At 58.2% G+C, this 44,403-nt stretch carries 36 protein-coding genes (1 of these 36 running past the window's edge); 15 read left to right on the plus strand and 21 right to left on the minus strand.

What is annotated here, in order from left to right; genetic code table 11:
- From mazG to rlmD, 3 genes are all read right to left on the minus strand, one after another.
- Positions 1 to 667 carry the 5' portion of a nucleoside triphosphate pyrophosphohydrolase gene (gene mazG / locus KOSB73_RS05435; protein ID WP_049085091.1) on the minus strand. 125 nt of this gene lie to the left of the window's left edge, so the window shows 667 of its 792 coding nt (coding positions 1-667); the start codon lies at positions 665 to 667; its stop codon lies off the left edge, out of view.
- Between the two features lie 59 nt (positions 668 to 726).
- On the minus strand, positions 727 to 2,964 hold the full coding sequence (gene relA, locus KOSB73_RS05440; protein ID WP_004137289.1) for a GTP diphosphokinase: 2,238 nt from the start codon (positions 2,962 to 2,964) through the stop codon (positions 727 to 729).
- A 97-nt stretch (positions 2,965 to 3,061) separates the two neighbouring features.
- Positions 3,062 to 4,405, minus strand: a complete 1,344-nt coding sequence (rlmD, locus tag KOSB73_RS05445; protein ID WP_004137287.1) for a 23S rRNA (uracil(1939)-C(5))-methyltransferase RlmD — start codon at positions 4,403 to 4,405, stop codon at positions 3,062 to 3,064.
- 124 nt (positions 4,406 to 4,529) lie between these two features.
- Here rlmD and barA point away from each other — a divergent pair, with 124 nt between their 5' ends.
- Positions 4,530 to 7,283, plus strand: coding sequence for a two-component sensor histidine kinase BarA (barA, locus tag KOSB73_RS05450; protein WP_049085089.1), 2,754 nt, complete (start codon positions 4,530 to 4,532; stop codon positions 7,281 to 7,283).
- Between the two features lie 40 nt (positions 7,284 to 7,323).
- Here barA and KOSB73_RS05455 read toward each other — a convergent pair whose 3' ends face one another.
- The 8 genes from KOSB73_RS05455 to syd form a co-directional block, all read right to left on the minus strand.
- A complete protein-coding gene (locus KOSB73_RS05455) occupies positions 7,324 to 8,463 on the minus strand; it encodes a glycerate kinase (RefSeq protein ID WP_004137285.1) in 1,140 nt (379 codons plus the stop codon).
- Between the two features lie 71 nt (positions 8,464 to 8,534).
- Positions 8,535 to 9,875 (minus strand): glucarate dehydratase, encoded by a 1,341-nt coding sequence (gudD, locus tag KOSB73_RS05460; RefSeq protein WP_004137284.1) that lies wholly within the window; start codon positions 9,873 to 9,875, stop codon positions 8,535 to 8,537.
- A 19-nt stretch (positions 9,876 to 9,894) separates the two neighbouring features.
- Positions 9,895 to 11,235, minus strand: a complete 1,341-nt coding sequence (locus KOSB73_RS05465) for an enolase C-terminal domain-like protein (RefSeq protein ID WP_098140297.1) — start codon at positions 11,233 to 11,235, stop codon at positions 9,895 to 9,897.
- Positions 11,232 to 12,590: a galactarate/glucarate/glycerate transporter GudP gene (gudP, locus tag KOSB73_RS05470; RefSeq protein WP_004124361.1), complete on the minus strand. Its 1,359-nt coding sequence runs from the start codon at positions 12,588 to 12,590 to the stop codon at positions 11,232 to 11,234. Before gudP ends, KOSB73_RS05465 begins: the two co-directional genes overlap by 4 nt.
- A gap of 484 nt (positions 12,591 to 13,074) precedes the next feature.
- Complete coding sequence (locus tag KOSB73_RS05480) at positions 13,075 to 13,518, minus strand: flavodoxin (protein ID WP_049088648.1); 444 nt, start codon at positions 13,516 to 13,518, stop codon at positions 13,075 to 13,077.
- A 2-nt stretch (positions 13,519 to 13,520) separates the two neighbouring features.
- Positions 13,521 to 14,315, minus strand: coding sequence for a tRNA pseudouridine(65) synthase TruC (gene truC / locus KOSB73_RS05485; protein WP_024358510.1), 795 nt, complete (start codon positions 14,313 to 14,315; stop codon positions 13,521 to 13,523).
- The gene (locus KOSB73_RS05490; RefSeq protein WP_049088645.1) at positions 14,315 to 14,644 is read right to left on the minus strand and encodes a YqcC family protein; all 330 of its coding nucleotides are present in this window, start codon (positions 14,642 to 14,644) and stop codon (positions 14,315 to 14,317) included. Before KOSB73_RS05490 ends, truC begins: the two co-directional genes overlap by 1 nt.
- A 633-nt stretch (positions 14,645 to 15,277) precedes the next feature.
- On the minus strand, positions 15,278 to 15,823 hold the full coding sequence (syd, locus tag KOSB73_RS05495; protein WP_004137273.1) for a SecY-interacting protein: 546 nt from the start codon (positions 15,821 to 15,823) through the stop codon (positions 15,278 to 15,280).
- Positions 15,824 to 15,892: 69 nt separating this feature from the next.
- Between syd and queF the strand changes: the two genes are divergently transcribed.
- The 5 genes from queF (at position 15,893) to KOSB73_RS05520 (ending at position 22,554) form a co-directional block, all read left to right on the plus strand.
- On the plus strand, positions 15,893 to 16,738 hold the full coding sequence (queF, locus tag KOSB73_RS05500) for an NADPH-dependent 7-cyano-7-deazaguanine reductase QueF (RefSeq protein ID WP_049085088.1): 846 nt from the start codon (positions 15,893 to 15,895) through the stop codon (positions 16,736 to 16,738).
- Between the two features lie 111 nt (positions 16,739 to 16,849).
- Positions 16,850 to 18,217, plus strand: coding sequence for a nucleotide 5'-monophosphate nucleosidase PpnN (gene ppnN, locus KOSB73_RS05505; protein ID WP_004124374.1), 1,368 nt, complete (start codon positions 16,850 to 16,852; stop codon positions 18,215 to 18,217).
- A gap of 536 nt (positions 18,218 to 18,753) precedes the next feature.
- Positions 18,754 to 20,043, plus strand: a complete 1,290-nt coding sequence (locus KOSB73_RS05510) for an HAAAP family serine/threonine permease (RefSeq protein ID WP_004137269.1) — start codon at positions 18,754 to 18,756, stop codon at positions 20,041 to 20,043.
- Between the two features lie 53 nt (positions 20,044 to 20,096).
- Entirely contained in the window at positions 20,097 to 21,464 is a 1,368-nt protein-coding gene (locus KOSB73_RS05515) for an L-serine ammonia-lyase (protein WP_049088644.1), read from the plus strand.
- A gap of 148 nt (positions 21,465 to 21,612) precedes the next feature.
- Positions 21,613 to 22,554, plus strand: a complete 942-nt coding sequence (locus tag KOSB73_RS05520) for an aliphatic sulfonate ABC transporter substrate-binding protein (protein WP_049088642.1) — start codon at positions 21,613 to 21,615, stop codon at positions 22,552 to 22,554.
- 155 nt (positions 22,555 to 22,709) lie between these two features.
- Here the strand turns inward: KOSB73_RS05520 and KOSB73_RS05525 are convergent, their stop codons facing one another.
- The 3 genes from KOSB73_RS05525 to ssuD form a co-directional block, all read right to left on the minus strand.
- The gene (locus KOSB73_RS05525) at positions 22,710 to 24,116 is read right to left on the minus strand and encodes an LLM class flavin-dependent oxidoreductase (protein ID WP_024358514.1); all 1,407 of its coding nucleotides are present in this window, start codon (positions 24,114 to 24,116) and stop codon (positions 22,710 to 22,712) included.
- Between the two features lie 73 nt (positions 24,117 to 24,189).
- Entirely contained in the window at positions 24,190 to 25,587 is a 1,398-nt protein-coding gene (locus tag KOSB73_RS05530; protein WP_098140298.1) for an FAD/NAD(P)-binding protein, read from the minus strand.
- Positions 25,588 to 25,628: 41 nt separating this feature from the next.
- Positions 25,629 to 26,801: an FMNH2-dependent alkanesulfonate monooxygenase gene (gene ssuD, locus KOSB73_RS05535; protein WP_004870076.1), complete on the minus strand. Its 1,173-nt coding sequence runs from the start codon at positions 26,799 to 26,801 to the stop codon at positions 25,629 to 25,631.
- A gap of 271 nt (positions 26,802 to 27,072) precedes the next feature.
- On the opposite strand from ssuD, the gene KOSB73_RS05540 reads away from it, so the two are divergent.
- The gene (locus tag KOSB73_RS05540) at positions 27,073 to 29,016 is read left to right on the plus strand and encodes a sigma-54-dependent Fis family transcriptional regulator (RefSeq protein WP_098140299.1); all 1,944 of its coding nucleotides are present in this window, start codon (positions 27,073 to 27,075) and stop codon (positions 29,014 to 29,016) included.
- A gap of 97 nt (positions 29,017 to 29,113) precedes the next feature.
- Positions 29,114 to 29,869, plus strand: coding sequence for a flap endonuclease Xni (xni, locus tag KOSB73_RS05545; protein ID WP_004124395.1), 756 nt, complete (start codon positions 29,114 to 29,116; stop codon positions 29,867 to 29,869).
- Positions 29,870 to 30,086: 217 nt separating this feature from the next.
- On the opposite strand, the gene fucA is transcribed toward xni, so the two are convergent.
- Complete coding sequence (fucA, locus tag KOSB73_RS05550) at positions 30,087 to 30,734, minus strand: L-fuculose-phosphate aldolase (RefSeq protein ID WP_004124398.1); 648 nt, start codon at positions 30,732 to 30,734, stop codon at positions 30,087 to 30,089.
- A gap of 559 nt (positions 30,735 to 31,293) precedes the next feature.
- On the opposite strand from fucA, the gene fucP reads away from it, so the two are divergent.
- The 5 genes from fucP (at position 31,294) to fucR (ending at position 37,115) form a co-directional block, all read left to right on the plus strand.
- Positions 31,294 to 32,604 carry an L-fucose:H+ symporter permease gene (gene fucP, locus KOSB73_RS05555; RefSeq protein WP_004870069.1) on the plus strand — a complete coding sequence of 437 codons (1,311 nt, stop codon included), beginning with the start codon at positions 31,294 to 31,296 and terminating at the stop codon, positions 32,602 to 32,604.
- Positions 32,605 to 32,635: 31 nt separating this feature from the next.
- The gene (gene fucI / locus KOSB73_RS05560; RefSeq protein WP_004870066.1) at positions 32,636 to 34,411 is read left to right on the plus strand and encodes an L-fucose isomerase; all 1,776 of its coding nucleotides are present in this window, start codon (positions 32,636 to 32,638) and stop codon (positions 34,409 to 34,411) included.
- A gap of 93 nt (positions 34,412 to 34,504) precedes the next feature.
- The gene (fucK, locus tag KOSB73_RS05565) at positions 34,505 to 35,923 is read left to right on the plus strand and encodes an L-fuculokinase (RefSeq protein WP_064343156.1); all 1,419 of its coding nucleotides are present in this window, start codon (positions 34,505 to 34,507) and stop codon (positions 35,921 to 35,923) included.
- Position 35,924: 1 nt separating this feature from the next.
- Positions 35,925 to 36,347: an L-fucose mutarotase gene (gene fucU / locus KOSB73_RS05570; protein ID WP_024358518.1), complete on the plus strand. Its 423-nt coding sequence runs from the start codon at positions 35,925 to 35,927 to the stop codon at positions 36,345 to 36,347.
- Positions 36,348 to 36,404: 57 nt separating this feature from the next.
- On the plus strand, positions 36,405 to 37,115 hold the full coding sequence (gene fucR, locus KOSB73_RS05575; RefSeq protein WP_004870054.1) for an L-fucose operon activator: 711 nt from the start codon (positions 36,405 to 36,407) through the stop codon (positions 37,113 to 37,115).
- A 61-nt stretch (positions 37,116 to 37,176) separates the two neighbouring features.
- Here fucR and rlmM read toward each other — a convergent pair whose 3' ends face one another.
- The 4 genes from rlmM to KOSB73_RS05595 form a co-directional block, all read right to left on the minus strand.
- Complete coding sequence (gene rlmM, locus KOSB73_RS05580) at positions 37,177 to 38,277, minus strand: 23S rRNA (cytidine(2498)-2'-O)-methyltransferase RlmM (protein ID WP_004124420.1); 1,101 nt, start codon at positions 38,275 to 38,277, stop codon at positions 37,177 to 37,179.
- Positions 38,270 to 38,665, minus strand: a complete 396-nt coding sequence (locus tag KOSB73_RS05585; protein ID WP_004105073.1) for a DUF423 domain-containing protein — start codon at positions 38,663 to 38,665, stop codon at positions 38,270 to 38,272. Before KOSB73_RS05585 ends, rlmM begins: the two co-directional genes overlap by 8 nt.
- A gap of 19 nt (positions 38,666 to 38,684) precedes the next feature.
- Entirely contained in the window at positions 38,685 to 39,602 is a 918-nt protein-coding gene (gcvA, locus tag KOSB73_RS05590) for a glycine cleavage system transcriptional regulator GcvA (RefSeq protein WP_004114967.1), read from the minus strand.
- A 353-nt stretch (positions 39,603 to 39,955) separates the two neighbouring features.
- Complete coding sequence (locus KOSB73_RS05595; protein WP_004132801.1) at positions 39,956 to 40,180, minus strand: YgdI/YgdR family lipoprotein; 225 nt, start codon at positions 40,178 to 40,180, stop codon at positions 39,956 to 39,958.
- Between the two features lie 198 nt (positions 40,181 to 40,378).
- Between KOSB73_RS05595 and csdA the strand changes: the two genes are divergently transcribed.
- Positions 40,379 to 41,584 carry a cysteine desulfurase CsdA gene (gene csdA / locus KOSB73_RS05600; protein ID WP_098140300.1) on the plus strand — a complete coding sequence of 402 codons (1,206 nt, stop codon included), beginning with the start codon at positions 40,379 to 40,381 and terminating at the stop codon, positions 41,582 to 41,584.
- Positions 41,584 to 42,024 (plus strand): cysteine desulfurase sulfur acceptor subunit CsdE, encoded by a 441-nt coding sequence (gene csdE / locus KOSB73_RS05605; RefSeq protein WP_004132798.1) that lies wholly within the window; start codon positions 41,584 to 41,586, stop codon positions 42,022 to 42,024. The genes csdA and csdE overlap by 1 nt, the downstream gene beginning before the upstream one ends.
- A 139-nt stretch (positions 42,025 to 42,163) precedes the next feature.
- On the opposite strand, the gene tcdA is transcribed toward csdE, so the two are convergent.
- Together tcdA and mltA are read right to left on the minus strand one after the other, a co-directional pair.
- The gene (gene tcdA / locus KOSB73_RS05610; RefSeq protein ID WP_004133704.1) at positions 42,164 to 42,973 is read right to left on the minus strand and encodes a tRNA cyclic N6-threonylcarbamoyladenosine(37) synthase TcdA; all 810 of its coding nucleotides are present in this window, start codon (positions 42,971 to 42,973) and stop codon (positions 42,164 to 42,166) included.
- A 105-nt stretch (positions 42,974 to 43,078) separates the two neighbouring features.
- A complete protein-coding gene (gene mltA / locus KOSB73_RS05615; protein ID WP_004124438.1) occupies positions 43,079 to 44,176 on the minus strand; it encodes a murein transglycosylase A in 1,098 nt (365 codons plus the stop codon).
- Positions 44,177 to 44,403 lie beyond the last annotated feature (227 nt).

Here is a 44,403-nt window from a genome sequence, read left to right on the forward strand (position 1 = left end):
ACTTCAGGTTGGCTTTTTGCAGGGCAACTTCAGCTTTTACCCCTAAATGGCGGGATAAATTGACCGTCGCAAACAGCAGATCGCCCACTTCCTCCTCCAGTTTAGCTTCATCCACCACCGCCTGCTGCGCTTCGTGCATGACTTCGTCTATTTCTTCGTGCACTTTGTCCAGCACCGGCCCCAGAGAAGTCCAGTCAAAGCCGACCGCCGAGCAGCGTTTCTGGATTTTATGCGCGCGCATCAGCGCCGGCAGACTATGCGGAATATCGTCCAGCGCTGAGTGCTGGGACTTTTCCGCTCGCTCTGCGCTTTTGATCTGCTCCCAGCGGGCCAGCACTTCGCTGCTGTTCCCGGCGGAGGCATCGCCGAAAATATGCGGATGGCGGCGCTCCAGCTTGTCGCCGATCGCGGCGCAGATATCGTTAAAATCAAAGCGCCCCTCTTCCTGCGCCATCTGAGCGTAGAAGACGACCTGGAACAGCAGGTCGCCTAATTCACCGCGCAGATCGTCAAAATCTTCGCGGGCAATCGCGTCGAGCACTTCATAGGTTTCTTCGAGGGTATACGGGGCGATGGTGGCAAAAGTCTGCTCTTTGTCCCACGGACAGCCGTTTTCCGGATCGCGCAGACGCTGCATAATGCCGAGCAGGCGGTCGATTTGGCTCATTGTCGTTTCCATTAAAGAATCAGGCCGGGGCGACCCCGGCCGACATAAAGAAAGTGAAGTTAACCGCCGTGCAGGCGACGGGCGTCGATGACATCCGGTACCTGATTCAGTTTACCCAGCACGCGGCCCAGCACCTGCAGGTTGTAGATCTCGATGGTCATATCGATCGTCGCCAACTGCTGTTTGGTATCGCTGCGGCTGGCCACGCCCAGCACGTTAACTTTCTCATTGGCGAGAATGGTGGTGATATCGCGCAGCAGGCCGCTGCGATCGTTGGCCTGCACGCGTACCACCAGCGAGTAGCCCGCCGAGTAGCTCTCTCCCCACACCGCGTCAACGATGCGCTCCGGGGCGTGAGACTGCAGTTCCGCGAGCTGATCGCAATCCGCGCGGTGCACCGAGATCCCGCGGCCCTGGGTGATAAAGCCCACAATTTCATCGCCGGGAATCGGCTGGCAGCAGCGCGCAATGTGATGCATCAGGTTGCCGACCCCTTCGACCACCACGCGACCATTGTCTTTGCTGCGATTCTGCGGAGCATGGGTTTTCTGCTGCAGCTGCTTTAACGCCGCCGCATCCTGCTCCGCCGCGCTGGGCTTATTAAACTGCGCCTGCAGGAAGTTGACCATCTGGTTGAGGCGAATATCGCCGCCGCCAATCGCCGCCAGCAGTTCGTCCTGCTCGTTGAAGTTGTAGCGCGGCAGCAGATGCTTTTCCGCGTCCTTCAGGCTAATGCCAAGGTGTTCAAGCTCGTCGTCAAGGATCTGCCGCCCGGCAAGAATATTCTTGTCGCGGTCCTGCTTGCGGAACCAGGCGTGTATTTTGGAACGCCCGCGGCTGGTGGTAACGTAGCCGAGGTTCGGGTTCAGCCAGTCGCGGCTTGGGTTGGGCTGCTTCTGGGTGATGATTTCAATCTGGTCGCCCATCTGCAGCTGATAGGTAAACGGCACAATACGCCCGCTGATTTTCGCCCCAATGCAGCGGTGGCCGACATCGCTGTGAATATGATAGGCAAAATCGAGCGGCGTCGAACCGGAAGGTAAGTCCACCACGTCGCCCTTCGGCGTAAAAACGTAAACCCGATCGTCAAAGACCTGGCTACGCACCTCATCCAGCATCTCGCCGGAATCAGCCATCTCTTCCTGCCAGGCAATCAGTTTACGCAGCCACGCAATGCGATCTTCATAGCCGCGCCCGCCGCTGGCCGCTGCGCTGGCGCCCTCTTTGTACTTCCAGTGCGCGGCCACGCCCAGTTCGGCATCTTCATGCATCTGGCGAGTACGGATCTGAATTTCAATCGTTTTGCCACCGGGGCCCAGCACGACGGTATGGATTGACTGATAGCCATTAGGCTTGGGATTGGCGACGTAATCATCAAACTCGTCCGGCAGGTGGCGGTAGTGAGTATGCACTATCCCCAGCGCGGCGTAGCAATCCTGCAGGCGCTCGGCGACGATACGCACCGCCCGCACGTCAAACAGCTCGTCGAAGGCAAGATGTTTTTTCTGCATTTTGCGCCAGATGCTGTAGATATGCTTGGGACGCCCGTAGACCTCGGCTTTGACGCCCTCGGTTTTCATCTCCGTGCGTAAATGCCCGACGAATTCGTCAATGTAATGCTCACGATCGATGCGCCGCTCGTGCAGTAATTTAGCAATCCGCTTATATTCCGCCGGGTGCAGATAGCGGAAGCAGTAATCCTCAAGCTCCCACTTGAGCTGGCCGATCCCCAGGCGGTTGGCCAGCGGCGCGTAGATATTGGTACACTCTTTCGCCGCCAGCACGCGCTCATCTTCCGGCGCATCTTTCACCTCGCGCAGATGGGCAATACGCTCGGCGATCTTAATCACCACGCAGCGGAAATCATCAACCATCGCCAGCAGCATGCGGCGGATGTTATCCACCTGTTCAGAGGAGACCGAATCGGTATGGGTGGCTTTAAGCTGGCGTATCGCGGCCATGTCCCGCACGCCGTGGATCAGGGTAACGACGGATTTGCCGACGCTCTCCTGCATAATTTCTTCGCTGACGACGTTGCCGTCCGCCAGAGGGAACAGCATCGCCGCCCGCAGCGTGTCGATATCCATGCTGAGCATGGAGAGAATTTCCACCATCTCCACGCCGCGCCACAGCAGGAGGTCGGCCTGCGGGTGCCCCTGCGTTTTCTCTCGACAATAATCCCAGGTTTCGGCTAAGCGTTCACACGACTGCTGGCTGGAAATTCCCAGACTCGCGATCCATTTCTTCGGGTCAAATTCACCAGCTTTATTTAAATGTGCACTTCTTACCGCAACCATTGTCCTCTCCTTAAGGGACCGCCTGCCGAAGTCGGCAAGCCTCAACTTTTACACTTCATCCTTCAAACCGCGTCAACGTTGGCTTTCGTCTTTTATCTCAGTCACCTGCTCCTGAGGATGCCGCTTCAATGCGATTTGAATAATTGTTGTGCTCAAACAACACCATTGATTCCAGATGTCCGGTATGCGGGAACATATCCAGCATCGCCAGGCGTTGAATGGTATATCCCGCCTGCAATAAAACGTCGCTATCGCGCGCCAGCGTCGCCGGGTTACAAGAAACATACACCACCCGACGCGGCGCTAATTTTATAATATGTAACATCACGCCCGCCGCGCCGGCGCGCGCCGGATCGAGCAGGACTTTATCAAAACCGTGCTTCGCCCACGCCTGGCGGGTAACGTCCTCTTCCAGGTTTTCATGAAAGAAAGTCACATTGTGTAACGCGTTTAATGCCGCGTTCTCTCTCGCCTTCACGACCAGCGCGGGAACCCCTTCCACGCCAACCACCTGCGCCGCGCGTTTTGCCAGCGGCAGGGTAAAATTGCCCATGCCGCAAAAGAGATCCAGCACGCGATCCTGAGGCTGGATATCCAGCCATTCCAGCGCCGTACGCACCATGAGCTGGTTTACGCCGTCGTTGACCTGAATAAAGTCGCGCGGACTGAACACTAAGCGTAGACCGTCGGACGTATACCAGGGCGCTTCCCCGCGAATATGTTCCAGTATCTCGCTTTGCGGGGCGAGATACAGGGAAAGACCGTGAGATTGCGAAAAACGTTCCAGCTTTTCTTTATCTGCTGCCGGAAGGGCCGCGGTATGGCGTAAAACCATCAGCGGGCCGTTGTCCGCCTGCACCAGCTCCACGTGGCCAAGCTGACGCAGCGATTGCAATCCGCTGAGACATTCTCGTACCGCGGGCAGTAGCGCACCAAAAGCGGGCACCAAAACGGGGCACTGCACCACATCAACAATTTCGCTGGAGTTGGCCTTCCGGAAGCCTATCTGTAATTGTTGGGTCTTTGGCTGATAATTCAAGCTCAGACGCGCCCGGCGACGATAGCCCCACGGCGAAGCGGCTATAATGTCATCAACATCGCGCTTCATTAACCGCGCGAGGGCGGCGCGTTTGCTCTGCTGCTGCAGCTCAACGCTGGCGTGCTGCTGCTGACATCCGCCGCAGATACCAAAATGCGGACAGCGCGGCGCCTGCCGCTGCGGGCTGTCGCTAAGACGACGTTTAACCTGCGCGCGGGCATACTGTTTTTTATCCTCGACCAGGACCACTTCGGCCTGCTCTTGCGGTAATAAACCGCTAACAAACAGCGCCTTACCCTGGTGATGCGCAACGCCCTGTCCAAAGGGATCAAGGTCATTTACTGTAACGGTTATGATCTGGCGCGTCGTCACACGCCGTTTTGCAGAGTAGAATTGCGCCATCGTAGAGATTTGTCTCAATTAAATATACTGACTCTATACACGAGTTCTTTCAGGGTGAGCCAGCGTAACCAATGCCTCAGCAGCCTGTAAGGATGATGTATATATTCTCCCATAATGGAACCGCATGACCAACTACAGCCTTCGTGCCCGCATGATGATTCTTATTCTGGCGCCCACCGTCCTGATCGGTCTGCTGCTCAGTATTTTCTTCGTCGCACACCGCTATAACGACCTACAGCGCCAGCTGGAGGATGCCGGAGCCAGTATTATCGAACCGCTGGCGGTCTCCAGTGAATATGGCATGAATTTGCAAAACCGCGAGTCAATCGGGCAGCTTATCAGCGTACTTCATCGCCGCCACTCCGATATTGTGCGCGCCATTTCCATCTACGACTCGCACAACAGGCTGTTTGTCACCTCTAATTTTCAGCTCGATCCCGGCGAATTGCAGCTGCCAAAAGGGGTCCCCTTTCCCCGCCGTTTAAGCGTGATTCGTCACGGCGATTTGATGATTTTGCGTACCCCCATCATCTCGGAAAGCTATTCACCGGATGAATCACCGGGAAGCGATGCCAAGATGCCGGGCAATATGCTCGGCTACGTGGCGCTGGAGCTGGATCTCAAATCGGTGCGGCTGCAGCAGTACAAAGAAATCTTTATCTCCAGCGTGATGATGCTGTTCTGTATCGGTATTGCGCTGATCTTCGGCTGGCGACTCATGCGCGACGTGACCGGGCCGATCCGCAACATGGTGAATACCGTTGACCGCATCCGCCGCGGCCAGCTTGATAGCCGCGTTGAAGGCTTTATGCTCGGCGAGTTGGATATGCTGAAAAACGGCATCAACTCCATGGCGATGTCGCTGGCGGCCTACCACGAAGAGATGCAACACAATGTCGATCAGGCCACTTCCGACCTGCGGGAAACGCTTGAGCAGATGGAAATCCAGAACGTCGAACTGGACCTGGCGAAAAAACGCGCGCAGGAAGCGGCGCGTATCAAATCCGAATTCCTCGCCAATATGTCACACGAGCTGCGCACGCCGCTCAACGGCGTCATTGGCTTTACGCGCCTGACGCTGAAAACCGATTTAAATACCACCCAGCGCGATCATCTGACCACCATCGAGCGTTCCGCTAACAATCTGCTGGCCATTATTAACGATGTTCTGGACTTCTCTAAGCTTGAAGCCGGTAAGCTCATTCTGGAGAGCATCCCGTTCCTGCTGCGCACCTCGCTGGACGAGGTGGTTACGCTGCTGGCGCACTCGGCGCACGACAAAGGGCTGGAGCTGACGCTGAATATCAAAAATGATGTGCCGGATAACGTCATTGGCGACCCGCTGCGCCTGCAGCAAATTATTACCAACCTGATGGGCAACGCCATCAAGTTCACCGAACACGGCAATATTGACGTGCTGGTGGAACAGCGCGCCATCAGCAACTCACGCGTCCAAATCGAAGTCCAGATCCACGATACCGGTATCGGCATTCCGGAACGCGATCAGTCGCGTTTGTTCCAGGCGTTCCGCCAGGCCGACGCCAGCATCTCCCGTCGCCACGGCGGAACCGGCCTCGGGCTGGTCATCACCCAGCGCCTGGTGAAGGAGATGGGCGGCGATATCTCCTTCCATAGCCAGCCTAACCGCGGCTCGACGTTCTGGTTCCATATCAGCCTCGACCTCAACCCCAACGCGGTTCCCGATAGCGTGCCAACGCAGTGCCTGGCGGGCAAAAAGCTGGCCTATATTGAAGCCAACGCGGCGGCGGCGCAGAGCACGATGGAGCTACTGGCGACAACGCCGCTGGAGGTGGTCTATAGTCCGACGATGACGGCCCTACCGGATGCCCACTACGATATCCTGCTGGCAGGGATTCCGGTATCCATACGCGACCTGAGCCAGCATCGCGATAAGCTGGCAAGGGCCAGCAAGCTTGCCGATCACCTGGTGCTGGCCCTACCGTGCCACGCTCAGGTCAGCGCCGAAACGTTGCGCCAGGACGGCATCGCCGCCTGTTTGCTTAAGCCATTAACCTCAACGCGCTTACTGCCGGCGCTGACGGCCTCCTGCCATGCGCAGCCGACGATTCTGCCGCCGCATGCCGATAGTAAGAAGCTACCGATGACGGTCATGGCCGTTGATGACAATCCGGCGAATCTCAAGCTCATCGGCGCGCTGCTGGAGGACTTAGTCCAGCATGTCATCCTCTGCGACAGCGGTCAGCAAGCCGTCGAACGAGCCAGAGAAACGCAGCAGGATCTGATTCTGATGGATATTCAAATGCCGGAAATGGACGGTATCCGCGCCTGCGAACTGATTCACCAGCTCCCCCATCAGCAGCAAACGCCGGTGATCGCCGTGACGGCCCACGCCCTCGAGGGGCAGCGTGAGAAATTACTCAAAGCGGGAATGAACGACTATCTGGCGAAACCCATTGAGGAAGATAAGCTCCACAGTCTGCTGCTGCGCTATCAGCCGGGAAAGGCGGCGCTCCCGCAGGCCGCCGCGGAGCCTGCGGAGCCGCCCATCAATCATAATGTCACCCTCGACTGGCAGCTGGCGCTGCGTCAGGCGGCGATGAAACCGGACCTGGCGCGGGAAATGCTGCAAATGCTGCTCGCCTTTATGCCTGAAGTACGTAACAAGGTGGAAGAACAGCTGGTGGGAGAGCAGCCGGAAGGGGTGCTGGATTTAGTGCATAAGCTGCACGGCAGCTGTAGCTATAGCGGCGTGCCGCGTCTGAAGAAACTGTGTCACACCATTGAGAGTCAGCTGCGCGCGGGCACCGCCGCCGAGGAGCTGGAACCGGAGTTTCTGGAGCTGCTGGATGAAATGGACAACGTCGCGCGGGAAGCCTGTAAGCTACTGGGAATTTAAAACGCATGCCCCGGTCCGCGCTTCGCGACCGGGGGATAACCTATAATAGCCGCCCTATTTTCAGCACGGCGGCAACGTTTCTCGCCGTCATACGCACGTTTTCGGCGGCATTTTCCAGCGCCTCATCCAGCGTACAGATTGAATAAATCACGCTAAATACCGCATCCAGGCCGTGCTGATGCACGACGCCGACGTCAGACGTCAGGCTTCCGGCAATGCCGATGACCGGCAGATTATAGCGTTTTGCCACCCTCGCCACGCCAACCGGCACCTTGCCGTGCACCGTCTGGCTATCGATACGCCCTTCGCCGGTAATCACCAGATCCGCATCCGCCACGATATCGGCAAGGTGCAGAGCGTCGGTCACGATCTCAATGCCCGGCCGCAGCTTTGCGCCGCAGAAGGCGTACAGGCCCGCGCCCATTCCTCCCGCCGCGCCGCCGCCTTCAAGATGCAGCACATCCAGTTCTAAATCGCGATGGATAATCTCGGCAAAATGGGCCAGCGCGCTATCCAGACAGGGGATCATCTCCGCCGTCGCCCCTTTCTGCGGCCCAAATACCGCCGTCGCGCCCTCGGGCCCCGTCAGCGGATTGGTGACATCGCAAGCGACGTCGATACGACAGCCGGCCAGGCGCTTATCCAGTTCGCTAACGTCGATGCGCGCGAGGTTCTCCAGCGCGCGTCCGCCAGCGGCAATCTGCTGGTTATCTTTAGTCAGCAGCTTCGCCCCTAGCGCCTGTACCATTCCGGCCCCGCCGTCGTTCGTCGCGCTGCCGCCGATGCCGATAATAATTTGCGTCACGCCCGCATCCAGCGCGTGGCGAATCAGCTCGCCGGTCCCCCACGAAGTGGTCAGCAAAGGATTGCGCCGCGCCGGCGGCACGCTCTCCAGGCCGCTTGCCGCCGCCATTTCGATAAACGCGCACTGTTTATCGCCCGACAGGCCGTAAAAAGCGTCCACCGGCTCGCCGAGCGGACCGGTGACGGTGACCGCTATCCGGCATCCCTGCGTTGCGGCGACCATGGCTTCGACGGTCCCTTCGCCGCCGTCGGCGACCGGCAGTTTGACATATTCCGCATCGGCGTAAATTTCTCGAAAACCTTGCTCTATCGCGGTAGCAACATCCAGCGCACTCAGGCTCTCCTTGTATGAATCCGGTGCGATCACTATCTTCATAAGCTGTCCTTAAAATGAACGATGACCCGATGCCGTGCGGTCAATCGGCCCCCGAAGGGACCGATATTTCCTTAGCGCACCATGCAGGGACGCTTGTTATCAAACGTCCAGTTCGGGATTAAATACTGCATGCCCATAGCATCATCGCGCGCGCCCAGGCCATGTTTCTGATACAGTTCATGGGCTTTCATCACCTGATCCATATCAAGCTCTACGCCCAGACCCGGTTTTGCCGGTACCTGTACCATCCCGCCTTTAATTTCAAACGGCTCTTTGGTCAGACGCTGATTGCCTTCCTGCCAGATCCAGTGAGTATCGATGGCGGTAATTTTCCCCGGCGCCGCCGCTGCAACATGGGTGAACATCGCCAGCGAGATATCAAAGTGGTTGTTAGAGTGCGAGCCCCAGGTCAGGCCAAACTCATGGCACATCTGCGCCACGCGGACGGAACCCTGCATGGTCCAGAAGTGCGGATCCGCCAGCGGAATATCCACCGACTGCAGCGACAGCGTATGGCCCATCTGACGCCAGTCGGTCGCGATCATATTGGTCGCCGTCGGCAGACCGGTGGCGCGGCGGAACTCCGCCATCACTTCACGACCGGAGAAGCCCTGCTCAGCCCCGCACGGATCTTCCGCATAGGCCAGCGATCCCTTCAGATATTTACCAATCTTGATCGCTTCATTCAGCGACCACGCGCCGTTCGGATCCAGAGTTACGCGCGCCTGCGGGAAGCGCTTCGCCAGCGCGACGATAGATTCCGCCTCCTCTTCCCCGGCCAGCACACCGCCTTTCAGTTTAAAGTCGTTAAAGCCATATTTCTCATACGCCGCTTCCGCCAGGCGCACCACCGCATCCGGGGTCATCGCTTCATCATGACGCAGGCGATACCAGTCGCATTTGTCATCCGGCTGGCTCTGATACGGCAGCGGCGTGGCTTTACGGTTGCCGACGAAGAACAGATAGCCGAGCATTTCCACTTCGCTGCGCTGCTGACCATCGCCCAGAAGAGACGCCACGTTCACGCCCAGATGCTGGCCCAGCAGATCCAGCATCGCCGCTTCGATCCCGGTCACTACGTGAATTGTGGTACGCAGATCGAAGGTCTGCAAACCGCGCCCACCGGCGTCGCGGTCGGCGAAAGTATTGCGCACGGCGGTCAGCACGTTTTTGTACTCACCCAGCGTCTTACCGACTACCAGCGGGATCGCATCTTCGAGAGTCTTGCGGATTTTCTCTCCGCCGGGGATTTCGCCGACGCCGGTATGGCCGGAATTATCTTTAATCACCACGATATTACGCGTGAAGAACGGGGCGTGCGCGCCGCTCAGGTTCATCAGCATGCTGTCGTGGCCCGCGACCGGAATGACCTGCATAGAAGAAACAACGGGGGTCGAAAATTGTGCGCTCATAGTTAAGTCCTTATTCAAATCAGTGACGGCCGAAAACGGGGCGTTTACGGTCAAAAGTCCATCCAGGGATCAGGTACTGCATCGGGCCTGCGTCATTACGCGCGCCGCCGGGCAGCCTTTTATAGGCCTCATGCGCCTTCTGTACCTGCTCCCAGTCCAGCTCAACGCCAAGTCCTGGCGCGTCCGGAACCGCGATTTTTCCGTGCTTAATCTCCAGCGGATTTTTGGTCAGGCGGCAATCTCCCTCCTGCCAAATCCAGTGGGTATCGATGGCCGTGGGGTTACCCGGCGCCGCCGCGCCGACGTGGGTAAACATGGCCAGTGAAATATCAAAGTGGTTATTGGAGTGGCAGCCCCAGGTCAGGCCCCAGTCATCGCACAGCTGCGCCACGCGCACCGCGCCGGAAAGGGTCCAGAAGTGCGGATCGGCCAGCGGAATATCCACGGCGTTCAGCATCACCGCATGGCCCATTTCACGCCAGTTGGTGGCGATCATGTTAGTTGCCACCGGCAAACCGGTGGCGCGGCGAAACTCCGCCATCACTTCGCGGCCGGAAAAGCCCTGCTCGGCGCCGCAGGGGTCTTCGGCGTAAGTCAGCACATCGTTCAGCCCTTTACACAGGGCGATGGCTTCGTCCAATAGCCAGGCGCCATTAGGGTCGACCGTAATACGCGCATCCGGGAAACGCTTCTTCAGCGCGCGGGCGGTTTCGATCTCCTGCTCGCCGGGCAGCACGCCGCCTTTCAGTTTAAAATCTTTAAAGCCGTAGCGATCCTGCGCGGCTTCCGCCAGGCGCACCACCGCCTCGCTGTTCAGCGCTTGCTGATGACGCAGGCGATACCACGCGTGGCTGCCCGGCGTGCTTTCCAGATAGGGCAGATCGGTCTTCGTACGATCGCCTACGTAGAACAGATAGCCCAACACGGTCACCGCATCGCGCTGCTTGTCCGGCCCGAGCAGTTCGCAAACCGGCACGTTGAGCGCTTTGCCCAGCAGATCCAGCAGCGCTGCTTCCAGCGCCGCCACCGCGTTCACCCGCAGTTCGAACGTCCAGGCGCCTTTGCCAAAGGTGTCAAAATCCGCAGCCTGATTGCCTTTATGCACCTGCTGAACCACTTTGTTCAGGCGGGCGATTTCCTGGCCCAAAACCATCGGGATAGCATCCACCAGCGTCTGATAAATCACCTCGCCGCCGGGCGCTTCGCCGACGCCGGTATTGCCGGCGCTGTCGGTCAGCACCACGATATTACGGGTGAAATACGCGTTATGGGCGCCGCCGATATTGAGCAGCATACTGTCCTGCCCGGCCACCGGGATAACCTTCATGTCCGTGATTACGGGGCTCGATTGCGTCGTCATGATGATTGTCCTGCCACAGGTTTCAGTTCGATACGCTTAATATCGCCCACCAGCACCAGATAGCTCAGCACCGCCACCAGCGCATGGACCCCCACATAAATCAGCGCGCCGTTAAACGAACCGGTGGTGCCGACGATGTAGCCGATGGCAATTGGCGTCACGATGCCGGAGATATTGCCGAACATATTGAACAGTCCGCCGCTCAGGCCGCTGATCTCTTTCGGCGCCGTATCCGCCATCACCGCCCAGCCCAGCGCGCCAATGCCTTTACCGAAGAAGGCCAGCGCCATAAAGCCGATGATCATCCACTCCACGTTAACGTAGTTACAGAACACCATCACCATCGACAGCAGCATCCCCATCACGATCGGCGTCTTACGCGCGATGTTCAGCGAGCCGGTACGCCGCATCAGCCAGTCGGAAATAATCCCGCCGAGCACCCCGCCCGCGAAGCCGCAGATCGCCGGCACCGACGCGACAAAACCGGCTTTCAGAATCGACATCCCGCGCGCCTGCACCAGATAAACCGGGAACCAGGTGATAAAGAAATAGGTTAAAGCGTTGATGCAGTATTGGCCGATATAGACGCCAATCATCATGCGGGAACCCAACAGCTGCTTGATTTGCCCCCATTTTACGCTAAACGGCACTTTGGCTTTGGCCGCCGCCTGATCCATGTTGATCAGCGCGCCGCCTGCGGCGATGTAATCCAGCTCTTTTTGGTTCACGCCCGGATGCTGGTTCGGTTCATGAATCACCTTCAGCCAGACAAAACTGATGATAATCCCGAGGCCGCCCATAAAGAAGAACACGTGCGACCAGCCCACCTCATGGGTCAGCCAACCCATGATCGGCGCAAAAATAACCGTGGCAAAGTATTGCGCGGAGTTAAAGATAGCCACCGCCGTGCCCCTCTCCTGGGCCGGGAACCAGGCCGCGACGATACGGCTATTTCCGGGGAAAGATGGCGCTTCGGCCAGGCCGACAAGGAAACGCAGGGTAAACAGCGCGACGATAATGCCGAAGCCGCTAAAGATATCGACGAAGCCCTGCAGGAGGGTAAACATGGACCAGATAAAAATGGACCAGAAGTAGACGCGTTTTGAACCGAAGCGGTCAAGCAGCCAGCCGCCTGGGATCTGGCCGATAACGTAGGCCCATGAGAACGCGGAGAAAACATAACCCATGCCGACGGCGTCAAGACCAATATCTTTGGCCATCTCCGATCCGGCAATGGATAAGGTGGCGCGGTCGCCGTAGTTGAAGGATGTGACGATAAACAGCATCACCACTATCCAGTAGCGAGCATTGGTGCGCTTTTCAGCGCCGCTCGCCGCCTGACTTAATGAACTCATTGTTGCACTCCTGAATCATAGCGTTAGCTACGTTCATTCTGAACAGCACAACCTGTAGGGTACTCAGAATGACGTGTTAGTGTTTTTCATTGTTTTCGTTATATCTGGCACTGCATTGGGAACTGGCAGGGAAAGTATAAAAAGAGGGGCTGACGGGCTCACCGTGCAAATACACAGCTTTCACCGGCTGAGTAAATCTGATTTATGGCGTATGCCTAACGAGATGGGGGATGGTTCACGGAAATGAAAAACCGCGCCCGTTGAGAGGTGGAGAGGGCGGTACAAAAGACAGGAGTGTGAATCAACTCTCTTGACCCCGTGAAATAGCCCGGTAAAGACCCTGGCATGACACAGGTTTTAAGGCAAATGCCCGAAGCCAGGCGCACGGAGAATTGGTACGATCTTTTTGACCGTTAATCTGGCACTGGCATTGAACATCAGTAAAAAAGGGGCGCCCTCTATTGTAGGGAGAGGGCGAAACTTTTTAATCAAGCAGCGTCGCCCACTGCGTTACCCATGGGTTAGAGACGCTTTCAGGTTCCGGATCTTCGCTGGCGTCAATCATCAGCATATCGCCCACGCGCGTGCCGCCCTGCTCCTGCAATAACGCATCAAACTTCAAACCGCCGCCGCAGAAGTTGGCGTAGGTGCTATCACCCAGGGCGATAATGCCATAGCGTAAATGCGGCTGATACATATCTTTGATGCCTTCGTACAAGGGCACAATGCTGTCCGGTAAATCGCCCTGCCCGGTGGTCGAAGTCACCACCAGCGCATATTTCCCGGTATAGGACTCCCAGTCTTTGACTTCAGGATCTTCAAAGACTTTCGCCCGATGACCCAGCCCGCTCAAAATAGCCTGCGCCTCTTCGGCGACCAGGAGCGAATTTCCATACATCGTACCGACAAAAATTCCGACTTCCGCCATGACTAGCTCCCTGAATTGACCTGTATCTCTTCATCCTGACCGCAGTCGTCGGCAAACTCAACCCTTTCATTTAGCGGGAGAAGGCCGCGCCAGCCAAACTGCGACAGCGCGCGCATCCAGACGTCGTCAAGACCGGCGCGAATGACCAGCGGTTCGCCGGTAAACGGATGCGTTAACGAGAGCTGGCTGGCGTGCAGCATCAGCCGATCGCAGCCAAAATGCTCTGCCGCGCTGCGATTCTGCCGCAAATCGCCATGTTTGCTATCACCGATAATCGGATGGCGAAGATGGGCAAGATGGCGTCGCAGCTGATGTTTACGTCCGGTTTTCGGTTCCAGTTCCACCAGGCTATAGCGGGTCGTGGGGTAACGTCCGGTCGCCACCGCCATCTCTACCGTCGCCAGGCCGCGGTAATGGGTGACCGCCGGCTGCGGGTCTTTATTTTCGCGAGCGAACTTATCGGCGATTTTATCCAGCTCCTCAACCAGCGGGTAATCAAGCACCGCTTCGTCGTTCAACCAACCGCGAGCGATCGCATGGTAGCGTTTCTGCATTTGATGCTGCTCGAACTGCTGCGACAGCAATCTTCCCGCTTCGCTCGATAGCCCCATCAGCAGCACGCCGGACGTCGGCCTGTCGAGGCGGTGAGCGGTGAACACGTGCTGGCCTATCTGATCGCGCACGGTCTGCATCACCACGACCTTTTCATCACGATCCAGCCAGCTACGGTGCACCAGCCAGCCCGAAGGTTTGTTTACCGCGACCAGCCACTGGTCCTGATATAAAATCTCCAGCATCAGGCTTCGCCGCCGGCAAACAGCGCATCCAGCAGGAGCAGTTCGGCCAGCACCCTTTCGCGTACGGGATGAGCGTTATCGAGGGCCATCTCATAATAGGGGGCAACGGCGAAGTTCTGCGGCAGCGGCATTCCGCTTTCCAGCAGCTGGCGCATACGCGGAATCAATACCCACTGCAGCCATTCAAGCGGCTCCATGGTGTCGAGGCAAAACGGCTGTTCGCTGGCAAACGCGCGACTATCGGGGGCGCTATCCTGCCAGTGTTCCGTTTCGCGCAGCAGCGCTTCAATGGCGAGCAGGCGCTCGCGCACGCGATGATCAAGAGTCATGGGAAACCTCGGTGAGTTGAAAACCGGCGCAGAATAGCAAATTCAGACGAGAAATAAAAAAAGGGAGCACTGTATAAAACAGTGCTCCCGGTTCGTTTTGCAGCAATCCAGCTACATTGGTGCTCCCTGCTCGTCCTTGAAAACTTTTCCTGAGGTCTCCTGACCATGTTCATCCATAAACAGTTGCATCCTGCTTTCACACCACCCCGATGCGAAATAACTCATCCTTAAGTCTATCCTGATCTTCCTGATCCACCGAACATCCTGCTCGGCTCTCGTTCTCCTTCCTGGAGGTGTCCTTTTACGCAATCCTGCGTTATCCTGTGCTTCATCCTGAAGCCTGTCCTTGCAACGCCATCCTGGCGGGTCCTGTAGAAGCGTCACCATCCTGATGTTCACTTCGTTTATCAACTCCCTGTCGATGTACATAGAATCCCTGATTCCGCCCCGTCTTACAACCCTTGTTAAGACAATATCTTAAGATTAATCGTCAGTATGATTAATGAGAAAATAATTAACCAATTGAAAAATAATATATTTCTTAAAATACGGTCCCTGAAGGATCGGCTTAAATGATGACGATCTCTTACAGGTCTTGTAAGAGATCTCTCACAAAAGTTTGGGTAGTCTGGATTACAGAACAGGCTTAAGGGAATTGAGGAAACTCGCAAGCGAGGGGGAAAGGGTCGTGCGTTTGCGGGTGCCAAGGGTCTCTTTGATCACTTCACCACTCATATTACACACCGAAATGACATCCAGTTCGCTGTCCAGCGTGGCGATAAACAGGGTCGGCGACAGCTTCAAACGCTTTTGCACCAGCAGATGACCGATCAGATTTTCCTGCACCCGCTGGAAATCGTCCGGGCTCCAGGTTTGCAGCAGCGTCATGGTTTCATCGGCGAAACGCGCCTGCATATCACCGGCAAACTGAGTGGTATAATAAGCATGAAGCGGTTGTTGTACCACAATCTCCAGCGCCCGTTCAACCGCGTGAATATTTTGTTCTAATGAAAACGGCTGCGGCTGCCAGAAAACGCCGTCATCATCCGTGCCGTTGACGCACGGCGACGGGATGCCGTAAAGCTCTTCGCTGCGCGGCAGGCTGGAACGCTGCTGCTGCCACGCCTCACAGTAACGTTGGGTAAATGCTTGTAGCGCTTCTGCGGTTTGCTGATCCACCGGTTTCTCTCTTCACGTTAGACAGGATACACTTGGCATATAGTGTAACCGCTTTAACTATGGTGAAACATGTCTTCTTACGATAATCATCAGGCGCTGGCCGGCCTGACGCTCGGAAAATCAACCGATTACCGCGATACCTACGATGCCAGCCTGCTTCAGGGCGTCCCGCGCAGCCTGAACCGCGACCCGCTGGATCTGCACGCCGATAACCTGCCGTTTCACGGCGCCGATATCTGGACGCTGTACGAGCTCTCCTGGCTGAACGCCAAAGGTCTGCCGCAGGTGGCCGTGGGCCACGTCGAGCTCAGCGACACCACCGTTAACCTGGTGGAATCAAAAAGCTTTAAGCTCTATCTCAACAGCTTTAACCAGACGCGCTTTGCTGACTGGCAGGCGGTCGAGGCGACGCTGGCGCGCGATCTCAGCGCCTGTGCGCAAGGAGAAGTGAAGGTGTCGCTGTATCGCCTCGATGAGCTCGAAGGCCAGCCGGTGGCCCATCTGCACGGCACCTGCATCGACGACCAGGATATTGAAATCGATAACTACCAGTTCAGCGCCGATTACCTGCAGGACGCCGCTTGCGGCAAAGTGGTCGAAGAGACCCTGGTCAGCCATCTGCTGAAGTCCAACTGCCTGATTACCCACCAGCCAGACTGGGGCTCGGTGCAGATTCAGTATCGCGGGGCGAAAATCGATCGCGAAAAGCTGCTGCGCTATCTGGTGTCATTCCGCCATCACAACGAATTCCACGAGCAGTGCGTAGAGCGCATCTTCAACGATATTCAGCGTTTCTGCCAGCCGGAAGCCCTTTCGGTTTACGCGCGCTACACGCGACGCGGCGGTCTCGACATCAACCCGTGGCGCAGCAACACCGATTTTGTGCCGGCCACCGGTCGCCTCGCCCGTCAATAATCAACATTTTCACAATTTGCGTGCGTTAACCCGCGCGCAAGGTTGTGAAAACGCCATCAGCAGGGCTATTGTAATCACAGGAAGACGATAATCGTCCTGTAAGGAGTTCACTTGATTACACACGTTAGCCCGCTTGGTTCAATGGATATGCTGTCGCAGCTGGAAGTGGATATGCTTAAACGCACCGCCAGCAGTGACCTGTATCAACTCTTTCGCAACTGCTCGCTTGCTGTGCTCAACTCGGGGAGCCTGACCGATAACAGCAAGGAGCTTCTGTCTCGTTTTGAAAACTTCGATATTAACGTGCTGCGTCGCGAACGCGGCGTGAAGCTGGAACTGATCAACCCGCCGGAAGACGCTTTCGTTGACGGGCGTATTATCCGTTCCCTGCAGGCCAACCTGTTTGCCGTACTGCGCGATATCCTGTTCGTCTACGGCCAGATCCACAACACCGTCCGCTTCCCGAATCTCGATCTTGAAAGCTCGGTGCATATCACCAACCTGGTCTTCTCCATTTTGCGTAACGCCCGCGCCCTGCACGTTGGCGAAGCGCCAAATATGATTGTCTGCTGGGGCGGCCACTCGATTAACGAAAACGAATATCTGTACGCCCGCCGCGTCGGCACCCAGCTGGGTCTGCGCGAGCTTAACATCTGCACCGGCTGTGGACCGGGCGCGATGGAAGCGCCGATGAAAGGCGCCGCCGTCGGCCACGCGCAGCAGCGTTACAGAGACAGCCGCTTTATCGGGATGACCGAGCCGTCGATTATCGCCGCCGAGCCGCCGAATCCGCTGGTGAATGAACTGATCATCATGCCGGATATCGAAAAACGTCTGGAGGCGTTTGTGCGTATCGCCCACGGCATCATCATCTTCCCGGGCGGCGTGGGCACGGCGGAAGAGCTGCTCTATCTGCTGGGCATTTTGATGCACCCGTCGAACAAGTCGCAAGTTCTGCCGCTGATCCTCACCGGGCCAAAAGAGAGCGCCGATTATTTCCGCGTGCTGGATGAGTTTATCGTCCATACGCTGGGCGAATCCGCCCGTCGTCACTATCGCATTATCATCGACGACGCCGCGGAAGTTGCCCGTCAGATGAAAAAAGCGATGCCGATGGTCAAAGAGAACCGCCGCGAAACCGGAGACGCCTACAGCTTCAACTGGTCGATGCGTATTGCGCCGGACCTGCAGATGCCGTTCGATCCCACCCACGACAATATGGCCAACCTTAAACTCTATCCGGACCAGCCGGTGGAAGTGCTGGCAGCGGATCTCCGCCGCGCCTTCTCCGGTATCGTCGCCGGTAACGTTAAAGAGGTGGGTATCCAGGCTATCGAGAAATTCGGCCCGTATAAGATTCACGGCGATCCGGCGATGATGCGCCGCATGGATGACCTGCTGCAGGGCTTCGTGGCGCAGCATCGTATGAAGCTGCCGGGCGGCACCGCCTACATCCCCTGCTACGAAATCTGTTCCTGAGTTATCTTCTGTTCTTCTCCCGGGCGGCGGCTTACGCCCCCGGGCTATTTTTCCCGCCCTGCCGCATTCCCCCTTTTCTCTTATCTATTCGCCCGTACGCTTTCCAGATAAATCATTCCTTTTATGAATTTTTAGCACCACTCCCACAAAAGCCAATCGTTTGCGTTTCCAAAAACAGCAATAAATATCACCATGAAAGACGACTTTTAACGTAAAAACGTCGAGAACATCGCATTTTTACAGTAAAAACCTCGTTATTACGTCCCGCCACTATTCTCTCATATGCTGAAAATGATAGCCTCCGCGCCACAAATCTCTGGCTGATCCCCAGAAACAGGCTGTTGGACTAAAATTGCTTACATTTAAAGTGGATTATTGCATTTGAGATCGCGATCACTGATGCATTCACCATATAAATGTATCTTCCCGCACCAATTGTTACGGAGAAAATGCCTAAAAAACCGTAAACAAACGAATTTCATATTATTTAGTCTTTTTTATTCAATAGATTTTGTTGCTTCCTCCAGGAGATACAGATGGAAACCACTCAAACCAGCACCATCGTTTCGGATGCTACCCGTAGCGGTTGGCGCAAGACGGACACCATGTGGATGCTGGGCCTGTACGGCACGGCTATCGGCGCGGGCGTCCTGTTCCTGCCGATCAACGCTGGCGTCGGCGGTATGATCCCGCTGATCATCATGGCGATTCTGGCCTTCCCGATGACCTTCTTCGCCCACCGCGGGATGACCCGTTTCGTGCTGTCCGGTAAGAATCCGGGCGAAGACATCACCGAAGTGGTCGAAGAGCATTTCGGCGTCGGCGCAGGTAAGCTGATTACCCTGCTCTACTTCTTCGCCATCTACCCGATTCTGTTGGTTTACAGCGTGGCGATCACCAATACCGTCGAAAGCTTTATGCTGCACCAGCTGCACATCACGCCGCCGCCGCGCGCCATTCTTTCCCTGATTCTGATTGTCGGCATGATGACCATCGTGCGCTTCGGCGAGCAGATGATTGTGAAAGCGATGAGCGTACTGGTGTTCCCGTTCGTGGTCGCGCTGATGATCCTGGCCTTTTATCTGATCCCGCAGTGGAACGGCGCGGCGCTGGAGACCCTCTCCCTGAGCAGCGCGACCGCGACCGGCAACGGCCTGTGGATGACTCTGTGGCTGGCGATTCCGGTGATGGTGTTCTCCTTTAACCACTCGCCGATCATCTCCTCCTTCGCCGTGGCGAAACGCGAAGAGTACGGCCAGGGCGCGGAGAAAAAATGTTCCAGCATTCTGGCCCGCGCGCACATCATGATGGTGCTGACCGTGATGTTCTTCGTCTTCAGCTGCGTACTGAGCCTCTCTCCGGCGGATCTGGCGGCGGCGAAAGATCAGAACATCTCGATTCTGTCTTATCTGGCGAACCACTTTAACGCGCCGGTCATCGCCTGGATGGCGCCGATCATTGCGATGATCGCCATCACCAAATCCTTCCTCGGCCACTACCTTGGCGCTCGCGAAGGCTTTAACGGCATGGTGATTAAATCCCTGCGCGGTAAAGGCAAGTCCATCGAAATCAACAAACTGAACAAAATCACCGCCCTGTTCATGCTGGTCACCACCTGGATTGTGGCGACGCTGAACCCAAGCATCCTTGGGATGATCGAAACCCTGGGCGGCCCGATTATCGCCATGATTCTGTTCCTGATGCCGATGTACGCGATTCAGAAAGTCCCGGCGATGCGCAAATACAGCGGCCACGTCAGCAACGTATTCGTGGTGATTATGGGCCTGATTGCTATCTCCGCGATTTTCTACTCTCTGTTTAGCTAATATCCCCCGCGCCGCTTAACGGCGGCGCGCCTCCCGACAGCACTGGATGCATCATGATCAGCGTATTCGATATTTTTAAAATCGGCATTGGCCCTTCCAGCTCCCACACCGTTGGACCGATGAAAGCGGGCAAACAATTCACGGACGATCTTATTGAGCGCGGGCTGCTTCCCGAGGTAACCAAAGTCGTCGTCGATGTCTACGGATCCCTTTCCCTGACTGGTAAAGGCCACCATACCGACATCGCGATTATTATGGGCCTGGCGGGCAACCTGCCGGATACCGTCGATATCGACGCGATTCCCGGCTTTATCCAGGACGTCAACACCCATGGCCGCCTGATGCTGGCGAACGGCCAGCAGGAAGTGGCGTTCCCGGTCGATCGGTGCATGAATTTCCACGCCGACAACCTGTCGCGGCATGAGAACGGCATGCGTATTACCGCTCTCGGCGGCGAGAAGGTTCTCTACAGCCAGACGTACTACTCCATCGGCGGCGGGTTTATCGTCGACGAAGACCATTTCGGCGTGACCGCCGAAGCGCCAGTCGCCGTCCCTTATCCGTATAAAAATGCCGCCGACCTGCAGCGCCACTGCCGCGAAAGCGGGCTATCGCTCTCCGGCCTGATGATGCAAAACGAGCTGGCGCTGCACAGTAAAGAAGCGCTGGAGCAGCATTTTGCCGCGGTCTGGGAGGTGATGAGCAGCGGAATTGAGCGCGGCATCACCACCGAAGGGGTTCTGCCGGGCAAGCTGCGGGTTCCCCGTCGCGCCGCCGCGCTGCGCCGGATGCTGGTAAGCCAGGACAACACCAACAGCGACCCGATGGCGGTCGTTGACTGGATTAACATGTTCGCCCTGGCGGTTAACGAAGAGAACGCCGCTGGCGGGCGCGTCGTGACCGCGCCGACCAACGGCGCCTGCGGTATCGTACCTGCGGTGCTGGCCTACTACGACAAGTTCATCCGCAAAGTGAACGCCAACTCGCTGGCGCGCTATATGCTGGTCACCAGCGCCATTGGCTCGCTCTATAAGATGAACGCCTCAATTTCCGGCGCCGAAGTGGGCTGCCAGGGTGAAGTCGGCGTAGCCTGTTCAATGGCGGCGGCCGGTCTGGCTGAACTGCTGGGCGGCAGTCCGGGTCAGGTATGCATCGCGGCGGAAATTGGTATGGAGCACAACCTCGGTCTCACCTGCGATCCGGTTGCCGGCCAGGTGCAGGTGCCGTGCATCGAACGTAACGCTATCGCAGCGGTCAAGGCGGTCAACGCCGCGCGTATGGCCCTGCGCCGCACCAGCGAGCCGCGGGTGTGCCTCGATAAAGTCATCGAGACCATGTACGAAACGGGCAAAGATATGAACGCCAAATATCGTGAAACCTCGCGCGGCGGCCTGGCAATGAAGATTGTCGCCTGCGATTAACGTCCCCCTCCCGGTATGCTGCGGCATGCCGGGCTTTCTTCCCCCTGCCCTCTTCCTTCATTTATGTTATATAAATGATAATTTAGTTATTTATTAGTTATAAAGACGATTTGTTACCTTACGGAAAACCGCTCAAGGAGAACAAATCATGCTCAGATTATCCCGCCCGGCGCTGCTGCTCCTGCTGGCTGGCTTATCCGCTTCCGCGCTAGCGAAAGCGCCGGAGACCGTGAATATTGGTTATCAGAAAGCCAATATCTTCGCGCTGCTGAAATATCGCGGCACCCTCGATGAAAGCTTCAAAAAGCAGGGGATCGCCGTACGCTGGATTGAATTCCCCGCCGGACCGCAGATGCTGGAAGGGCTGAACGTCGGCAGCATCGACCTCGCCGCCACCGGCGATGCGCCGCCGGCCTTTGCCCAGGCCGCGCAGGCGGATCTGGTCTATTTAGCCCACTCGCCGGCGAATCCTAAAACCGAAGCCATCGTGGTGGCGGAAAACTCGGCGATTAAGAGTGTCGCCGACCTTAAGGGCAAGCGCGTGGGGCTCAATAAAGGCTCCGACGTGAACTATCTGCTGGTGACCGCGCTGGAGAAAGCCGGGCTGAGTTATAAAGATATCACGCCGGTCTATCTGCCGCCTGCTGACGCCCGCGCCGCCTTCCAGCGCGGCGCCATTGACGCCTGGGTTATCTGGGATCCGTTCCTCGCCGAAGTGGAAACCAACGCCAAAGCGCGACAGATTCGCAATGCCGAAGGGCTGGTGCCGCACTACACATTCTACCTGGCCAGCCGCAAATTTGCCGACACGTATCCGGATACCGCAAAGCAGGTGGTGGATGAGCTGGGTAAACTGAGCGAATGGGCCAACGGCCATCAGGACGATGCCGCCGGGATCCTCTCCACCTCAACCGGGCTGGATAAGGCTATCTGGCTGAAAACGCTGGCGCGTCTGCCCTACGGCGCCGAGCGCATGACCCCTGCGGTCTATAACGAACAGCAGGCGCTGGCGGATACCTTCACCCGCATCGGCCTGCTGCCGGTGAAAGTCGATGTGCGCAGCGCGACCTGGTTGCTGGATAAGCAGTAAGCCTTCCCTTCCCGGGTCGCGGCGCAGGCGCCTTACCCGGGCTACCGGCCCGCAGACGACGGTGGACCCGTAGCCCGGACAGGCGCGTCAAGCGCCGCCTCCGGGAAAAAACACCTCCCCGCACTCCCGCCCCCTCGCCCTTCGGGGAGAGGGAATTAACTCACCTTCTCTTCGCTCGCGACCGCGACCTGCTCGCCACGACGATAGCCTGCGCCCGGATGTGGCGCAGCCAGCCGCGCGCCAGCGCCAAACAGCTTCTCGCGCAGGGTTCCTTCGCGATACTCCTGCTTAAACACGCCGCGCTTTTGCAGCTCCGGGACCAGCAAATCCACCACGTCGCGGAAGGTTTCGTGGGTCACCGCATAGGCGAGGTTAAAGCCATCGACGTCGGTCTCCTCGACCCAGGACTGCAGCTCATCGGCGACCGTTTGCGGGCTGCCGACCACCAGCGGGCCGAAGCCGCCGATCCCCGCCCAGTCCGCCAGCTTCTGCACGGTCCACTGGCTATTCGGATCGGCGGTGGAAAACGCCTCCACCATCGACTGAATCGCGTTGGTATGCAGATACTCCAGCACCTGATCCGGCTGATACTGACCAAGGTCGATGCCGGTCCAGCCGGAGAGCAGCGCCAGCGCCCCTTCGTAGCTAACGTACGGTTTATACTCCTGCCACTTCGCCTGGGCTTCACGGTCGGTTTCGCCGACGATGACCGTCTGCATATTGAAGATCAGGATGCTGCGCGGATCGCGCCCGGCCTCCTCGGCGCGACGACGAATATCCGCCACCGTCTTTTTCAGCAGTACTTTCGACGGCGCGCCGACAAATACGCACTCGGCGTGGCCGGCGGCGAACTGCTTGCCGCGGCTGGAGGCGCCCGCCTGATAGAGCACCGGCGTACGCTGCGGCGATGGCTCGCAGAGGTGGATCCCCGGCACCGAAAAGAAGTTGCCCTGATGGTTAATCGGATGAATTTTTCGCGGATCGCTGAAGATCTTACGTTCCCTGTCGCGCAGCACCGCGCCATCCTCCCAACTCCCTTCCAGCAATTTATAAACCACCTCCAGATACTCATCGGCGTAGTCGTAGCGGGCATCGTGGTCGGTCTGCGCTTTCTGGCCAATATTACGCGCCCCGCTCTCCAGATAGGAGGTCACGATATTCCAGCCCACTCGCCCCTTTGTCAGATGGTCGAGCGTCGACAGGCGGCGAGCGAACGGATAGGGATGTTCAAAGGAGAGCGAAGCGGTCAGGCCGAATCCGAGATGCTCCGTCACCAGCGCCATCGGCGTGATCAGCGCCAGCGGATCGTTGACCGGCACCTGCGCCGCCTGGCGGAGCGCCGCATCGCCGTTGCCGTTCAGCACGTCATAGACGCCCAGCACGTCGGCGATAAACAGCCCGTCAAACTTGCCGCGCTCCAGCAGACGCGCCAGGTCGACCCAATACTCAAGGTCTTTATACTGCCAGGAGCGGTCGCGCGGATGGGCCCACAGCCCCGGCGACTGATGGCCGACGCAGTTCATATCAAAAGCGTTCAGACGAATTTCACGTTGTGATGACATAGCGCTCTCCACGGCGCGCCCCGCTGTCGGGACGCGCGCATAATCATTAAGGGAATCAGGGGATAAAAGGCGTTCAGAACGCCGGACATCGGGCGGATTGTTTAATGCCCAGCGCCAGCAATGCTTCGGCGGCTACGGCGGCGGCATGGTCGGCCACCTGCGGTAGCCCCATCAGTTCACCGAAATGGGCCCGCGCGGCGGGTCCGGAGACCAGCAGATTGGGCACGGCCCGCCCTTCCCGGCCAATCGCCCGCGAGCGGCGATCGACGTCCAGTCCGAGGCCAAACGCGTCGGCGCGAATCAGCCCCTCCTGGCTCAGCTGGCGCAGCAGCGGCTGGCTGTCGGTGAGGGCCCCGTGCGCCGGGCCGGTGGTTAAAATAAAATGGTCAACGCTCACCCACTGCGCTTCACCGCCCCGGGGCGAGAGGGTTAGCGTCAATTTTTGCGCGTCGTCTGCCAGCGCCGTCAGCCTGGCCGCCAGCACCCGCAGGCTGCCGTCGCGCTGGCGCTGCTCAAGAATCCCGGCGACCTGGGGAGCGATACGATAGCGGTGAACGTCCCAGTAGCTGCGTAAATGACGCAGGAAGCGCTGACGATCGGCCACCGACAGCGCCTGCCAGATCTCCTGCCCCTGATTACGCACCGCGTCCAGCACCACCTGCCAGGCCTGCCCCCGCTCCGCGGCGCGGTCGATATCCCGGCGGATTTGCCGCAGCCGCTGGCGCAGCGATCCGTGGGCATACTCGCCTTCCCAAGGGTCAGCGCTGCCGCTCAGGTTGCTGCGGGAGAGGAGCCCGCGGCGTGAAAATGCCGTTATCGGCCCCCGATGTCCCAGCCGCGTCAGCGTCGCGATGGTATCCGCCATCGTCAGGCCGGTGCCCATGACCGCGACGCTCGCCTGCGGCGCGATAGCGTCCAGCACGCCCGTTCGCCAGGGGTTAGCGATGAGCGCCGGATGGGTCGCGAACGGCGTCGCCAGCGACGGCAGCGAGGGCGGCGGATGGCTGATGGCCAGCACCAGCAGATCGGCCGGCAGCCGATGACCGCCATCGGTGATAATCTCGCCATCTTTAAACCTTAGCGCCTGCTCGCGCAGATGCGTCAGCCGCCCGCCGCTGGCGCTCGCCTCCTCGGCGAAACGCTGGGCGACGTAGCGGCCAAACTGGCCGCGCTGCGGATAGACAGCGCCGTCTTCCAGCAGAGCCTGCGGATCATCAGCAAAAGCAGGCTGGCTGCGGTACCAGCGGTCGAACGCGCCCTCCTCTTCCCCGGCAAGCTGCATCCGCGCCGCGGGAACGTTAATCCGATGGCTCGGTTCGGTCGTGGAGTAGGCCACGCCCGCGCCGGGCACCTCGCGCGGCTCCAGCAGCGTGACCCGCACGCCAGCCGGCGCCAGGCGCAGGAGATGAATAGCCACCGCCGCGCCGCTAAATCCGCCGCCGACGATCGCCACGTGCGGTTCAGTTTGCATAGCCCACCGCCTTCAGAAACCGCAGTAACATACGCGCCTCCTCAGCTTGCGCTGACCTGTTTCACCGGACGCTTATCGCCGCCGATAGTTTCGCCGAACGGGCCGGTATTGACGCTACGCGCCTTCGGCTGATCGTGGCCTGCCAGCGGCAATAGCGGCATGACCAGGTCAGCGAAACGATGGGCTTCTTCCAGATGCGGGTAGCCGGAGAAGATAAAATTGGTGATACCGAGCGCCTGATATTCACGAATGCGCTCTGCCACCTGCTGCGGATTGCCGACCAGCGCCGTTCCCGCCCCGCCGCGCACCAGCCCTACGCCCGCCCACAGGTTCGGCGCAATGCGCAGATTGTCGCGCGATCCTTTATGCAGCGAGCTCATGCGCGCCTGGCCGGTGGAGTCCATACGGGCAAAAATTTTCTGCGCCTGGGCGATGGTCTCGTCATCAAGGTGAGAAATCAGCCGATCGGCGGCGGCCCACGCCTCCTCTTCGGTTTCGCGAACAATCACATGCAGACGAATCCCGTACTGCAACGTGCGGCCCCGGGCGGCGGCGCGCTCGCGCACTACAGCCAGCTTTTCGGCCACCAGCGCCGGCGGCTCTCCCCAGGTCAGATAGGTATCGATTTGATCGGCGGCAACGTCGATGGCTTCCTCAGAGGAGCCGCCAAAAAACAGCGGCGGACCGTTTTCCTGTACCGGCGGAAACAGCACTTCCGCGCCTTCCACGTGGATATGCTCGCCGTGATAGTCCACCTTTTCGCCTTTCAGCAGGCGCGAGTAGACGTCGAGAAATTCGCGGGTGACCTGATAGCGTTCGCCGTGGCTGAGGAAAATACCGTCGCCTTTGTTTTCCACCGGATCGCCGCCGGTGACGACGTTAATCAGCAGCCGACCGCCCGACAGACGGTCGAGCGTCGTCGCCATCCTCGCCGCCAGCGTCGGCGGCTGCAGGCCCGGACGAACGGCCACCAGATAGCGCAGGCGACGGGTCAGCGGCGCCAGCGCCGAGGCCACCAGCCAGGAGTCCTCGCAGCTTTTTCCCGTCGGGATCAGCACACCGTAGTAGCCCAGGCTGTCGGCCGCCAGCGCCACCTGCTGCAGGTAAGGCAAATCAACCGGTCGCCCGCCCTCCGCGGTGCCCAGGTAGCGGCCATCGCCGTGGGTGGGCAGAAACCAGAACACGTTGATTTTATCGTCGGCTTTTTGCGTCATTATCGATTTCCTATATAACCATATCCGATATTTATCGAAGAGTTGTTTTAATTTGGTTATATGAGTGTTAGCGATAATCGTGCCAATGGTGAACGAAAAATTAACAAAACAAAATCAGTCAGTTAGATAAAACAGAACCGTATACCGCTGTTGCAAATGCAGCAGACAGTGCGTCCGGGCTGCGGCTTTTGCAACAGCGCGACGGGCTAGCCCTCTGGTTTCCAACCCCGGCACAGGATAAGTTCAGGGCATTAAAAGTCGGAGGTCAACCATGCTGAATCCTGAATTTCCATCCTCAACGCCCACGCTGATCGACCCGGCGTCAAAAGCGTTTCAGAGCCTGCTGGATAAACTGGCCCCCACCGAGGCGACCGTGCTGATCGTCGGCGAAACCGGCACCGGTAAAGAGGTTGTCGCCCGCTATCTGCATCACCATAGCCCGCGCCGCCACCGGCCGTTCCTGGCCGTCAACTGCGGCGCGCTCAGCGAGAGCCTGGCGGAAGCGGAGCTGTTCGGCCATGAAAAAGGGGCGTTTACCGGCGCGGTACAAAGCCATCCCGGCTGGTTCGAGGCGGCGGAAGGCGGCACGCTGCTGCTCGATGAAATCGGCGAGCTTAGCCTGGCGCTCCAGGTGAAACTGCTGCGCGTCCTGCAGGAGCGCGAAATCACCCGCGTCGGCTCACGCAAGGCCGTTAAGGTCGATGTGCGGGTAATCGCCGCCACCCACGTGGATCTGATGCAGGCCATCCGCGAGCGTCGTTTCCGCGAAGACCTCTACTACCGGCTGAATATCGCCATCGTGCCGCTGCCGCCGCTGCGCCAGCGTCGCCAGGATATTCCGGTGCTGGCGTACCATTTTCTCTCGCTCTACGCCCGCCGTCTGGGTCGTCCGATTCGCCGTCTGGCCCCGGAGACGCTGGCAAGGCTGATGGAGTACCCCTGGCCGGGCAATATTCGCGAGCTGGAGAACACTCTGCATAACGCGGTATTGCTGAGTAAAGAAGAGGAGATCGGCCCCGCCCAGCTGCGGCTGACGACGCTGAACAACGAGCCCTCGGCAGTTGGCGATAATGAACTCGACGATTTTATTCGTCGTCAGCTTTCCCTGCCGGGCGAACCGCTGTGGGAAAGGGTCACCGGGGCGTTGATACGCGGCGCGATGGCCCACAGTGACGATAATCAAAGCCAGGCCGCAGCGCTGCTCGGTATCAGCCGCCACGCGCTGCGCACGCAGTTGGCAAATTTGGGCATCATCAAAAGCCGCCGCCGTCAGGAGCCCCTCTACAGCGCGGCGGTCAAAAAGGTCTCTCGTGACCGGGAACTGCGCATCGGCTTCCAGCGCTTTGGCAATCTTGGCATCCTGAAAGCGCGGCAAAGTCTTGAGCAAGCCTTTGCCAGCCGCGGCGTCAGCGTACTGTGGAGCGAGTTCCCCGCCGGGCCGCAGCTGCTGCACGCGCTGGCCTGCGATGAAATCGATTTTGGCACCACCGGCGAAGCGCCGCCGGTTTTCGCGCAGGCCACTAACAGCGAGCTGGTCTACGTCGCCTGGGAACCGCCCGCGCCGCAAAGCGTGGCGATGGTCGTCCCGCAGCACAGCGATATTCGCACCCTTAGCGACCTGCGCGGCAAGCGTATCGCGCTGAATAAAGGCTCTAACGTGCACTGGCTGCTGCTGCATATCCTGGAAGAGGCCGGGCTGGCGTTAAACGACGTCAAAGTGGTCTACATTCCGCCGAAATACCCGCTGACCGCCAGCGATTACCTGGCGGTGGACGCCTGGATGATGTGGGATCCGCTGCTCAGCGACGCGGAATATAGCGGTGAACTACGGGTTGTCGCCAGCGGCGAGGGGCGCGTCAATAACCACCAGTTCTACCTGTCGCGCCGCGACTACGCCAGCCGCAATAGCGATATTATGCAGCGCCTGCTGGCCGAACTGACGCAAACCGGACAGTTTATCGACCAGCATCGGCAGGAAGCCGTCGGACTGCTCTCCGCCGAGCTGGGGCTTAACGCCGCTTCTCTGGCCCGAGCCCTGGCGCGCCGCAGCCATCGCCCGCGGCCGATGGATCTCAACGTGATTCGCGCCCAGCAAAGTATCGCCGATCGTTTTTACGCGCTGGGCCTTATCCACAAACCGGTATCGGTGCGCGAGGCGGTCTGGTACGGCGAGGCCACTCATAGCGATCCCCGCCCGCTGATGCACGTTGGTTAGCCGGAAACTGCGAGGCATCTTCCTGATTTCCCTAGCGCCAATAGCCTCATCCGCGCGGTGGTGTTACCCTAAAAGACGTTGAGAATAAGGGGGATCCGTGGCCGTTCATTTGCTAATCGTCGACGCACTTAATCTGATTCGCCGCATCCATGCGGTGCAGGGGTCACCCTGCGTCGATACCTGCCTGCATGCGCTCGAACAGCTGGTGGTTCATAGCCAGCCGACCCACGTGGTGGCGGTATTTGATGATGAAGACCGCGGCCACGGCTGGCGGCATCAGCGCCTGCCCGATTATAAAGCCGGGCGCGCGCCGATGCCGGAGACCCTCGAAGCGGAAATGCCGGCGCTGCGGGCGGCGTTTGAGCAGCGCGGGTTTCGCTGCTGGGCGCTCAGCGGCAGCGAAGCTGACGATCTCGCCGCGACCCTGGCGGTCAAAGTGGCGCAGGCCGGCCATCAGGCAACCATCGTTTCAACCGACAAAGGCTACTGCCAGCTGCTGTCGCCGACGATTCGCATCCGCGACTATTTCCAGAAGCGCTGGCTCGACGCGCCGTTTATCGCCAAAGAGTTCGGCGTGACGCCGGAACAGCTGCCTGACTACTGGGGGCTGGCGGGCATCAGCAGCTCAAAGGTTCCCGGCGTGGCGGGGATTGGCCCAAAAAGCGCCGCCCAGCTGTTAACCGATTTTCAGGATCTGGAAGGAATCTACGCGCGGCTGGCGGACGTGCCGGAGAAGTGGCGCAAGAAGCTGGAAGAACAGCAAGAGATGGCCTTCACCTGCCGGGAAATCGCGCGCCTGCAAACCGATTTACAGCTGGACGGCAATCTGCAGCAGCTGCGGCTGGCCCGGTAGCGTTGGGTCCAGAGAGCGCACGGCTTCCCGGAGGCGATGCTGCGCATCTGTCCGGGCTACCGCTCCGTAGACGGCGGTGAGCTCGTAGTCCGGGCTACCGGATCGCAGCCGGCGGTAAACCCGTAGCCCGGGCAGGCGCTTTGCGCCGCCCCCGGGAGCCGAGCGCAGAGTCGCTGAATTTCCCGCAAGCCGTCGGCAGAAACCTTCGCTTACGGCATCACTCTTCGATACGTAATCCGTAGGTTTTGAATTTCTCCAGCACAACAGCGATGGCCTCGTCATCAAGAACCGGCACCGGATCGATAATCGCCAGCGTGCTGAGATAGAGCTGCGCCAGCACCTCGACTTCATGCGCCAGCCACAGGGCTTTCTCCAGGTTCTCTTCACAGGCGATTAGGCCATGGTGCTGCAGCAGCGTCGCTTTGCGGTTTTTTAGCGCCACGGCCACATGCTCAGACAGCTCGCGGGTACCAAACGTGGCGTAGGGCGCGCAGGGGATAGAGTTGCCCCCCGCCGCCGCAATCATATAGTGAATGGCGGGAATGGGACGGTTGAGAATCGACACCGCCGTGCAGTGAACCGCGTGATTATGCACCACCGCGTGAGCGTCAGGGCGGGTCTGATAGGCCGCCAGATGAAAACGCCACTCGCTGGACGGCAGTTTGCCCTGCTCATGCTGACCTTCGGCATCAATATACACAATGTGCGCCTCCGTCAGCTTCTCGTAAGGAATACCCGTCGGCGTGATCAGCATTCCCCCTTGATAACGCACGCTCACGTTGCCGGCGGTCCCCTGATTTAACCCCAGCCGGGTCATTTCCAGGCAGGTATCAATAATCTGCCGGGCCAGTCTATTTCGTTCCATTCTTTACCTCTCTTTATCATGCGCAATACGACAACAGACGGCTCGCCGGATAAGACGCGCGACGCTGTTGAATAACTCGAATAATTGCCCATCATCTTCATCCCGAATAATCAGAAAGGAATTTACATTCACCGGTTCTGTGATACCCCTCACTTATTTCAGGGTAAAAAAAAGCGCTCTCTCGTTTTTGCCTGATGAAAAATGCCCGTTCTTACTAATAGATTTAAAAACGGGCATTTTGCTGATAGTTTTAACAACTGACCGTTTTCCTTATTATAAATTAAATCGGGCATTCAACCTGTGGGTTTTAGAATTAACTTTCTCAAACGGTCATGTTTTTCTGATTATTAAAGTGATGATAATCACATAAAAGCACCGAGTGGATACTAAATGTGACCGCCATCATATTAAAAGGCGTTTTTAATTTGAAAATGCATTCATGAGTTCATTCCGTGATGTTTATTTCACTGTTGACGTCGCCGCAAGAGCTCACCTGATTATTGTGGTCTGGTGGGCATAAACCGGCCGCTGAACACGCTTCTGAACCAATGAGGATGCTATGGGAAACACAACAATACAAACGCAGAGTTTTCGTGCGGTAGAGACAGGGAAAAGCAAGCGCTACATTATTCCCTTCGCCCTGCTGTGCTCGTTATTTTTTCTTTGGGCGGTCGCAAATAATCTCAACGATATTTTATTACCACAATTTCAACAAGCCTTTACGCTGACTAATTTTCAGGCCGGGCTGATTCAATCCGCCTTTTATTTCGGCTATTTCGTCATCCCTATTCCGGCCGGAATTTTGATGAAAAAGTTAAGTTATAAAGCCGGCATTATTACCGGACTGTTCTTATATGCTTTTGGCGCCGCGCTATTCTGGCCCGCCGCCGAGGTCATGAATTACACTTTATTTCTGATTGGCCTGTTTATTATTGCTGCGGGCTTAGGGTGTTTAGAAACCGCGGCAAACCCGTTTGTTACCGTTTTAGGCCCAGAAAGCGGCGGTCACTTCCGGCTTAATCTGGCACAGACCTTTAACTCGTTTGGCGCCATTATTGCAGTGGTTTTTGGGCAAAGTCTTATTTTGTCTAATGTGCCGCATCAATCGCAGGATGTGCTCGATAAAATGGCTCCGGAGCAGCTTAGCGCCTATAAGCACAGCCTGGTGCTCTCGGTGCAAACCCCCTATATGATCATCGTCGCGGTTGTCTTACTGGTCGCTCTGTTGATTATGTTAACCAAATTTCCAGCCCTGCAGAGCGACGACCATAGTGACGCCACCCAGAGTTCCTTCTCCGCTTCCCTTGCTCGCCTGGTCCGCGTTCGCCACTGGCGCTGGGCGGTGCTGGCGCAGTTCTGCTACGTCGGCGCGCAAACCGCCTGCTGGAGCTATCTGATTCGCTACGCTATCGAAGAGATCCCCGGCATGACGCCCGGTTTCGCCGCCAACTATCTGACCGGCACCATGGTGTGCTTCTTTATCGGTCGCTTCTCCGGTACCTGGCTCATCAGCCGCTTCGCGCCGCATAAAGTGCTGGCGGCCTATGCCCTGCTTTCCATGATCCTGTGCCTGATTTCCGCTTTCACCGGCGGCCACGTGGGTCTGCTGGCTCTGACGCTGTGCAGCGCTTTTATGTCCATTCAGTATCCGACCATCTTCTCGCTGGGCATCAAAAACCTGGGGCAGGACACCAAATACGGCTCCTCTTTTATCGTCATGACCATTATTGGCGGCGGGATCGTCACTCCAGTGATGGGCTTTGTCAGCGACGCCGCCGGCAACATTCCCACCGCCGAACTGGTCCCGGCGCTGTGCTTTGCCGTCATCTTCATCTTCGCCCGTTTCCGTTCGCAAACGGCAGCTAACTAAACATTTATCCGAATAACGTGAGGAATCTGTAATGAAAAAAATCAGCTTACCGAAAATTGGCATCCGCCCGGTGATCGATGGACGCCGCATGGGGGTACGCGAGTCGCTGGAAGAGCAAACCATGAATATGGCGAAAGCCACCGCCGCGCTGATCGCGGAAAAACTGCGTCACGCCTGCGGCGCGCAGATTGAGTGCGTCATCGCCGATAGCTGCATCGCGGGTATGGCGGAGTCCGCCGCCTGCGAAGAGAAATTCAGCAGCCAGAACGTCGGCGTCACCATTACCGTCACTCCGTGCTGGTGCTACGGCAGCGAAACTATCGATATGGATCCGCTGCGGCCAAAAGCCATCTGGGGCTTTAATGGCACTGAGCGCCCCGGCGCGGTTTACCTTGCGGCGGCGCTGGCGGCGCATAGCCAGAAGGGTATTCCGGCATTCTCCATTTATGGCCACGACGTACAGGACGCCGACGACACCACCATTCCGCCGGATGTCGAAGAAAAACTGCTGCGCTTTGCCCGCGCCGGCTTAGCGGTCGCCAGCATGAAGGGCAAAAGCTATCTTTCCGTCGGCGGCGTGTCGATGGGTATCGCCGGTTCTATCGTCGATCACAACTTCTTCGAGTCCTGGCTCGGCATGAAGGTGCAGGCGGTGGACATGACCGAACTGCGCCGCCGCATCGACCAGAAAATCTATGATGAAAGCGAGCTGGAAATGGCGCTGGCGTGGGCGGATAAAAACTTCCGCTACGGCGAAGACCAGAACGCGCAGCAGTATAAGCGCAACGCCGAACAGAGCCGCGCGGTGCTGAAAGAGAGCCTGCTGATGGCGATGTGCATCCGCGACATGATGCAGGGCAACAGCAAGCTGGCGGAAAAAGGGCTGGTCGAAGAGTCGCTGGGCTACAACGCCATTGCCGCGGGTTTTCAGGGCCAGCGCCACTGGACCGATCAATACCCCAACGGCGATACCGCCGAAGCGCTGCTCAATAGCTCGTTCGACTGGAACGGCGTACGCGAACCCTTTGTCGTCGCCACCGAAAACGACAGCCTCAACGGCGTGGCGATGCTGATGGGCCACCAGTTGACCGGCACCGCCCAGGTATTTGCCGACGTGCGCACCTACTGGTCACCGGAAGCGGTAGAGCGCGTCACCGGCCAACCGCTCACCGGGCTGGCGGAGCACGGCATTATCCACCTGATCAACTCCGGTTCGGCGGCGCTCGACGGCGCCTGCAAACAGCGCGATGCTGATGGCAAGCCAACCATGAAACCGCACTGGGAAATCAGCCAGCAGGAGGCCGACGCCTGCCTGGCGGCCACCGAATGGTGCCCGGCGATTCATGAATATTTCCGCGGCGGCGGCTTCTCCTCCCGCTTCCTGACCGAAGGCGGCGTGCCGTTCACCATGACCCGCGTGAATATCATCAAAGGTCTTGGCCCGGTACTGCAAATCGCCGAAGGCTGGAGCGTAGAGCTGCCGAAAGCGATGCATGACCAGCTCGATGCCCGTACCAACTCCACCTGGCCGACAACCTGGTTTGCGCCGCGTCTGACCGGTAAAGGCCCGTTCTCCGACGTCTACTCGGTGATGGCGAACTGGGGGGCTAACCACGGCGTGCTGACCATCGGGCACGTCGGCGCCGACTTTATCACCCTGGCGTCGATGCTGCGGATCCCGGTCTGCATGCATAACGTAGAAGAGGCGAAAATCTACCGCCCCTCCAGCTGGTCTGCCCACGGGATGGATAGCGAAGGCCAGGATTACCGCGCCTGCCAGAACTACGGCCCGCTGTATAAGCGTTAATACGGCTTTGCCCGGTGGCGCAGGCTTACCGGGCCTACAGAACCGTAGGCCGGATAAGCGCGGCGCCATCCGGCGACGTTTATGGAGTTAACGATGAAAAAAGACGTCATCCTGGTCCTCGACTGCGGCGCCACCAACGTGCGGGCGATTGCGGTTGACCGCCAGGGGAACATTATCGCCCGCGCCGCAACGACCAACGCCAGCGATATCGCCGTGGAGAACAGCGCCTGGCACCAGTGGTCGCTGGAGGCGATCCTGCAACGCTTCGCCGAGTGCTGCCGGCAGATTAGCGACGCACTCTCGTCCTGCACGGTTCGCGGCATCACGGTCACCACCTTCGGCGTCGACGGCGCGCTGGTGGATGAACAGGGCAAGCTGCTCTATCCGGTCATCAGTTGGAAATGTCCGCGCACCGCGGCGGTGATGGACAATATCAGCCGTTTTATGCCCGCGCAGCAGCTCCAGCAGATCTCTGGCGTCGGCGCATTTGCCTTCAACACCCTGTATAAGCTGATCTGGCTGAAAGAGAACCACCCGCAGCTGCTGGAGAAAGCCCACGCCTGGCTGTTCATCTCCTCGCTTCTCAACCAGCGTCTGACCGGGGAATTCACAACCGATATCACCATGGCGGGTACCAGCCAGATGCTGGATATCCATCAGCGGGATTTCAGCACGCAGATCCTGCAGGCGACGGGGCTGCCGCGCCGCCTGTTTCCCCGGCTCGTTGAAGCGGGCCAGCAGATCGGCACGCTGCAAAGCGATGCCGCGAAAATGCTGGGTTTAGCCGTCAGCATTCCGGTCATCTCCGCCGGGCACGATACCCAGTTCGCGCTGTTTGGCGCGGGCGCGGAGCAGGATGAACCTGTGCTGTCGTCCGGCACCTGGGAAATCCTGATGGTGCGCAGCGCCCAGGTGAACACGCCGCTGCTCAGCCATTATGCGGGCTCCACCTGCGAGCTGGATAGCCAGCCGGGACGCTATAACCCGGGCATGCAGTGGCTGGCCTCCGGCGTGCTGGAATGGGTACGCCAGCTGCTGTGGACGCCTGAAACGCCGTGGCAAACGTTGATTGACGAGGCCCGTGCCCTCCCCGGCGGCGCTCAGAAGGTGAAGATGCAGTGCGACCTGCTATCCAGCCCAAACGCGGGCTGGCAGGGCATCACGCTGAATACCACTCGCGGTCACTTCTACCTCGCCGCGCTGGAGGGATTAGCCGAACAGCTGGCGAACAACCTACAAACGCTGCAAAAAATCGGTCACTTTAACGCCAGCGAACTGCTGCTGGTCGGCGGCGGCAGCCGCAACGCGCTGTGGAATCAGATCAAAGCCAACAGGCTGGATATCCCGATTAAAGTACTGGATGACGCCGAAACCACCGTCGCCGGCGCCGCCATGTTTGGCTGGTATGGCGTCGGTGAATTCAGCAGCCCGGAGCAGGCCCGAGCGCAAGTGAGCTATCAGTATCGCTATTTTTACCCGCAAACCGAACCCGAACTGATTGAGGGAGTATGAGATGCTAAAAACGATTTCCCCGTTAATATCGCCGGAGCTACTGAAGGTGCTGGCGGAAATGGGGCACGGCGATGAGATTATTTTTTCCGATGCCCACTTCCCGGCGCACAGCATGGGGCCCCAGGTGATTCGCGCCGACGGCCTGCTGGTCAGCGACCTGCTGCAGGCGATTATTCCGCTGTTTGAGTTAGACAGCTACGCTCCGCCGCTGGTGATGATGGCCGCCGTGGCGGGCGACTCCCTCGACCCGCAGGTGGAAACGCGCTACCGCGAGGCGCTTTCCCGCCCCGCGCCCTGCCCGGAGATCGCCCGCATCGACCGCTTTGCTTTCTACGAGCGGGCGCAAAAAGCCTTTGCGATCGTTATCACAGGTGAGCGCGCTAAGTACGGGAATATTCTTTTAAAAAAAGGAGTAACGCCGTAATCTCATGCCGGAGCGCCCGTCTGATGCGGGCGCTCAGCGAACGCCAGGGTGAGAAAAATGAAAGCGGCACGACAGCAAGCGATACTAGACCTGCTCATTAACCATAACAGCCTGACCACCGAAGCCTTATCGCTACAGCTCAACGTCAGCCGAGAAACCATCCGCCGCGATCTCAGCGAGCTCCAGTCCCAGGGGAAAGTGCTGCGTAACCACGGCCGGGCAAAAGTCATTCACCGGCAAAGCCGGGACAGCGGCGATCCTTTTCATATCCGTCTGAAAAGCCACTACGCGCACAAAGCGGATATCGCCCGCGAAGCCCTTGCGTGGATAGAAGCTGGAATGACGATCGCCCTCGACGCCAGCTCCACCTGCTGGTATCTGGCCCGCCAGCTGCCCGATATCGACCTTCACGTCTTTACCAACAGCCAGCCGATTTGCCAGGAGCTGAGCAAGCGCGAGAATATTCAGCTCACCTGCTCCGGCGGTACGCTCCAGCGAAAATATGGCTGCTACGTCAGCGCGTCGCTTATCTCGCAGCTCAAAGCGCTGGAGATCGACCTGTTCATTTTTTCCTGCGAAGGCATCGACAGCGAGGGGGCGCTCTGGGACTCAAACACGGTGAACGCCGAGTTCAAATCGCTGCTGCTTAAGCGGGCGTCGCAATCGTTATTGCTGATTGATAAGAGCAAGTTTAATCGCTCAGGAGAGGCGCGGATCGGCCATCTGGATGATGTGACGCATATTGTCTCGGACGTGTCGCAGTCATAACGGCTATTTGCAGCGCCGGATAGCGGCTTAACACCTTATCCGGCCTACAAAAGCGGGCAAACTAGCGTTCGTCGCGGCGACCGCCGACGGCAGCCCACAGGCGGCGAACGTGAACCGTTACCTCTTCGCGATCGTGATACAGCTGGCGTGCCTGGATCTGCGCGTTGATACCGTGCTCGTCGAGCTGTTCCTGGATATAGGCCAGGTTGCGCGATAGCTCTTCGTAGCGTTTTTTCATCGGCAGCTTCAGGTTAAAGATGGTTTCGCGGCACCAGCCGTTCACCAGCCACTGCGCCATCAGCGCCGCCACTTTCGCCGGCTTCTCCACCATATCGCACACCATCCACGAGATGTTGCTGCGCGTCGGGCGATATTTGAAGCCGTCTTCACGCAGCCAGGTCACCTGCCCGGTATCCATCAGGCTTTGCGCCATTGGGCCGTTATCCACCGAGGAGACCCACATATTGCGTTTCACCAGCTGATAGGTCCAGCCGCCGGGGCAGGCGCCGAGATCCACCGCGTACATACCGTTCGCCAGGCGCTCATCCCACTCATCTGCCGGGATAAAGACGTGAAACGCCTCTTCCAGCTTGAGAGTCGAACGGCTTGGCGCATCGGACGGGAACTTGAGGCGCGGAATGCCCATATAGAATGGCGAGTTGTTGTTAGACAACGAATAGCCGGTGTAGCAGCAGCCCGGCGCGATAAAGAATACGTGGACCACCGGACGTTTTGGCGTTTCATAGTTGGTCAGCACGCCCGCCTCGCGCAGCGCCGCGCGCAGCGGTACCGTAAACTTGCGGCAGAACTTCATCAGCTCTTTGCTTTCGTTGGTATCGGCCACTTCCACGCGCAGCTCGCCGCCCTTCTCCACCACGCCCTGCAGCATACCGACGATCGGGGAAATCCGGTCTTCCGGCGGCAGGTCACGCAGCAGTTCGCCAACCACAAACATCTGGCGGGCAAACACCAGCGAGCTGAACGGCAGTTCGCGCACCAGCTTTTCGCCGTCTTCGGCCTGATAGCACTCAAAAATCACATAGCCGGAGTCGTCTTTGACTCGGGCAAAACCAAACACCTCAAGGCGCGAGGCCTTATCGGTAATTTCTGCTGCGCACTCTTTCTCAAACCCAGGGCGACAATAGAGGACAACTTTATTCATGAACAACGCCCTTACGTTTCAGACGAATTGCACCAATTAACATTAATACCCAACCGGCGAGGAAGCAGACGCCCCCGACCGGCGTAACGAACGCCCACAGGCGTAAATGCGAGAGCGCCAGACAGTAGAGGCTGCCGCTAAAAAGAACGGTACCGAGCGCCATAAAGACGCTGCTCCAGTAAAACCAGATGCTGATGCGGCGCTGCATCGCCACCGCCAGGCCAAAGATCGCCAGCGTATGGAATGCCTGATACTGCAGGCCGGTGTGGATCCAGCCCATTTCCGCAACGCCCATCGTTTTACTTAAAACGTGCGCGCCAAAAGCGCCCAAAGCCACAAAGATAAAACCGCTTATCGCGGCGAAAATCAGCATAAAACGGCTGGTCATGTGTTTACCCTACGATGATTTATTGTTCATAACGAAAGCGAAATTTTTCTTGTTCATTAGCCGCTTTTGCCAGAATCCACTGGCGGAAGGCGGCTATTTTACCCAGTTCTGCCTGACTGTCATGACAAACGAGATAAAACGCATTCTTACTGACCAGAACATCATTAAACGGACAGACCAAACGGCCTGCCTCAATCTCGGACTGCGCCATCACATTGTTGGCCAGCGCAACCCCCTGTCCATGGATTGCCGCCTGCAGCACCATTGCGCTGTGGCTAAAGATAGGTCCCTGTTGAACATTGATATGGTTTAGACCCAACTGACGGGTATAAGTTTGCCAGTCGCGGCGGGAAGCGTCGTGCAGCAGGGTATGTTGCGCCAGATCGGCAGGCGTTTTCAACGCTTTATCGCCGGTGAGCAACAGCGGGGAACACACCGGGAGCAGATATTCGGCGTACAGTTTTTCCACCCGCAGCCCCGGCCAGTTGCCGCGGCCGTAAAAAATCGCCACGTCGACATCGTCGGCCAGCTTATCTTCCTGACGGTCCACGGCCTGGATTCTGACGTCGATTCCCGGATAAGCTGAGTTAAAGCTTGTGAGTCTCGGCACCAGCCACTGAATGGCAAAACTGGGGAGCATACTGACGGTTAAGGCCCCTTTTGCGCTTCGCGCCTGAAGCTTGCGGGTCGCCTCGGTGAGCTGCGAGAAAATCTCTTTAATATCCTGAAAATAGCTCTGCCCCTCCTCTGTCAAAAGAAGAGAACGATTGCGTCGACGGAACAGCTTGAGGCCGAGGAAATCCTCCAGGGACTTGATTTGGTGGCTGACTGCGGCCTGCGTCACAAAAAGCTCATCGGCGGCGCGAGTGAAGCTAAGATGACGGGCGGCAGCATCAAAAACACGTAATGCATTCAGAGGTGGCAAACGCTTGGACATAGTTATTCTGGCTTAGATGTTAAGGCAATTTAACAAACAGGAAACAATAGTTAACCTATTAGTTTTTTTTATCTGAGCTATTATAATTTGTCCGTTGAGCTTCTACCAGCAAATACCTATAGTGGCGGCACTTCCTGAGCCGGAACGAAGAGCTTTTTTTGGAATGCGTGTTCCAACAAGCTTTTGGCTTACGGTTGTGATGTTGTGTTGTTGTGTTTGCAATTGGTCCGGGTTTGCGGACCATGGTAGCGAAGCTACCCCTTTTCACTTCCTGTACATTTACCCTGTCTGTCCATAGTGATTTAATGTAGCACCGCACTGCGCGGTGCTTTTTTTTGCCTGCTAAAAACCAATTACTTATCCAGCTCTCCCAGCTGTTTTACATCAGAACGGTTGATCTGCTGCTTGTTACCCCAGGCATCTTTGTACGAAATCATGCCAGTATCATTATCCGTTTGCGGTTTGCCGTCGGTCACGATGGTGCGCCCATCGTTGGTATGCATCACGTAGTTAGAGGAGCAGGCGCTCAGGCCGAGGGTCAGCACACAGGCAGAAATAATTGCGGCAGTCTTATTCATTTTCATCTTTCTCTCCTTTCGACTATTTATACTGTTTATGATTCGTTCTGTACCAGGTTAAAACGCAAACCCAACACTATTCAGCATAACCATCTTTTACCCCCCCGAAGTCATATTCAGAAAATTCCAGTCGTTAGCACAAACCTTGTATCACCCGCCGATTTGCGCGACGATCCTGGTATCGATACGAGGAATCTCATGAACGCATTCAACCCCGTCCAATTTCGCGCCCAGTTCCCGGCGCTGGCCGACGCCGGCGTCTATCTTGATAGCGCCGCGACAACGCTCAAACCGCTGGCGGTCATTGAGGCCAGCGACCAGTTCTATCGCCTCAGCGCCGGCAACGTCCACCGCAGCCAGTTCCCCGCCGCCCGGCAGCTAACCGAACGCTATGAAAACGCGCGCGAACGCGTGGCGGCGCTGCTTAATGCCCCATCCGGCGAAGATATCGTCTGGACGCGCGGCACCACCGAAGCCATTAATATGGTGGCGCAGAGCTACGTGCGCCCGCGGCTGAAACCCGGCGATGAGATTATCGTCAGCGAAGCGGAGCATCACGCCAACCTGGTGCCGTGGTTAATGGTTGCAGAGCAAACCGGCGCGCGGGTGGTGAAGCTGCCGCTGGCGGGCAACCGTCTGCCGGACGTGGCGGCGCTTGGCGCGCTCATCACGCCGCGCAGCCGGGTGCTGGCGATTGGCCAGATGTCCAACGTCACCGGCGGCTGCCCGGACCTGGCGCTGGCGATTCGCCAGGCCCACGCTGCCGGGATGGTGGTGATGGTCGACGGCGCGCAGGGGGCGGTGCATTTCCCGGCGGACGTCCAGGCGCTGGATATCGACTTTTATGCTTTTTCCGGCCATAAGCTCTACGGGCCGACCGGCATCGGCGCGCTGTATGGCAAACGCGAACGGCTGGCGGAGATGTCGCCGTGGTTCGGCGGGGGAAAAATGATTACCGAAGTCACCTTCGACGGCTTCAAAACCCAGCCCGTCCCCTGGCGCTTCGAGGCCGGGACGCCAAATATCGCCGGGGTGATTGGCCTGAGCGCGGCGCTGGAGTGGCTGGAGGAGACGGATATCGCGCAGGCGGAAAACTGGTGCCACGGCCTGGCCACGCTGGCGGAAGACGAGCTGGCGAAACGTCCGGGCTTTCGCTCGTTCCGCTGTCAGGATGCCAGCCTGCTGGCGTTTGATTTTGACGGCGTTCACCATAGCGATATGGTGACGCTGCTGGCGGAATCGGGTATCGCGCTGCGCGCCGGTCAGCACTGCGCTCAACCACTGCTGGCGGCGCTTGGCGTCAGCGGCACTCTGCGGGCCTCCTTCGCGCCTTATAATACGCAAGACGATGTTTACGCGCTGGTGCACGCCGTTGACCGCGCTCTGGAAATTCTGGTGGACTAATGACGACTTCTCACCCTTTTGGAACCCGCATCACCGAAGAGACTTTACGCCAGACGTTTACCCCGCTCAGCCAGTGGGAGGATAAATACCGTCAGCTGATTTTACTGGGCAAGCAGCTTCCCGCGCTGCCGGACGACCTGAAAGCGCGAGCCAAAGAGATTGCCGGGTGTGAAAACCGCGTCTGGCTGGGATATTCCGTTGATGCCGAGGGCAAGCTGCATTTCTTCGGCGATAGCGAAGGCCGTATCGTGCGCGGCATGCTGGCGGTGCTGTTGGCCGCCGTTGAAGGTAAAAGCGCCGCCGAGCTGCTGGCGCAGGATCCGCTGGCGCTGTTTGATGCGCTGGGGCTGCGCGGCCAGCTGAGCGCCTCGCGCAGTCAGGGACTCAACGCCCTGAGCGAAGCGGTGCTCGCCGCCGCCCGCGAGGTTTACGCTCTTTGAAGTAGCCCGGACAGGTGCGCAGCACCGCCTCCGGGGAAAGCGCCTGCTGCGGAAAGACATTTTTGCGATGGCGCCCGTGAACAATCCCGGAGGCGGTGCTGCGCACCTGTCCGGGCTACCGTCTTGCCGCAATGAGGGCCTACGCCGTCAGCCGCTCCGCCTTCGCCAGCATTTTCTTCAGCGCGTGGGAGACGGCGACAAAACCAAAGGTCGCGGTTACCATCGTCGCGGCGCCAAAGCCGGATGCGCAATCCATTCGCTTCGGCCCCTCAGCGGTGCTTTTCATCGCGCACACGCTGCCGTCCGCCTGCGGATAAACCAGCGCTTCGGTGGAAAACACGCAATCCACGCCGAGCTTACCTTTGCTGTTCTTCACCACCCCGAACTGGCTCTTCAAACGCTCGCGCAGCTTTGCCGCCAGCGGATCCTGGATGGTTTTCGCCAGATCGGCGACCTGAATTTGCGTCGGATCGATTTGCCCGCCCGCGCCGCCGGTGGTCACCAGCGGAACCTTATGGCGACGACAGTAAGCGATTAGCGCCGCTTTCGGGCGCACGCTGTCGATGGCGTCAATCACGTAGCTAAAGCCAACGCCAAGATACTCGGCGACGTTTTCCGGGGTGACGAAATCGTCCACCACCGTGACCCGGCACTCGGGGTTGATCAGGCGAATGCGCTCCGCCATCACCTCGGCTTTCGCCAGGCCAACGTTACCGCCAAGCGCGTGGATCTGACGGTTGGTGTTGGTCACGCAGACGTCATCCATATCGATAAGGGTAATCGCGCCAATCCCGGTTCTCGCCAGCGCTTCCGCCGCCCAGGAGCCCACGCCGCCGATGCCGACCACGCAGACGTGCGCGTCGGCAAAACATTGCAGCGCCTTTTCACCATATAAACGCGCCGTGCCGCCAAAACGCTGGCGCCAGGCATCGCTGATTACAACAGACATAAAACCTCAGAATAAGTGGATATTCCCGGGCCGCGGCGCAAGCGCCTTACCCGGGCTACCGTAGCCCCGGTAAGCGCAACGCGACCGGGGAAAAGAACGTGAATACTAGCCGCTAAAGACGTTGCCCGCGCCCGGCGCGTTTTTCAGCACCCATACGCGGCCATAGTGGTTATACCAGCCGGCACGGTGTCCGGCATCTGGACCAATGCCCTGGTAAATATCGAAGTGCTGACCTTTAATCGCGCCGCCAACGTCAAGGGCCACCATTAAACGCAGCTCGTACTGGCCGTTGAACTTACCGTTATTGTCCAGCAGCGGCACTTCCGCCAGCAGCGTGGTGCCAGCAGGAACAATGGAACGGTCGGAGGCCACCGACGCGCGGCCAATCAGCGGCACCGCGCTGGCGCCTTTCACCGGCGCGAAGGACTGCGGTTTAAAGAAGACGAACGACGGGTTCTGCTCCAGCAGTTCTCGGACTTCCGCCTCGCTGTGCTTTTCGCCCCATTCGCGGATCGCCTGCATCGACATATCTTCGCGCTTCACTTCGCCGCGGTCGATCAGCACTTTACCGATGCTGTAATAGGGCCAGCCGTTTTTCCCGGCATAGCTGAAGAAGTTCAGCGGCGAACCGTCGCCAAAGTCAATGTAGCCGCTGCCCTGCACGTCCATGATGAAGTTATCCATCAGCGAGTTGCTATAGGCCAGGATGTAGTTGTCGCTCAGAGCGCCGGCGTAGATGCTGGCGCGGGACGGCAGCTTGCCGCGCTTCGGCGGCATCCGGTAAATCGGGTACTGGAACTCGCCCTGGCGAGTATGACGCGCCTGCACCACCGGCGTGTAGTAGCCGGTAAACTGAACGTTACCGTAGTTATCCGTCCCCTGCATCTGCCAGGCGTCGATACCAAACTGGCTCAGCGTGCGGGTGTCGCCGCCGGAACGCAGCCACTCCTGAATCGCATTGTAGACGTTGCTCTGGCTGGTATAGAGACGCGGAGAGGCGCTACGAATCTGCCTCACCTGCTCGGAGAAGTCGCCGGCGTTAATCGGCGAGCCGACCGCATCAGGTTGGTTAACCAGTGAAAACGGCTGGGTGAGTTTACCTTCATTATACTGCTGACCGCGATCGGTCGGTTTTGAGGAACAGGCGGCCAGCATTGCCAGCATCGCGCCTGTTACTGCATATTTTGCCCAACGTCCTTTCATGGTATCTCTTCTTTATGCTGCTAAGCCCGGGTGCGTGATGAAGATAACAAACCGCCAGGGCTAATGAAATGCGCTTAGGCACCGCAAAGGCAGTTTTGCGCAAAAAACAGGCGGGAAGTGCTTCTGTATGCACCATTTTTTACAAAATCGACGATTTCTGTCAAAAAGGGTTGCATCAAAACGTTAGCGGAGTATAGTGCGCTTCCACGGACGCGGGGTGGAGCAGC

The organism is Klebsiella grimontii (assembly GCF_900200035.1).
GTDB lineage: Bacteria > Pseudomonadota > Gammaproteobacteria > Enterobacterales > Enterobacteriaceae > Klebsiella > Klebsiella grimontii.

Coding starts and splice junctions, on each gene's coding strand:
- relA (WP_004137289.1), bottom strand. CDS start 2,964: ATGGTTGCGGTAAGAAGTGCACATTTAAATAAAGCTGGTGAATTTGAC.
- rlmD (WP_004137287.1), bottom strand. CDS start 4,405: ATGGCGCAATTCTACTCTGCAAAACGGCGTGTGACGACGCGCCAGATC.
- barA (WP_049085089.1), top strand. CDS start 4,530: ATGACCAACTACAGCCTTCGTGCCCGCATGATGATTCTTATTCTGGCG.
- KOSB73_RS05455 (WP_004137285.1), bottom strand. CDS start 8,463: ATGAAGATAGTGATCGCACCGGATTCATACAAGGAGAGCCTGAGTGCG.
- gudD (WP_004137284.1), bottom strand. CDS start 9,875: ATGAGCGCACAATTTTCGACCCCCGTTGTTTCTTCTATGCAGGTCATT.
- KOSB73_RS05465 (WP_098140297.1), bottom strand. CDS start 11,235: ATGACGACGCAATCGAGCCCCGTAATCACGGACATGAAGGTTATCCCG.
- gudP (WP_004124361.1), bottom strand. CDS start 12,590: ATGAGTTCATTAAGTCAGGCGGCGAGCGGCGCTGAAAAGCGCACCAAT.
- KOSB73_RS05480 (WP_049088648.1), bottom strand. CDS start 13,518: ATGGCGGAAGTCGGAATTTTTGTCGGTACGATGTATGGAAATTCGCTC.
- truC (WP_024358510.1), bottom strand. CDS start 14,315: ATGCTGGAGATTTTATATCAGGACCAGTGGCTGGTCGCGGTAAACAAA.
- KOSB73_RS05490 (WP_049088645.1), bottom strand. CDS start 14,644: ATGACTCTTGATCATCGCGTGCGCGAGCGCCTGCTCGCCATTGAAGCG.
- queF (WP_049085088.1), top strand. CDS start 15,893: ATGTCTTCTTACGATAATCATCAGGCGCTGGCCGGCCTGACGCTCGGA.
- KOSB73_RS05510 (WP_004137269.1), top strand. CDS start 18,754: ATGGAAACCACTCAAACCAGCACCATCGTTTCGGATGCTACCCGTAGC.
- KOSB73_RS05515 (WP_049088644.1), top strand. CDS start 20,097: ATGATCAGCGTATTCGATATTTTTAAAATCGGCATTGGCCCTTCCAGC.
- KOSB73_RS05520 (WP_049088642.1), top strand. CDS start 21,613: ATGCTCAGATTATCCCGCCCGGCGCTGCTGCTCCTGCTGGCTGGCTTA.
- KOSB73_RS05525 (WP_024358514.1), bottom strand. CDS start 24,116: ATGTCATCACAACGTGAAATTCGTCTGAACGCTTTTGATATGAACTGC.
- KOSB73_RS05530 (WP_098140298.1), bottom strand. CDS start 25,587: ATGCAAACTGAACCGCACGTGGCGATCGTCGGCGGCGGATTTAGCGGC.
- ssuD (WP_004870076.1), bottom strand. CDS start 26,801: ATGACGCAAAAAGCCGACGATAAAATCAACGTGTTCTGGTTTCTGCCC.
- KOSB73_RS05540 (WP_098140299.1), top strand. CDS start 27,073: ATGCTGAATCCTGAATTTCCATCCTCAACGCCCACGCTGATCGACCCG.
- fucA (WP_004124398.1), bottom strand. CDS start 30,734: ATGGAACGAAATAGACTGGCCCGGCAGATTATTGATACCTGCCTGGAA.
- fucP (WP_004870069.1), top strand. CDS start 31,294: ATGGGAAACACAACAATACAAACGCAGAGTTTTCGTGCGGTAGAGACA.
- fucI (WP_004870066.1), top strand. CDS start 32,636: ATGAAAAAAATCAGCTTACCGAAAATTGGCATCCGCCCGGTGATCGAT.
- fucK (WP_064343156.1), top strand. CDS start 34,505: ATGAAAAAAGACGTCATCCTGGTCCTCGACTGCGGCGCCACCAACGTG.
- fucU (WP_024358518.1), top strand. CDS start 35,925: ATGCTAAAAACGATTTCCCCGTTAATATCGCCGGAGCTACTGAAGGTG.
- fucR (WP_004870054.1), top strand. CDS start 36,405: ATGAAAGCGGCACGACAGCAAGCGATACTAGACCTGCTCATTAACCAT.
- rlmM (WP_004124420.1), bottom strand. CDS start 38,277: ATGAATAAAGTTGTCCTCTATTGTCGCCCTGGGTTTGAGAAAGAGTGC.
- KOSB73_RS05585 (WP_004105073.1), bottom strand. CDS start 38,665: ATGACCAGCCGTTTTATGCTGATTTTCGCCGCGATAAGCGGTTTTATC.
- gcvA (WP_004114967.1), bottom strand. CDS start 39,602: ATGTCCAAGCGTTTGCCACCTCTGAATGCATTACGTGTTTTTGATGCT.
- KOSB73_RS05595 (WP_004132801.1), bottom strand. CDS start 40,180: ATGAATAAGACTGCCGCAATTATTTCTGCCTGTGTGCTGACCCTCGGC.
- csdA (WP_098140300.1), top strand. CDS start 40,379: ATGAACGCATTCAACCCCGTCCAATTTCGCGCCCAGTTCCCGGCGCTG.
- csdE (WP_004132798.1), top strand. CDS start 41,584: ATGACGACTTCTCACCCTTTTGGAACCCGCATCACCGAAGAGACTTTA.
- tcdA (WP_004133704.1), bottom strand. CDS start 42,973: ATGTCTGTTGTAATCAGCGATGCCTGGCGCCAGCGTTTTGGCGGCACG.
- mltA (WP_004124438.1), bottom strand. CDS start 44,176: ATGAAAGGACGTTGGGCAAAATATGCAGTAACAGGCGCGATGCTGGCA.